This is a genomic window from Thermobifida halotolerans (assembly GCF_003574835.2).
GTDB lineage: Bacteria > Actinomycetota > Actinomycetes > Streptosporangiales > Streptosporangiaceae > Thermobifida > Thermobifida halotolerans.
On sequence record NZ_CP063196.1, the window covers coordinates 56,919 to 114,589 of the forward strand.

Here is a 57,671-nt window from a genome sequence, read left to right on the forward strand (position 1 = left end):
AGCGCGACCGGGAGGTCCTCTCGGAGGAGCGGTTACAGGACACGCCGGAATCTGTGGCAGACTAGGGAGGGTTGTCCCTGACCGTCGGCTCCCGTCGGCGTTCCGCAGACACCGGGTCCGAGCGATTGGGACGACGTATTTTCCACCCAGCAGATCCGCCCGCGCGAGCGCACTCCGTCGCCGCGGCGCGCTTTCGATGAGGAACCGCTGAGATGCACACCGCCATTCAGGAGCTTGAAAAGGTCCAGTTGCGCTCCGACGTGCCCGACTTCCGTCCGGGCGACACGCTGAACGTCCACGTTCGGGTCACCGAGGGCAGCCGGACCCGGGTCCAGGTCTTCAAGGGCGTGGTGATCCGGCGGCAGGGGGCGGGAATCCGCGAGACCTTCACCGTCCGCAAGATCAGCTACGCCGTCGGCGTCGAGCGGACCTTCCCGGTGCACAGCCCGGTGATCGAGAAGATCGAGGTCGTCACCCGCGGCCGGGTCCGTCGCGCCAAGCTCTACTACCTGCGCAACCTGCGTGGCAAGGCCGCTCGTATCCGCGAGCGCCGCTGACCGGTGCCGCGCCGAGGTCGGTGGCCGTCTCGTGATCGCGGCGTCCCTACCGACAGAAGTCGTCGCGCTCGGCTAGGCTTCACATCCGATGAGCAACGACGAACGGTCCCTCGGCCCGGCCGGGAACACCGACCCAGACAACATCGGCGATCGCTCCCCCTCGGGGGAGTCGGCCGCTGGTTCCGGCTCCCCCGCGTCCACGAGCGGGGGAGCCGGTGGGCTTTCCGGGGAAGGGCACGATGACACTGGAAAGAACCCGGATGGCACCATGAGCGCGAAGAAGAAGGGCGGCGACAGCCAGGGGTCCTTCTGGAAGGAACTCCCCATCCTGATCGTGATCGCCCTGGTCCTGGCGTTCGTCATCCAGAAGTGGGTGGTCCAGCCCTTCTACATCCCCTCCAGTTCGATGGAGGACACCCTCCTCGTCGGGGACCGGGTGCTGGTCAACAAGCTGGTCTACCAGTTCCGCGACATCGAGCGCGGCGACGTCATCGTCTTCAACGGCGGCGGGACCTGGGACGAGGGGACCGAGGTCGTGGTCTCCGACGGCGGCAATCCGGTCTCCCGCTTCTTCACGTGGGTCGGTCAGCAGTTGGGCGCCGCACCGACCGGCAAGGACTACATCAAGCGGGTCGTCGGCCTGCCCGGCGACACCGTGGAGTGCTGCGACGAGCAGAACCGGCTCGTGGTCAACGGGGTGCCGCTGGACGAGGAGTACCTCTACCCCGACAGTCTGGCCACCCACGAGGAGTTCGGACCGGTGACCGTGCCCGAGGGGCACCTGTGGGTGATGGGCGACCACCGCTCCATCTCCTACGACTCACGCAAGCACCAGTCCGACAGGGGAGGCGGCGCCATACCCGAGGACGCGGTGGTCGGTGAGGCCTTCGTCATCATGTGGCCGCTGGAGAACATCGGGACCCTGTCCACCGACGCGTTCGACGAACTGGACGAGGAGACCGCGGACCAGGCCGCGGGGGCGGTCCCGTCGGCGCTGGGAGCGGCCGCGGCGTTCCCGGTGCACCTGCTGGGACGAGGTTCGTGGCGCCGTTCGCGAAGCGGAATCGATCCGGATCATTGTCGGGAATAGCGGCGGGTAGTTGACACGTGCTCCAAGATGGTTCTGTGGGGAGGTTTCCCACCCCGTATCGGGAGTCAGAGGGCACGTGCGCCCCGTCGCGCGGACCGATAAGGAGGTCGGATCACCGCACCGGAACGGCACGACGAAAGCGAGCTGTGTGATGAGTTCTGAGGACCTGGAGAAGTACGAAGCCGAGATGGAGCTCCAGCTCTATCGCGAGTACCGGGACGTCGTCGGACTGTTCAGCTACGTGGTGGAGACCGAGCGCCGCTTCTATCTCACCAACCACGTCGACCTGCAGCCGCGCTCCACCGACAACGGTGAGATGTACTTCGAGGTCACGATGCAGGACGCGTGGGTCTGGGACATGTACCGACCGGCCCGGTTCGTCAAGAACGTCCGCGTGGTGACCTTCAAGGACGTCAACGTCGAGGAGATCACCAAGGCCGACCTGGAGATCCCCCCGCACCACTCCTCCGACTGAGCGGCGGGACGGCGTCGCGGGATCACAACGCCGCCTTTCGGGTAGTGGCCGTCAAAGACGATGGCCGCGATCTGTGAGGAGGACCATGGACAGGCAGCCCGGCCACGACGCAGCCCGGACCAACCAGGCCCGCACCGAACCCCTTCCGGCCACTCCCGAGTCTCCCCCCGGGCAGGAGGCCGTGCGGCGCAACGAGGAACTCGGAACGCGGGGGACCGAGCCGGGGACGGAGGACTCCGACCGGAGTGGCGGCGGACGCCTGCCGTCGGCTGTCAGCGCGGGAGTGCCGGCGGCCGACGCTCCCCTCGGCGCTCCCGGAGTCCAGGCGACCCGTGCCGCTCCCGGAGATCCCTGGCGTGCCGACACCGTCGCCAACGCCGTCCACGGGAAGCCTGACGGCGAGGTCGACACCCGGGCCGACCAGCCGTCGCACGGCACGGAGGAGCCCTGAACACACTCCCCGCGCCCGGCCGCCGACCTCGGGAAAGCGGGCCACGGGCGGGAGCCCGGACAGCCGTTGGCACGTGCTGACGGTGCTCCCGGTCCCGCCCGCGCCGGGTTGTCCACAGCCTGAGAGAAACCCCGCCGGCATCCCGCGTCCATCCCGCAGTGTGGATGCGGGAGGTGATGCGCATGCGCGCACGATCACGGTCGGCGGCCCGGCGGCAGGCACTGGGGCGGCGCGGTGAGGAGATCGCCGCGGACTACCTGACCCGCATGGGCATGCTGGTCCTGGACCGCAACTGGCGGTGCCGGGACGGCGAGGTCGACATCATCGCACGCCACGGAGACACCCTGGTCGTCGCCGAGGTCAAGACCCGGTCCGGTGACCGCTTCGGCGGCCCCACCGAGGCCGTGGACGAAACCAGGTGCGCCAGGCTGCACGGGCTGGGGCGCCGCTGGGCGCGAGCCCGCGGCTGCTCCGCACGGGTCCGGGTCGACGTGGTGGGGATACTGGCCCGGCCCGGCGGCCGGTGGTTCCTCCGCCACCGTCGGGGGGTGGCCTGACGATGGCACTGGCGCGTACCCGCTCCGTCGCCCTGCTCGGGGTGGAGGGTCACGGCATCGACGTCGAAGCCCACCTCGGCAACGGGAGTCCGGGACTCACCCTGGTCGGCCTGCCCGACGCCGCCCTGCGCGAGGCCCGCGACCGGATCAGGGCCGCCGTCGTCAACAGCGGCGAGTACTGGCCCGACGCCCACATCACCGTCAGTCTGTCCCCGGCCAGCCTGCCCAAGCGGGGCAGCGGCTTCGACCTCAGCATCGCGGTGGCGATCCTCGCCGCCAGCGGCGTCGTCCCCGCCGACGAGGTCCGCGACACCGCGTTCCTCGCCGAACTCAGCCTCGACGGCCGCACCCGGTCCGTCCACGGGGTCCTGCCCATGGTGCTCGCCGAAGCGGTCCGCGGCCGCCGTTCGTTCGTCGTCGCGCGGGGCAACGCCCGGGAGGCCCGGCTCGTCCCCGAGACCCGGGTCCTCGCGGTGGGTTCGCTCGCCGAACTCGTGTCCCGACTCCGGGGCGGCCACGTCGACCCGCCTCCCGAACCCGACCCTCTCGACCCTCCGGCGCACGAGGAGGACGCCGACCACCCCCGTCCCGACCTCGCCGACGTCCTCGGCCAGCCCGTGGCCCGCAGGGCCGTCGAGATCGCCGCGGCGGGCGGACACAACCTGTTCCTGCTGGGGCCGCCCGGAACCGGAAAGAGTCTGCTCGCCGAACGGATGCCCACGATCATGCCCCGGCTCGGCACGGACGAGGCCATCGAGGTCACCGCCATCCACTCGGTGGCGGGCACCCTGCCCCGCGACGAACCGCTGATCACCCGGCCGCCCTTCTGCGCGCCGCACCACACCGCCACCCGCACCGCCATCATCGGAGGCGGCAGCGGCGTGCTGCGCCCGGGAGCGGTCAGCCTCGCCCACCGCGGACTCCTCTTCCTGGACGAGGCCCCGGAGTTCGCCAGAGGAGTGCTGGACTCCCTGCGGCAACCACTGGAGAGCGGAGAGGTCACGGTCGCGCGAGCCGCGGCCACCGCGCGCTTCCCCGCGCGGTTCCTGCTCGTCATGGCGGCCAACCCCTGCCCCTGCGGCAAGCCCGGGTCCGGTTGCGTGTGTCCGGCGGCCGCGCGCAGACGCTACCTCGCCCGGCTCTCGGGGCCGCTGCTCGACCGGGTCGACCTCAGGGTCGAACTCCAGCCGGTGTCGCGGGCCGAACTCCTCGCCGACCGGACCTTCGTCGAATCCTCCGAGACCGTCGCGGTCCGTGTGGCGGCCGCGCGCGAACGCGCGGCGCAGCGCCTGAAGGGCACCCCCTGGTCCTGCAACGCGATGGTCCCAGGGGCCGAACTGCGTCGCCGCTTCCCGCCGCAGCCCGGGGCCCTGCGCATCCTGGGCGAGGCCATGGACCACGGCGCGCTCAGCGCACGCGGCGCCGACCGCATCCTCAAACTGGCGTGGACCGTGGCCGATCTGGGCGGCAGGGACACGCCGACCCCCGACGACGTCGGATACGCGTTCGCGCTGTGGACGGGAGCCGTGCAGTGAACACCGACGAGCGGTTCTCCGCCTCCGGGGACGCCCTGGCCCGCGCGGGGCTGAGCGCGGTCGCCGAACCGGGAGATCCCGTCCTGGGGGCGCTCCTGAACGAACGCACCGCCGCCGAGGTGTGGTCGGCGCTGTGCGCGGGCACGCCGCTGGACGCGCCTTCGGGATGCGCGGAGAGCGCCTTTCGCACCCGGCTGGCCCGGTGGCGTGTCCGCGCCCGCGAGACCGACACCGACCTGCTGCTCACCCGGGCGGGCGAGCACGGCGTCCGGCTGGTGCTGCCCGGGGATCCCGAATGGCCCAGCCAACTCGACTCGCTGGCCGAGCGCCGCCCCTGCGCGCTGTGGGTGCGCGGCGGCCACGATCTGCGCAACGCCTGCCTGCGCGCGGTCTCCGTGGTCGGCTCCCGGGCCGCCTCCGGCTACGGGCTGCACGTGACCTCCGAGATGTCCTACACGCTCGCCGAGCACGGCTGGTGCGTGGTGTCGGGCGGGGCGTACGGCGTTGACGGCGCGGCCCACCGGGGCGCGCTGACCGGGGGGTCGGCCACGGTGGCCGTGCTGGCCTGCGGAGTCGACGTGAACTATCCGCGCGGGCACGAACAGCTCTTCGCCGAGGTCGCCGTGCACGGGGTCCTGGTCAGTGAACATCCGCCGGGCACCAACCCGACCCGGCACGCCTTCCTGGTCCGCAACCGGCTCATCGCCGCGCTCACCCCGGGGACCGTGGTGGTCGAGGCGGGACTGCGCAGCGGAGCCGTGAACACCGCCACGCACGCCCAGGAGTTGTGCCGCACCCTGATGGCGGTACCCGGGCCGGTCACCTCCGCGCTGTCGGCGGGCTGCCACCGCCTGCTCCGCGACTACCAGGCGGTGTGCGTCACCAGCGCCCGTGACGTCATCGAACAGCTCAGCCCCATCGGCTCCGAGGCACCGGTCGAGGACGGCGCCCGGTTGGAGGACGACCTCCTCGACGACAGCGCCAGGCAGTTACTGGCCGCCCTGCCGGTACGGGGAAGCGCGGGGGTGGCGGCGGTCGCGGCCGCCAGCGGCCTGACCCCCGACGCCGCGTTGCGCCGACTCGGCCTGCTCGCGGCGGCGGGCCACGTCGAACGCGCGGCGGCGGGCTGGCGACGCAGAACTCCCGGCAGCCGGTGACTCCGGGGTTGCGGACGGCGGCTCCCGGTTATGGGGGCGGCATGAGCAAGCACCACAGTTCCGCCCGCGTCGCGGAGGGGCCGCTGATCTTCGTCTCCGGGCAGGTGCCCGAGGCCGCCGACGGCAGCGTGGCCGAGGGGGACGCGACCGAGCAGGCCCGGCAGGTCCTCCGCAACATCGAGGCAGCCCTGGCCCCCTACGGGGCCGACCTGCGCCACGTCGTCAAACTCACCCACTACCTGCGCCACATCGCCGACCTTCCCGCCCTGCGTGCGGTACTGGCCGAGAGACTGGTCCACGATCCCCGCCCCGCCGCGACCCTCGTCGAGGTGAGCAGTCTGCTGGACCCCCGCTACCTGCTGGAGATCGACGCGGTGGCCGTCCGCCCGGCGCCGTCCCCCTGACACCGGAGGTAGGCCGCGCGGAGGCGGGCGGCGAAGACACGTCCGGTCCTCCGCGCGTGGGCCGTCGACAGAGAAGCCCTCCTTGACCTCAGGGGGTCGTGTGGTCTCGGGCCTGGGAGGAGGTTCGGGTGGTCTGGGGCCACACGACCTCCCCGGGCCGGGACTACCTGCAATCCTTTCCGGGGTTGGGGCCACACGCCCCCCTGGCCGAGGTCACCTGCGCCCCCGGGGTGGAATCGCGCGCTGCCTCCGGAGGGAACACCGTCAAACGGCGCGTAGTGGTTCCCTTCCGGACCGGATACCGGAAAGCTGGTGTCCATGGTCGACTCCGATCCGGTCCGGGACACCTCCGACGGCGTTCTGTCCGACTTCGAGCGGTACCTGCGCACCGAACTCGGCCGCTCCCCGCACACCGTGCGCGCCTACCTGGCGGACGTGCGGACGCTCCTGGACCATCTGGAGGCCACGGGGGAACACGGACCCGCCGCCCTCGACCTGTCGGCGCTGCGCGGCTGGCTCGGCGCGCTCCACGAGGCCGGAGCCGGCCGCGCCACCCTGGCGCGGCGGATCGCGGCCGCCCGGGTGTTCACCTCCTACCTGCACCGCACCGGACGGCTGGACTCCGATCCCGGAGTGCTGCTCGCCGGCCCGCGGCAGCACCGCGCACTGCCCACGGTGCTGGACGAGACACAGGCCGCCGAGGTGTGCGCCGCGGCGGGGGACGACGCGGAGTCGCCGCTCGCGCTGCGCCGCCGAGCCGTGGTGGAGGTCCTCTACGGCACCGGCGTCCGTGTGGCCGAACTGTGCGGACTGGACCTGGACGACGTGGACCGGGAACGGGGCACGGTGCGGGTGCTCGGCAAGGGCGGCAAGGAGCGGGTCGTCCCCGTCGGCCGGCCCGCCCTCGAAGCGGTGGACCGGTGGTTGGACGGAGGACGGCCCCACTGGGCCACGCCCGCCAGCGGCCACGCGCTGTTCCTCGGGGCGCGGGGAGGCCGCCTGGGAGTGCGCACCGCCCGCCGCGACGTCTACGAGAGCACCGGGGCGGTGAGGCGGACCGGCCCGCACGGGCTGCGGCACAGCGCCGCCACCCACCTGCTCAACGGGGGCGCCGACCTGCGCAGCGTCCAGGAGTTCCTCGGACACGCCTCGCTGTCCAGCACCCAGATCTACACGCACGTCTCCGTCGAGCGGCTGACCCGCGTCTACAACCAGGCGCACCCCCGGGCCTGAGCGGGCACCGGGCACCGGGAGCAGGCGTACGGTCCCCCCGCCCAGCAGCGCGAGGGGGTCGAGGTGGTCGCGGCCGAGCAGCAGCCCCCAGTGCAGGCAGGAACGCGCCCCGCAGTGCCCGGGCCGGTCGGCGAGAGTGCCGACGGCCTGTCCCGCACGGACCGGATCACCCCGCCGGACCAGGGGAGACACCGGCAGGTAGGTGGTGCGGGTCGCGCCGTGCACGACGGTCACCACGGGGATGCCGCCCACGGGCCCGGCGAACCCGACCAGGCCGGGACCGGACGCCAGCACGGTGTCGCCCGGGGCCGCGGCGAGGTCCACCCCGCGGTGCCCGGACAGCCAGCGCTCGGCGGGCGGGTCGAATTCCCGCAGTACGGCGGGCGTGCCTTCCAGCGGCCACGTCCACGGACCGGTGTCGGAGCGGGCGCGGGGAGCCGGTGCGGCGGCGACCACGGCGGCCAGCAGAGGCAGCAGGACGAGGACACGGAGCGGAATCGTCATGCCTCCAGCGTGACCGGAGCGGCCGGGATGCCGCAGCCCCGATTCGCCGCCTGTGGACAGGTGCCGCACCGCCGTCGCCGGGCGGGTCCGACCGTGTCGGGCCGCGCGGAAGTCGAAACGCGGTCCGCCCGCCGGGCGGCTAGAATCATTGGGTGGTTCGTCTGCGGACCACCTATCACGCACGTCCTCGCGCCTCCCAGAGGGGAGGGACCGGACTCACGGTCCGCGCCACGCCCGCACGGGCGGCGCGGCGGCCCGGTCGGGGCGTCAGGAACAACCGGAGGCGGGCGGTGCGCCCGCCGCAACAAGGAGGGCCGAAGTCATGGCCACAGTCGTGACGATTCGCCAGCTGCTCGAGAGCGGCGTCCACTTCGGACACCAGACCCGTCGCTGGAACCCGAAGATGAAGCGCTTCATCTTCACCGAGCGCAACGGCATCTACATCATCGACCTGCAGAAGTCGCTGTCCTACATCGACCGCGCCTACGAGTTCGTCAAGGAGACGGTCGCTCACGGCGGCACCGTCCTGTTCGTCGGAACCAAGAAGCAGGCGCAGGAGGCCATCGACGAGCAGGCCCGCCGCGTCGGCATGCCGTTCGTCAACCAGCGCTGGCTGGGCGGCATGCTCACCAACTTCTCCACCGTGCACAAGCGGCTGCAGCGCCTCAAGGAGCTGGAGGAGGTCGACTTCGACGACGTCGCCTCCTCCGGGCTCACCAAGAAGGAGCTGCTCGGGCTGCGCCGCGAGAAGGAGAAGCTGGAGCGCACCCTCGGCGGTATCCGCGACATGTCCCGCGTGCCGAGCGCGGTGTGGATCGTGGACACCAAGAAGGAGCACATCGCGATCAGCGAGGCCCGCAAGCTCAACATCCCCGTCGTGGCGATCCTCGACACCAACTGCGACCCCGACGAGGTCGACTACCCGATTCCGGGCAACGACGACGCGATCCGCAGCGTCAGCCTGCTGACCCGGGTGGTCGCCGACGCCGTCGCCGAGGGCCTGATGATCCGCTCCGGTGGGACTCCGGGCGAGGAGAAGGCCGCGGAGGAGCCGCTGGCCGAGTGGGAGCGCGAACTCCTGGAGGGCAAGAACGAGGCTCCGGCCCAGGAAGCGGCTCCGGCCGCCGAGACTCCTGCCGCCGAGGCCCCGGCCGCCGAGGCTCCGGCCGCCGAGACTCCGGCCACCGGGGTCGAGGACGCCCAGGAAGCCTAGGCCCCTCCCGCAATCCTTCCCTTCCGATCCACTCCTAGCGGATAGAGATACGAAGCTATGGCGAACTACACCGCCGCCGACGTGAAGCGGCTGCGCGAGCTCACCGGCGCCGGCATGATGGCGTGCAAGAAGGCCCTCGAAGAGGCCGGCGGCGACTTCGACAAGGCCATCGAGGCCCTGCGGATCAAGGGCGCCAAGGACGTCGGCAAGCGCGCCGAGCGCACCGCCGCCAACGGGCTGGTCGCCCTGGCCGCGGACGGCGACACCTCCGCCGTCCTGCTGGAGCTCAACTGCGAGACCGACTTCGTCGCCAAGGGCGAGAAGTTCCAGCAGTTGGCCGCCGACCTCGCCGAGTTCGTGGCCCGCACCGACCCGAGCGACGTTCCGTCCCTGCTCGCCTCCGAGTACGCCGACGGCAAGACCGTCGCCCAGGTCATCGAGGAGAACAGCGCGGTCATCGGCGAGAAGCTGGAACTCCGGCGCTTCGCCAGGCTCGAGGGCGCCTACGTCGCCAGCTACATGCACAAGTCCGACCCCGACCTGCCGCCCACCCTGGGTGTCCTGGTCGAGCTCGACAAGCCCAACGCCGAGGTCGCCAAGGACCTGGCGCAGCAGATCGCCGCCCTGGCTCCGAAGTACGTCAGCCGCGACGACGTGCCCGCCGAGGTCGTCGAGAACGAGCGCCGCATCGCCGAGGCCACCGCCCGCGAGGAGGGCAAGCCCGAGAAGGCGCTGCCCAAGATCGTCGAGGGCCGCGTCAACGGGTTCTTCAAAGATGCGACACTGCTCGGTCAGCCGTTCGTCAAGGAGAACAAGAAGACGGTCCAGAAGGTCGTCGACGAAGCCGGTGTCGCCGTGCGCCGCTTCGTGCGCTTCAAGGTCGGCCAGGCCTAGAGCTTCTGCGATGATGGAGGTGTCGGGACGTATTCCCCCGGCACCTCCGTCAGATCTGGACGGTGTGTGAGCCTCCTGGAAACCCAGCGGGTTCGCGCAGGACAACCACCGGGGGAACCAGAAGGGGGCCGATCTCCATGCCGGACAACGAGGGACAACACGTCGTGGCCAGGCGTGACGGCGGATGGAAGCGCGTGGTGCTCAAGCTGTCGGGGGAGGCGTTCGCGGGCGACGACCAGCTCGGCATCTCACCCGAGGTCGTCGGCTACATCGCCCAGGCGATCGCCGAGGCGGTCTCCAAGGGCATCCAGGTGGCCGTCGTCATCGGCGGCGGCAACATGTTCCGCGGCGCCGAACTGTCCCAGGGCGGCATGGAACGCAGCCGCGCCGACTACATGGGCATGCTCGGCACCGTCATCAACTGCCTCGCGCTGCAGGACTTCCTGGAACGGCTGGGGATCGAGACCCGGGTGCAGACCGCCATCCACATGAGCCAGGTCGCCGAGGCCTACATCCCGCGCCGCGCGATCCGACACCTGGAGAAGGGCCGCGTCGTCATCTTCGGCGCGGGGCTGGGGGCGCCCTTCTTCTCCACCGACACCGCGGCGGCACAGCGCGCGCTGGAGATCGGCGCGCAGGCCGTGCTCAAGGGAACCCAGGTCGACGGGGTCTACGACTCCGATCCGCGCAAGAACCCCGCGGCGGTCAGGTTCGACCGTCTCGACTACAACGAAGTGCTCACCCGCGGCCTGAAGGTCATGGACGCCACAGCGGTGAGTCTGTGCATGGACAACGGTCTGCCGATCGTGGTCTTCGACCTGATGGGCCAGGGCAACATCCTCCGTGCGGTGCAGGGGGAGAAGATCGGCACGGTCGTGTGTCCCGCGGACGTCTGACAGGTCTGCCCAGTCCTCGAACAACTCCGGCAAAGCGACACACGGGAGTCCCGAAATGATCGAAGAGACCCTCCTCGAAGCAGAGGAGAAGATGGAGAAGGCCGTCCTCGTCGCCAAGGAAGACTTCGCCTCGATCCGTACCGGGCGTCCCAGCCCAGCCACCTTCAGCCGGATCTCCGTCGAGTACTACGGCACGATGACCCCGGTCAACCAGCTCGCGTCGTTCCAGGTGCCCGAGCCGCGCATGGTGGTCATCTCGCCGTTCGACAAGTCGGCGATGTCGGCCGTCGAGAAGGCGATCCGCGAGAGCGACCTGGGGGTCAACCCCGCCAACGACGGCAACGTCATCCGCGTGGTGTTCCCCGAACTGTCGGAGGAGCGCCGCCGGGAGTACGTCAAGGTCGTGCGGGGCAAGGCCGAGGACGGCAGGACGTCCATCCGCAACGTGCGCAGGCACGCCAAGGACGCGATCGACAAGGCGGTCAAGGCCGGCGAGATCGGCGAGGACGAGGGGCACCGCGCCCAGAAGGAGTTGGAGTCGCTCACCCACAAGTACGTGACTGAGATCGACGAGCTGCTGAAGCACAAGGAATCAGAGCTGCTCGAGGTCTGATCCTTGTCCAACTCCGATTCCTTCGAGGGTGCGACGCCGGAACGGGGTGGTGACGACGCGTTCTCGTCCGGTGGGACCGGACCGGGAGCGAACGACTCCTCTGACGCCCACGAGAAGCGCTTCACCCTGCACAAACCCGACGGCCGACCCGTGCGCGCCGGACGCAACCTGCCGCTGGCCATCGGCAGCGGGCTGGCGCTGGGCGCTCTCGTCTACGCCGCGATCGTGCCGTACCCGCCCGCGTTCACCCTGATCACCTCGATCGCGGTGGTTCTGGGCGTGCGCGAACTGCGCAGGGCCTTCGCCTCCCGCGGTGTCCACCTGGCGCTGATCCCGATCGTCGCGGGCGGTGTGGCCATGCAGGCGGCGGCCTTCTTCGGCGGTCCGCTCTGGCTGGTCGGAACGCTCGCGGTGGCGTCGATCCTGGGTCTGGTGTGGCGACTGCGCGGCGGCGCCGAGGGATACGTCCAGGACTCGACGGCCACCCTGTTCACCCTGGTGTACCTGCCGCTGCTGCTGAGTACCTGGCTGCTGCTGCTGGCGGAGCCCGACGGCCGCTGGCGGCTCATCGCCTTCATCGTCGTGACGATCAGCAGCGACATCGGCGGCTACTTCGCGGGCATCCTGTTCGGCCGCCACAAGATGGCCCCGGTGATCAGCCCCAACAAGACGTGGGAGGGCTTTGCCGGATCGGTGCTGGGCTGCATGCTCGCGGGGGCGCTCACCGTCCACCTGATGCTGGACGGTCCCATATGGGCCGGACTGGTGCTCGGCGCGGCCGTCGTCCTGGCGGCGACCGTGGGAGACCTGATCGAGTCGCTGATCAAACGCGACTTCGGCCTCAAGGACATGGGCAGTTTCATGCCGGGACACGGCGGGCTGCTGGACCGGGTCGACTCGCTGCTCATCGCCGGACCGGTGGCGTGGGCCGTGCTGAGCCTGCTCGTTCCGGTCGCGGGATGACACCCGACCGCAGGGGGCCGCGACACCTTCGTGTCGCGGCCCCCTCCCCGTTCGGGGCGGCGTCCCGGTCACTGCGCCGCAGGACCCTCCGAGCCGGTCGAGGACTCCTCCAGCAGCCGCTGCCCGCAGATGCGGCAGCGCAGGGCGTGCTTGGGGTTGGGCGCCCGGCACGCCGAGCAGGAGACGGTTCCCAGGCCCTCGTCGATGGCGCGTGCGACGGAGCCCAGCCGTTCGTCGGTGGCTGCCACGTGGGCCGCGCACAGGCCCTCGCAGAACGGCACCACCTGGTCGGGTGAGAGCGTCAACCGGCGGCCCTCCCGCGTGGTGACCCGGTAGACGTCGCGCCCCTGGTCCTCGTGGAAGGTCAGCAGCCCCTCCTGCTGGGCCAGCCGGAGCAGGGTACTCAGGTGGGCGTAGGTGCCGCGCTCGAGCAAGGGAAACACCCGATCTTCCTTCCGTCCGCATGGTGGTGGGGAGAACGACCAGGTTAGACCGTGGTATCAGCCCAGGACCCAGCTGCGCCCCTCCGCGGCGAGTTTGGCGATGAGGGTCTCGGCGTCGTGCTCCTTGGCGAACAGGTGCTCGGGGCGGGTGATGGGCACCACCCACAGCCAGTTCACCGGGTCGCCGTGGAAGGTCAGTCCCGACAGGTCGGGCGGGGGAGCCCAGCTCGGATCGGCCAGCACGCCGGGGTCGGACACCAGCAGCACGGCCGTGTGGTTGCCGCGCAGCGGCGAGTCCTCGCCGCTGTCCAGCCACTTGACGCTGTGTCCGGGTCCGAACCAGGTGACCGCGCGCCACGGGAAGGTGCCCAGCCAGCGGAAGATCCGGGCCGCCAGGTGCGCGGGGGCGGTGGTGGCCAACGCCAGTTCGATCCGCGCGTAGGCGGAGGTGTCGGCCATGTACCGGTCCAGGGTGGGCATCCGCTGGCCGCACATCCCCACGGTGCTCAGGACGGTGTAGGGCCGCTCGGGGGTGGGTGGACGCTCGGAGACGCGGATCAGCGGGTCGTGGCCGTCGGAGACGTCCCAGTAGTGTCCGGCCGGTCCCACCGTCCTGAGGTGGTTGAACACCGAGCGCTGCACGCTGCGCCAGGCGCCCTGGGCGGCGCGCCAGGACCAGTACGCCTCGGCGTGCACCACCCTGGGCCACAGCTGTGCCGCCACGTCGTCCAGGGCCCAGGCGTAGGCGCTGCGCCCGATCGCGTCACGGGAGTAGCCCGGCAGACCTCGGTCGGCCTCGGCCCATCCGGGGATGATCGCCAGCAGCCCCTCCTCGTCGAGCAGCGCCACCCCGTCGCCTTCCTCGAACCACACCACCCGCAGCCGGTCGGCCTCCAGGGGGGAGCGGCCCTGCGGGTGCTTGGTGTAGGCCGCGGGCATCAGCGGCGCCTGCCCGGCGTAGAGCCCCGACGGGTCGCTGGTCTCGGGCGCGATCTCGTGGTTGGCCAACCAGACCGGGACACGCACCTGCCCGCGCGGGTCCAGCAGGTAGGCGGCGGTGGTGTGGGTGTCGTACTCGACGATGACACGGCGGCTGCGGTACGGACTCGTCTCGTCGAGGAGAATCCGGGGGGTGGCCACACATTCCTCCTCGTTACTCGATCACCGCACGATGGCCTGCCCGCGCCGCATAGTATGGACGGCAGTGCCGGTTCGGGGGCGCCGCCACCGGGCGAAAGCGCCGTGGTCGGCTCCAATTATCGCGCACCGCCCGTTCCCCCACCGCCTCAACCGACGACAGACACCTTTTTGCGATCTGGATCTGAATCCATGCCTGCTGAGCTCACCTTCGTAGCGCCGCGCCGGGCCAGACCGCCCCGGCACCTCGCCGACCTCGGCCCCGAGGAGTGCCGGGCCGTGGTCACCGAGCTCGGTGAGAAGCCGTTCCGCGCCAGGCAGTTGGCCCAGCACTACTTCGGCCGTCTGGAGTCCGACACCGCGCGGATGACCGACCTCCCGGCCTCCGCGCGCGAGCGGCTGGGCGAGGCGCTGCTGCCCCGACTGCTCACCCCGGTCAAGCACGTCACCTGCGACAACGGCATGACCCGCAAGACGCTGTGGCGGGCCTTCGACGGGGTGCTGTTCGAGTCGGTCCTGATGCGCTACCCCGACCGGGTCACCCTGTGCGTGTCCTCCCAGGCCGGGTGCGGCATGAACTGCCCGTTCTGCGCCACCGGCCAGGCCGGACTCACCCGCAACCTGTCCACCGGCGAGATCGTCGACCAGGTCGTCTCGGTCGCCCGCGACCTGGCGCGCGGCGAGGTCGCCGGCGGTCCGGGGCGGATCAGCAACATCGTCTTCATGGGCATGGGCGAGCCCCTGGCCAACTACCGGCGGGTGCTGGAGGCGGTGCGCCGCATCACCGATCCGGTCCCCAGCGGTCTGGGCATCTCCCAGCGGGGCGTCACCGTCTCCACGGTGGGGCTGGTTCCGGCGATCGAGAAGCTCATCGCCGAACGGCTCCAGGTGCGGCTCGCGGTCTCCCTGCACGCCCCCGACGACGAGCTGCGCGACGAGCTGGTCCCGGTCAACAACCGGTGGAAGATCGCCGAGGTCCTGGACGCGGCCTGGCGCTACGCCGACACCACGGGACGCCGCGTCTCCGTCGAGTACGCCCTGATCCGCGACATCAACGACCAGGCCTGGCGCGCCGACCTGCTCGGCAGGCTGCTGGCGGGGCGGCTGGCGCACGTCAACCTGATTCCGCTGAACCCCACACCGGGGTCCAAGTGGACGGCGTCGCGGCCCGAGGACGAGCGGGAGTTCGTCCGCAGACTCCAGGCGCGCGGCGTCTCGGTGACGGTCCGCGACACCCGGGGGCAGGAGATCGACGGCGCCTGCGGCCAGCTCGCCGCCACCGGGGCCTGACCGGTCCGGGGCGGGAGGCTTCACGTGGCCGAGAGCTGTCTGGCTTTTCTGATCGCGCTGGTCTCCGCGCTGCTGCCGTTCATCAACATCGAGGTGTACCTGCTCGGTATGGCCACGCTGGTGGGCGAGGGGTGGCTGCTGGCGGCCGCGGTGGCGGCGGGAGCGGGGCAGACGCTGGGCAAGGTGGCCTACTACTTCATGGGGCGGGGAGTGCTCACCGTTCCGTGGCTGCGCCGCAGGGCCGAGACTCCCGGCAGGTGGAGTGCGCGCGCCGCGCGCTGGCGGGAGCGGGCGCAGGGACGTCCGGTGTGGACGGCCGGGCTGCTGGCGGTCAGCTCCCTGGTCAGTGTGCCGCCGTTCATGGTGGTGTCGGTGCTCGCCGGGACCGTGCGGATGCCGTTGCCGGTCTTCCTGGCGGTCACCATGGCGACCCGCACCGCCCGTTTCGCCCTGCTGGTCTACGCCCCGGGCGCGGCGCTGGCCCTGCTCTGAACACGTGCGGGGGCGGTCCCGGCCGAGGGAGGTCCGGAACCGACGCGAGGTGTCGGAGAACCTCGGCTCACGGAGGGCAGTTCCGGGTGGCCCCTGGGACCGGGGCCGCCCGGAGCCTCCTCGGGGCGGCCGCACCGGGTCTCCTCCGTGTCGTCCAAAGAGCTAGCGCGTTCCCCAGGCGTAGGTCTGTTTGCGCAGCTTCAGGTAGAGGAAGGACTCGGTGCCGGTGACCGTGGGGACCGCGCGGATGCGGCTGAGGATCTTCAGCAACTGGTCGTCGTCCTCGGCCACGACCTCCACCAGCAGATCCAGGGAGCCCGCGGTGATCACCACGTACTCGATGCCCTCCAGGTCGGCGATCTCGTCGGCCACGGCGTTGAGGTCGCCGCTGCAGCGGACGCCGATCATCGCCTGGCGTTCGAACCCCAGCATCATCGGGTCGGTGACACCCACGACCTGGACCACGCCGCCCTCGAGAAGGCGCTGGACACGTTGGCGCACCGCGGCCTCGGACAGGCCGACGGCCTTGCCGATCGCCGCGTAGGAGCGCCTTCCGTCCTCCTGGAGCTGTTCGATGATCCGTTTGGCGGTGTCGTCGAGAACCACGCTGCCGCCGTTGCGGCGCGGCGTAGACGTCGACTCCCTTCCCTCGGCCACCTGGTCCTCCGCTATCGGTTGTGCCTGTCGAGCAGATTTCATGAATTGGTTGTCCAGAGTACTCCTGGCAACGAAATCAAAAGTGCTCTTGTGTTTCGCGGCGGTTGCAGACGACCTTATCGGGACAAACGGTCCCGTACGGCGTCCAACGCCAGCAGCGCGACGTGCAAAGACAGGCAGGTTTCCACCGATTCCAGGTCCGCATCGAGAATGTGTGAGATGCGTCGCAGTCGTTCGTAGAGGGCGGGACGCGACAGGTGGGCCCGCGACGCGGCCAGGGCCTTGTTGCGTCCGGCGTCCAGGTAGTGCCGCAGGATCGCGGTCAGGTCCTCGCCGTGCCGGGCGTCGTGGGCCAGCAGCGGTCCCAGTTCGCGCTCCACGTAGGTCTGCAGCCGCTCGTCGTCGCGGAGCAGATGCAGCAGGCCACGCAGCCGCAGGTCGGGAAGCCGGTGGTAGGGGCGGGAGTCGGAGCGCCGCGCGGCGACGTCGCTCACCTGCCGGGCCTCCAGGAAGGAACGCCGCACCTGGCGGATGCCGTCGACGGGCGAGCCCACCGCGATCACCGTCTCCGTGCCGACGCGCTCGTGGACCAGCGGGGCGAGCCGGTCCAGGCAGCGCTCCACGTCCTCCTCGGGCGGCGCCGCCAGCAGGACGCCCACCCGGATGTCGTCCAGTGAACCCACGAGGGCGGGCAGTCGCAGCTCACGGCAGATCCGGGCCGCGCCCTCGGCCACGTCGGAGAGGCGGGCCTGCGTCGCCAACCCGGTTCCCGCGTCGCGCAGCCGCAGCACCACGGCGACCAGGGTGCGGCCGGTCAGCGGAACGCCGACGGCGCGCGCACGGACCAGCGCCTCCTCCGGATCGGAGTAGGCGCGGTCGATGATGCCCGCGATGATCGTGCGGTGCGTCTGCCGTTCCAGGCTCTCCCGGTGCCGCTCCAGCAGTCTTCCCAGGGCCAGCGTCGTCGCCGCGCGTTCGACCAGCACGGTCTGGACGGGGGCGGGGGAGGCGCCGCAGACGAGGATGAGCCGCCCCCAGTCCTGGCCGCGTGCGCCCACCATGGTGACCAGCCAGCCCGTCACCGGGTCGTGGACGGTCCGCCTGGTGTTGCGCACCGACCGGGACCGGCTCTCCCACGAGGTCAGCAGGATCCCGGGGTCCTCCCCGTTGAGGTCGCAGGCCAGCACCTGGTGGGTGAGGTTCTCCAGGACCACGGGGCAGCCCGACAGCCGGGCCGCCTCACGGAGCACCCGGTCGGGCGGAGCGCCCTCCACCGACAGGTCGGTGAAGACGGTGTGCAGCCGTTCGGACGTGCGCAGCTCCGCCAGTTGCTCGCTGACCACGCGGCTGTGCACGGCCTCGGTGATCTCCACGAACCGGGTCTCGCGCTCCAGGCAGACGACGGGGACGCTGGTCTCGCGGGCCGCCTCCAGCAGCGCCTCGGGCAGGCCGTGGCGGTACTTGCGGCCCAGTTCCACGGCGATCCCGCTGATGCCGACCCCGGCGAGGTCGGTGACGTAGCGGCGCAGCGCCCCGTCGTCGTCGGGCATCGCGATCCCGGTGGTCAGCACGAGTTCGCCACCGCGCAGCAGGTGGGCCAGGTCGGTGACCTCGGCGACGTGCACCCACCGCACGGGCACGTCGAGCCGGTCAGCCCCCACCACGACCCGGGGACGGGCGCGCCGCACCACGGGCAGGTCGAGTACTTCGGCGAGTGAGGGCAGCACAGGCCGAGTGTACAAACCGGAGACGACCGCCCCGGTTTACACCATGTAAGCCACCGGTCGCGAAAATCGTCACCCTGTCGCTGGTCAAGGCGGGTGGGCAGCGGTGAGACTGGAGAGCATGTCGGAACTGCTCGCGCGCCACCGCGCGGTCATGCCCTCGTGGCTGGCCCTGTACTACGAAACGCCCATCGAGATCGTCAGCGGCAAGGGGAACCGGGTCGTCGACGCCGACGGCAACACCTACCTCGACTTCTTCGCCGGGATCGTCACCAACATGATCGGCTACGACGTGGCGGAGGTCAGGGACGCCGTCGAGGCGCAGCTCGCCCGGGGCGTCGTGCACACCTCCACCCTGTACCTGCTGCGCGGACAGGTGGAGCTGGCCGAGAAGATCGCCCGCCTCTCCGGCATCCCCGACGCCAAGGTGTTCTTCACCAACTCCGGCACCGAGGCCAACGAGACCGCGCTGCTGCTGGCCACCCACGCGCGCGGCAGCGACCAGGTGCTGGCCATGCGCAACAGCTACCACGGACGCTCGTACGGCACCATCGCGGTCACCGGCAACCGGGGCTGGAAGAACTCGTCGCTGTCCCCGCTGAACGTGCACTACCTGCACGGCACCGACCGCGCCCACCCCGCCTTCGCGCACCTGTCCGACGCCGAGTACGTCGACGTCTGCGTGGCCGACCTGCGGGAGGTGCTCAGTACCACGGCGCCGGACGTGGCCTGCCTGATCGCCGAGCCCATCCAGGGGGTCGGCGGGTTCGCGATGCCCCCCGACGGCCTGTACGCGGCCTACAAGGAGGTCCTGGACGAGCAGGGCATCCTGTTCGTCTCCGACGAGGTGCAGACCGGCTGGGGACGCACCGGCACCAGCTTCTGGGGGATCGGCAACCACGGTGTCACCCCGGACATGATGACCTTCGCCAAGGGACTGGGCAACGGCTTCGCCGTCGGGGGGCTGGTGGCCCGCGGCGACCTGATGGACGCCCTGCCCGCCAACGGGGTCTCCACCTTCGGCGGCAACCCGGTCGCCACCGCCGCGGCCAACGCCGTCCTCGACTACGTCCTCGACCACGACCTGCAGGCCAACGCCGCGCGCCTGGGCCCGGTGGTGCTGGAGCGGCTCGCGCCGCTGACCGGGCTGTCCACGGTGGGCGCGGTGCGCGGCAGGGGGCTGATGTTCGCCGTCGACATGGTCGACCCGGCCTCCGGGGCGCCCAGCCCGACACTGGCCGCCGCGGTGCTGGAGAAGACCCGCGAACTCGGGCTGCTCGTCGGCAAGGGCGGCCTGCACGGCCACACCCTGCGCATGGCGCCGCCGCTCACCCTCACCGCGGAAGAGGCGGAGGAGGGGGCGGGCATCCTCGTCGAGGCCGTCACCTCGGTCGACAGCACGGCCGCCTGAGCCGTCCGGGACGCGGCGCCTCCCGCACGGGCCGCGTCCCCCTCTCCGGATTCCACACCCTCCTCACGAAGAAGGTTCCTGTTGTCCAGCAACCACGTGTCCCACTGGATCGGCGGCAAACCCTGGTCCGGACCGGCCGAACGCCGCGGCGACATCCACAACCCGGCCACCGGGCGCGTCTCGGGAACGGTCGACCTCGCCGGAGCGGCCGAGGTGGAGGCGGCGGTGGCCGCCGCCAAGGCGGCCTTCCCGGGCTGGCGGGACACCTCGCTGTCCCGGCGCACCGAGATCCTGTTCGCCTTCCGAGAACTCGTCCGCTCCCACCGCGACGAACTGGCCCGCACCATCAGTGCCGAGCACGGCAAGGTCGTCTCCGACGCGCTGGGCGAGGTGTCCCGCGGACTGGAGGTCGTGGAGTTCGCCTGCGGCATCCCGCACCTGCTCAAGGGCGGCTACTCGGAGAACGTCTCCACCCGGGTGGACGCCTACTCCATCCTCCAGCCGCTGGGCGTGGTCACCGGGATCACCCCGTTCAACTTCCCCGCGATGGTGCCGATGTGGATGTTTCCCGTCGCCATCGCCTGCGGCAACACCTTCGTGCTCAAGCCGAGCGAGAAGGACCCCTCGGCGTCGGTGCGCCTGGCCGAACTGTGGGCCGAGGCGGGCCTGCCCGACGGCGTGTTCAACGTGGTGCACGGCGCGAAGGAGGCGGTCGACGCGCTGCTGACGCACGAGGACGTCAGGGCCGTCAGCTTCGTCGGGTCCACACCGATCGCGCGCCACGTCTACTCCACGGCCGCGGCCCACGGCAAGCGGGTGCAGGCGCTGGGCGGCGCCAAGAACCACATGGTGGTGCTGCCGGACGCCGACCCGGACCTGGCCGCCGACGCGGCGGTCTCGGCGGGCTTCGGCTCGGCGGGGGAGCGGTGCATGGCGATCTCGGCGGTCGTGGCCGTCGGCGGGATCGCCGACGACCTGCTGGCCGGGATCAGGGAGCGGGTGGGACGGCTGCGTGTGGGCCCCGGCGACGACGCGCGCAGCGAGATGGGCCCGCTGGTGACCCGGGAGCACCGCGACCGGGTCGCCTCCTACCTGGAGTCGGGTGTGCGCGAGGGCGCGACCCTGGCGGTCGACGGTCGAGTGCACCCGGTGATCGGCGGCGAGCGCGACGGCTTCTGGCTGGGGCCGTCGGTGCTGGACCACGTCACTCCCGAGATGTCGTGCTACCGCGACGAGATCTTCGGGCCGGTGCTGTCGGTTCTGCGCGTCGACTCCTACGAGGAGGCGGTCGACCTCGTCAACACCAACCCCTACGGCAACGGAACCGCGATCTTCACCAACGACGGCGGCGCGGCGCGGCGCTTCCAGAACGAGGTGGAGGTGGGCATGGTCGGTATCAACGTGCCCATCCCGGTGCCGATGGCCTACTACTCCTTCGGTGGCTGGAAGAACTCGCTGTTCGGTGACTCGCACGCGCACGGGACGGAGGGGGTGCACTTCTACACCCGCACCAAGGCGGTCACCGCGCGCTGGCTCGACCCCAGCCACGGCGGCGTCAACCTCGGATTCCCCACCAACGGGTGAGGTCCGCGCTCCGACGAAACGGAGGTCCCGCGTACGAATCGACAGGGAATCACGCCACTGGCGATCGTTCGCCTACTACTCGGAGTATCGTTGTTGCCGGTTCGCCGCTCCCGCAGCAGCCGTCTTCGGCGGGGTGTCGGCAGTGGCGGAAACCATTGAAGTGCGCCCAATTCCCTCCCCCCCTCCGGTGATCGGGCGCACTCCGAAGGGGTGCTCCGGGCAGCCTCTCCCCCCGGTCCGGAGCACTCCTTTCCACTCCGCTGCTCAGTGGGTCGCGAGCAGGTGCTGCTCGAGCGTGTTGGTGTGGTGGTCAAGGGCGAGCTGCGCGCACTCGGCGCAGCCGTAGACCGGAGCCCCGTCGGGCAGCACGCCCAGTGGATGGCGTGGTCTCGGCCACCTCGCGTGGCAGACGACGCAGGCCTCCCCCATGGCCTGCGCGTCGCTGAGTCCTTCTGGTGTGAAGACGTGGCCGTCGTCCTCGTCGGCGGGCACCCCGCGTTCGCACATGATGCTCAGACCGCTCAACGTCCCTACTCCCCCCGTGGCACAGGACAGTCGCGGATCAATCAGAAAAGGCGTCGGTGATTGGATTCAATCAGACGTGACGTGCTCGCTGAATAAAGCAGAGCCAAAACTGTGACCTTGAGCTTAGTGACACTGACTCTGCGTAGTCAAAATTGGGGCCGCCAATCGGACTTTTGGTGACAAGAGAGGATAAGGCGGCAAATTGGGTATCACGTGGGTTGTTTCGGTGAGACGGCAAAACGCCGGAGCGCCAGGGCCGGATTGACCTCGCGCACCTCCGCCACCCGTCCGGACTCGGCCTCCGCCACGGCGACGCCCTCCTGCTCGCCCAGAGACGTCACCACCACTCCCATCGGGTCCACGATCATGCTGTTTCCCGACCCGGTCGGCGCGCTCTGCCCCGCCGCCGCGACATAGAGGGTGTTCTCGACGGCCCGGGCGCGCACCAGAACGCGCCAGTGCTCCTCCTTCAACGGCCCGGGGACCCACTCCGCGCCCATCGCCACCACCTGCGCCCCGGCGTCGGCGAGTCTGCGGGTGACCTCGGGGAAACGCAGGTCGTAACAGGTCTGCAGGCCGAAGACGAGCCCGTCGACGGTAAACACCGGCGGATCGGTGACCTCCCCCGGACGCACCACCGCGGACTCGGCGAACCCGAAGGCGTCGTACAGGTGCAGCTTGCGGTAGCACGCCACCGGTTCGGCGTCGGGGCCGACGGCCACCGTCGTGTTGGAGAAGCGCTCCGGTTCGTCCAGCGCCTCGTTCACCCCCGCCACGACGTACACGCCCGACTCCCGCGCCAGCTCCCGCAGCCCCGACACGTAGGGGCCGTCCAGGGGCTCGGCGGACTCGACGAACCTCCGGTCGGTGGCCGGGGCGGTGAACATCGCGTACTCGGGCAGCACCACCACCCGCGCGCCCCGGTCGGCGGCCGAACGCACCAACTCACCGGCCCGGACCAGGTTGGCCCGCTTGTCCGTTCCCGGCGCGAACTGCGCGACGGCCACCGCGACCATGCTGCTCTCCCTCACCGTGCGGCTCTTCTCCGTTGACCGCGACCCTACGCGTTCCGCGGAAGGGCCGGGGCGGGCGAGACAGCCCCCGCACGCCTCACCGCCCCGGCCTCCGGGACCTAGAGCCGGGCGAACGCCTCCTCCAGCAGGGACATCCCCTCGTCGAGCAGGTCGTCGCCGATGACCAGCGGAGGCAGCAGGCGGATGACGTTGCCGTAGGTTCCGGCGGTGAGCAGCACCAGGCCGTTGTCGTGGCAGTGTCTGACGACCGAGGCCAGCGCCTCCGGGTTGGGTGTCCTGTCGCCCGCTCCCGCCACCAGTTCGACCGCGACCATCGCGCCGCGGCCGCGCACGTCGCCGATGACGTCGTACCGCTCGGCGAGCGCGCGCAGCCTGGGCAGCAGCGCGTCGCCGATGGCGCGGGCGCGCTCCACCAGCTTCTCGCTCTCGATCGTCTCCAACGCGGCCAGCGCCGCCGCGCACGCGGTCGGGTTGCCCCCGTAGGTACCGCCCAGGCCCCCGCCGTGGACGGCGTCCATGATCTCGGCGCGTCCGGTCACCGCAGCCAGCGGCAGTCCACCCGCGATGCCCTTGGCCGTGGTGATCAGGTCCGGCACGACCCCCTCGTGCTCGCAGGCGAAAAGGTCGCCGGTGCGCGCGAACCCGGTCTGCACCTCGTCGGCGACGAACACGATGCCGTGCTCGCGGCAGAACTCCGCGAGAGCGGGCAGGAAGCCCCGCCCCGGCTCGATGAAGCCGCCCTCTCCCTGGATCGGCTCGATGAGCACCGCGGCCACGTTCTCCGGGCCGATCTGCGTGGTGATCAGCTCGACGGCCTGGGCGGCGGCCTCGGGACCGCAGTTGTCCGGGCCGGTCGGCCAGCGGAAGGGGTAGGCCATCGGCATCCGGTAGACCTCGCCCGCGAACGGACCGAAGCCCTGCTTGTAGGGCATGTTCTTGGCGGTCAGCGCCATCGTCAGGTTGGTTCGGCCGTGGTAGGCGTGGTCGAACACCACGACCGCCTGGCGGCCGGTGGCGCTGCGCGCGATCTTGACCGCGTTCTCCACCGCCTCGGCGCCCGAGTTCAACAGGATGGAGCGCTTCTCGTGGTCGCCCGGGGTGAGCCGGTTGAGCGCCTCGCACACCTCGACGTAGCCCTCGTAGGGGTTGACCATGAAGCAGGTGTGCGTGAAGTTGGCCAACTGCTCGCTCGCGCGGGCCACCACCCGCGGATTGGCGTTGCCCACGTTGGTCACCGCGATCCCGGAGCCGAAGTCGATGAAGCGGTTGCCGTCCACGTCCTCGACGATGCCGCCGCCCGCGCGTGCCACGTAGACCGGCAGGACACTGCCCACCCCCCGGGCGACGGCCGCGACACGGCGCTCGTGCAGCGCACGTGACACGGGACCGGGGATCTCGGTGACGATCCGGCGCTGCTGCGGGAGATCCGCGTACTCAGTGGCCATGGTTCCCTGCCCTCCTCGTGGCTGTGGCGTGACCGCCCGCCCGGTGGTGTGGACGACTGGTCCGACCCTACGATGCGGAAAAGCCGCAGCTCCTCGCCGTAATGGATAGGATTTCAGGATGTTCTTGGCCTTTTTGGCGAACAGGTGCCACGAGGGACCGGTCCTGTTGTGCGAGGAGTGAGGGTGCCGCCTTCCCTGGGAACGGTCCTGCGCACACCGCGGCTGCGGCTGCGGCTGCTCAACGGGGCCGACCGGCTGGACACCCCGGTGCGCTGGGTGGCCGTCAGCGAGCTCACCGACCCGACCCCCTACCTGGAGGGCGGGGAGCTGCTGCTGACCACCGGGGTGCGGTGGACCCACGGAGCCGAGGAGGCGCGCGGCTACGTGCGGCGCCTGCTCGACCGGGGTGTGGCCGGACTCGGTTTCGGGCTCGGTGTCGCGCACGACCAGGTGCCGCCCACCCTGGCCGACGCGGTGGCGGAGTTCGGCCTGCCGCTGGTCGCGGTACCCAGGGAAACCCCCTTCATCGCCATCGGCAAGGAGGTCTCCCGTCTGCTGGCCAAAGCGGAGTACGAGGGACTGAGCAGGGCGTTCACCGCGCAACGCCAGTTGACCCGGGCGGCGCTGCGCGGTGCCGAGGCGGTGGTGGACCGGCTCGGCGCGGAACTGGCGCAGGGGTGGACGCTGCTGCTCGCCCCCGACGGTTCGCCGCGCCACGCCCACCCGCCGCAGGCCGCCTCCCGCGTGTCCGAACTCACCGGGGAGGTGCGGCGGCTGCGCGGCCTCCGGCAGCCCGCCAGCGCCTCGCTGTCCGCGGGCGGGGAGCACATCACCGTGCAGCCGCTGGGAGTGGCCGGCCGGGTGCGCGGTTTCCTCGCGACCGGCGGCCCGCACCCGCTCGACTCCGAGGAACGGACCCTGGTCAACGCCGCCGCCTCCCTGCTGTCCCTGGAGTTGGAGCGTGGAGACCCCGCCGCCTCGGACCGGCTGCGCGGCGGTCTGTTGGCGGCGCTGCTCACCGGGGCCGTCACCGTGACCGGCCCGGGAGCGGAGCCGCTGCGCGCGGCCCTGCCGGAGGAGCCGGTGGTCGTGGTGGTGGCCGAGGGGGCCGACGCCGCCGTGTCCTGGGGGCGGGGGGAGGAGGGACTGGCGCTCGTGGACGGCGGGCGGTTCAGGTTCCTGGGCAGTGCCCGATCCGATCCGGGGGCCCGCCTGGCCGCGTTCACCGGGGGACCGGTGGGGGTGAGCGAGCCCGTCGGCCACGACGCGCTGCCCGAGGCGCTGGCCCAGGCGGAACGGGCGCTGGGAGCCGCCCGGCGCGACCACGCCGAGCTGGTCCGGCACGCCGACCTGCCGGGCGGGTTCCTCGGCCTGCTGGGTACCCCCGCCGGCGTCGGCACGGCCCAGCGGCTGCTCGCCCCGCTGCGTGGCCACCGGTCCGGCGCCGAACTGCTGGCCTCGCTGCGCGCCTATCTGGCCGCATCGGGCCGCTGGGATGCCGCCGCCGAGTCCCTGGGAGTCCACCGGCACACCCTGCGCTACCGGATCGCCCGCATCCGGGAACTGCTCCCCGGAGACCTGGACGATCCCGACTACCGGGCCGAACTGTGGCTGGCCCTGCGCATGACGGAACGCGGGTGACGCCGTTCCGGCATGCCGTCGCTTTGCGGTTCCGTGCCGCCCCCCTGCCCGGGTTCTCAGGAAAAAGCCGCTGACTTCATGTTTTGTCCGTGGTTCGGCACAGGTAGGGGAATGTCTGACCGAACGGATTGTGTTAGAGGTCACAGAAGGGGCAGGGGTGGGGGACGCCCGGAAGACCAGAGGTCAGGTCGGGGGGACGATGGTCGGGCGCGTGCTGCGAATGGCTGCGGCGGCAGCGATCGCACTGTCGGGCGTGCTGTCCGCCGTCCCGGCGGCAGCGGCCGACCGGCAGGACCGCGCCGCGGCCGAACTGTCGGACGCCAGGGTCGAGGCCCCCCTCACCGACATCCGCGAGTCCTGGGAGGAGTCGCGGCCCTTCGTCCACGAACGGGTCACCCGGGCCGTCCCCGAGGTCACTCCCGGAACCGTGGCCGACGCCTTCGAGGACGACGAATCCATCCGGGTCGCCGTGCTCCCGAGGACGCAGAAGGCGCCGCAGGAGATCGCGTGGCGGCTGCACGAGGGGAGCTCCGAGGAGGTCGTGGTCCTCTACACCTGGCGGGAGGAGGCCTTCCGCGCCGACGTGGTCAGGCAGGGCGGGCAGGCCGAGGTCGAGCGGTCGCTGGTCGCCACGGACACCCGGGCCGAGCCCGGGGAGCTGCTGTCCCACATGGACGCCCTGGCGACCGTTCTGCGCGGCGAGGTCATCTCCACCGCCGCGCAGGAGCTGGCGGAGACGTCGCTGTACGTGGCCCCCGGCCTGGAGACCGACCTCGACGCGGCACGCGTCGAGGAGTTGGCGGAGCGGTTCGCCGCACTGCCGAATCCGGTGAGGGTGGCGCTGCTGCCCAGCGAGGCCGTCGAGTACGAGGGCGCGATGGTGCGCAGGGGCACCGGAAACGTCGCGGAGCTGGTACAGGGACAGCGCGACGAGCCCGTCGTCGTCTACATGGTCAACGCGGACGGACAGGTCATCGCCAGCGCGGTGAGCGGCACGGCGGCCGACCACCGGTTCGGGCTGCGCGGGGGCAGCCTGTCCCAGACCGCGAGTGCCGCGCGGAACGAGGACAGCGCCGAAGCCACGCTGACCGCCCTCCTGGACTCGCTGGAGGAGACCCCCCAGGGGGGTGACGCCCTCGGCCACACGGCCGACTTCCTGCTCTACGCCGTCCCGTTCCTGGTCCTCGTGGGGATCGGCCTGGTACTCGTGTTCCCCGTCCGGCGTGTGGAACAGCGTGCCCGGCCCGATGGCTGGGCCTCGGACGAGTCGCCTCCCCCGAGGTCGGGAGAATCCTGACCTCCGCGTCCCCCGGGGTTTTCTGTAACGCCGGGGTAAACGGTCTATGACCTGATTCTCTTTTTTGTCGGAATCTCTGCGTCGTCTCGCGTGTCGCACATACTCTCTCTGTGGTTCCAGCGGGCGATTCTGCGGCGAGGTCGCACGGTCTGCTCCGGTGTGCCGTACCGACAGGGAGGAAAACGGTGTTCGTGATCGGCGAGGACGAGAACGCGATCCCACGCGTTCTCGGCGGGCAGAACGGACCATCCACTCATTTCGCTCGTGTCATGGACGAACTCTCCCGGGGGCGCGTGTCCCGTTCCGAAAACGCGCTGCCGAGGCGTACCGTCGAGCGGAGCCGACCGGAGGGGGTGGGTGACCTGTCCCGGCACTGCCCCGACCGGGCCACTCTCGAAAGGGTCCTCGAGGCCCTCCACGACCTGGGGCGGGTCTGACCCGCAGGAGAACACGCGGCGGCGCACCGGGGACGGGGAGCGGCCGCGTGTGGCCACCGTGACGTTCCGGGTCCCGCGGGACCACTGTTTCGGACCGGAATCGGGGCACGGAACGAGGCACCCTCCCGGCTTCGGACGGCGCGAACGCCCCCTACCCGGGATTACCGTTGTCCACACGTGGAGATGCGTGCCACTCCGGAAAAACAATCCGGGGTTTTTTCGCATACGCATCACACGTGGGACGACCGGTCGCAAGAATGCGATGAGTCGCTTTGGGCGGTTAATTCGTCACCTGGCGGCCCGGTCTGGTCGGTCAGTGGGAGCAGAGGTGCCACGTGCGGTTATTCCACACATTTCACCCACCGTTCGCGCCACACGGGCGGTACGGAGCGGATCGGCGATGAGACCTCGAACGCGCAGAGCACTCATTGTCGCGGCCACCGCCTCCCCCGCCGGGACGCACGACCACGCGGACGACGTCCGGGCGGACGTCGAGGCGTTGGGGTCGGCGCTGACGGACGCGGCTTTCGACGAGATCCGGGCCCTGGACGATCCGGGGCGCACACGGATGCTGGAGGAGTTGCGCTCCTTCTGCGCCGTGGCGGAGCCGACCGACGTCCTCGTGGTCGCGCTGAACGGCACGATCGTCAGGGGCGGCGACGGCAGGCTGTACTTCCCGGCGGCCTCCCGAGGACGCCGGCTCGCCCCCGGCGCCGTTCGCCTGGACGCCGTGAGTGAGGTGATCCAGACCTCCCCGGCCCGCTCCACGGTCGTGCTGCTCGACTGCGACTACAGCGGGTGGTTCGACGACGGACCGGACGGACTCACCTCCACGGTGCCCCAGTTCGACCTGCGTCGGGCGTTCCCAGGGGACGGCTGCGCGGTCTTCGCCGCCTCAGGGGGCGGGCACCACGGCCCCGACTCGCTCAGCCAGGGCGTGGCGCGGGCGCTGCGGGGAGCGGCCCCCGACCGCGACGGGGACGGCTGGATCGACACCGCGGACCTGGACGAGTACCTGCGCCGGACCCGTGCCGTCGACCGGCCGCCCGTACTCGTCACCGACGCGCCCTCCGCCCCGTTGGCGCGCCACCCCCACCGGACGTCCGGTCCCGTCCCGCTCGGCCGGCGCACCGAGACCCGTCCCGACCCCAGGTCGTTGCTCGCCGACCTCACCGCCGTCGAGGACCTGGACGTGGCGCGCTTCGGAGACACAGCGCTGGCCAGCCTCACCCACACTCCCGAGCCCGGGCGGGCGGAACCGTCCATCCCGGTCAGCACGGCCGAGGTGAGCGAGGCCCACCACCGGGCGGTGGAGTCGGCGATGACCCGGCGGCTCACCGTCGTGGCCGCCCCGCCCGGAAACGGCGCCGCGACACTGGCGGCGGCGGCCGCGCACACCGCCATCGCGTCCGGGCAGAACGTGCTCTTCGTCGCGGCGGACACCGCCTCCGCCGACGCCTTCACCGTCGACGTCCGGACAGAGGTGGCCACGGCGTACCTGGCCGTGCGCGCGGACGCTCCCGGACACTCCCGGACCGTGTCCCGGACGCCCGGCGCGTCCCGGAGACGGAGCGGGAAGGCAGAGGACGGCGAGGCCGCGGCCAGAGCGGCGCTGTACCGGGACTGGGCGGCGGTGTGCGTGGCGCGGGCCGCCATCGACGCGATCGCGCGCATCGAACGGGATCTGACGCTGCTGGCGGAGGCGCGCGGGCAGATCATCGCGGCGGGATGGGACCCCAAGGCGCTGTTCCGCGGCAAACCCCCCGGGGAGTGGCTGCGGTTGGACGAGCAGGCCACCGGGCGGCTCTCGCTCCGTCCGCTGCGGCGCTCGGCCGCGCGGCGCAGACTGGCGTCCGCCACGGACCCGGCCGTTTTGGACCGGGTGTGCCAGATCGCCCGCGTCGAACAGGAGTGGGCGGCCGCGCTCGACACCAGACGCCGCGCCACCGCCCTGGAGGAGCTCTACGCCGACCTGGTGGCGGCGTTGGAGGCCCACCGGTGGTCCAGCGCCGCGTACCTGGCGGCCCGGTCGCGACCGGACCGCCACGGGACGGTCCGCGCCGGGCGGCCGGAACGGGCGGGCAGCGGTTGCGACGGCGACGACCGGCTGCCGGTGTGGGCGGTCGGGGTGGGGCAGGCCCACGAGCTGCCGATGCGGGCCGGCCTGTTCGACCTGGTGATCGTCGACGGAGCGGACCGGTACGGCGTCGACGAGGTGCTGCCGCTGCTCTACCGGGCCAGACGCGCGCTGGTCGTCGGAGACCCGGCCGCGACCGCGTTCACGGCCGACGCGGGCGGGCAGCGGTGCGCCGAGCCGTCCGCGTCGGCCTACCGGGCGCTGGCGCGCATCCGCACCGAGACCGGAGGCCGGGTGCTGTGGCTCGACGAGCACAACCGGTGCCATCCGGAGATCGCGGCGCTGGCCGACCGCTGCTGCTACGGGGGCAGGGGCACCGCGCTCACCGACCCCCGGACGCTTCCCGGCGACACCGCGCGGCCCGTGCAGTGGCACGACGTGAGAGGCGAGTACGAGCCCGACCCCGAGGGCTCCTTCGTCAACAGGGAGGAGGCGCATCGGGCGGCCGCCGTGCTGACCGCACTGGACGTACGGCTGCCCGTGGGGGCGACGGTGGGAGTGACCAGCCCCTTCCCCGCCCAGCGGGCACTGCTGCGCCGCCTGACCGGCCGCCGCCGCTACTCCCGCGAGATCCGGATCGAGGCCCCGCACGGCTTCGGCGCCCGCCCCTGCGACGCGCTCGTGGTGTCCCCCGTGCTGAGCGGGCCGAACCCGCACCGCACGGTGGCGCGGACCCTGGCCACCCCCCAGTGGTGGCATCCGGTCCTGACGGGAACGGTCGCGCAGTTCGTCGTGGTGGGGGACCGCCGCTTCTGGCAGGAGGGCAAAGGGGTGCCCGCGGCCCTGGTGGAGGCGGCCACGGCACGGCCCGGGGCGGCCGCGGTCCCGCGTCCCCTGCTCCAGGCACTGGGCGACCTGTCCGCCGAGGTCGAACTCGGCCCCCTGGTGGGGGGACACCGGGTGGACCTGTGCGTGCGGACTCCCCAGGGGCCGGTCCTGGTGCTGGTGGACCGCACCCGCGACGGCCGCGGACTGCGCCGCCTGCTCGACCGGCGCCAGCGGCTGCAGGAGACGACGGACCTGCCGGTGCTGCGCGTCCCCTTCTGGCGCTGCCTGCACGACCCCGAGGACCTGGCCAAGGAGATCCTGCTGGGCCGCGTCTGAGGGAGCCGGTGGCGTCCGCCGACCGCGCGGCGACCGGGAGGGCCGTCCGGAACCGGCCGTCGGGCCGATAGGGTGCGAAACCGCCGGACGGCCGCGGGGAGCGGCCGCGACGAGCGGAGGAGGCGACACCACGGTGCCCGAGGGTCACACGCTGCACCGGTTGGCGATCCATTTCGCCAAGGCCTACGGCGGCCAGCGGCTGCGCGCCAACAGTCCACAGGGACGCTTCACCGACGGAGCCCGGCGGATCGACGGGCGGGTGCTGGAGGAGGCCGAGGCCCACGGCAAGCACCTCTTCCTCGGCTTCGACTCGGGGGAGTGGCTGCGCGTCCACCTCGGCCTGTACGGGGCCTGGACCTTCGGTGACGCCGACGGGGAGCGCAGCCTGGGCGCGCCGCGGGTCGGCGCGGGAGCCGAACGGGCGGTCCGGCGCGATCCGGACGGGTTCGTCGTGCCTCCGCCGCCCACGGGTGCGGTCCGGGTGCGGCTGGTCAGCGCCGACGGCTGGGCCGACCTGCGCGGCCCGTCCGCCTGCGAGGTGGTGGACGAGGAGGGCAAGCGGGCGGTGCAGGCCCGGCTCGGCCCCGATCCGCTGCGCGCGGACGCCGACCCGGAGCGGGCCTGGCACACGGTCAACAGGTCCCGCACCCCGATCGCCGCGCTGCTGATGCGGCAGGACGTCGTCTCCGGTGTCGGCAACATCTACCGTGCCGAGTCGCTGTTCCGGGCGGGGATCGACCCGTACCGCGCGGGACGGGACCTGAGCCGCGCCCAGTGGGAGGCGCTGTGGTCGGACCTCACCGGGCTGCTGCGGGACGGGGTGCGCGACGGCCGCATCGTCACCACCCGCCCCGAGCACCGGGACGGCTCCGCGGTCGACCCGGTGCCCCGCGAGGACGCCCACTACGTCGCCTACCGCACCGGGCAGCCCTGCCGGGTCTGCGGCACCCCGGTCCGCTCCGCGCAACTGGCCGCCCGGGCCCTGTACTGGTGCTCGGGGTGCCAGACGGGGTGACCCGAGGTCAGCGCGGGGAGACCTCGCTGGTGATCTCCCAGGCGATCTCCTCGGCGAGGTCGTCGGTGAGCCCGGCGCCCGCGAGACGCCGGGCGAGCAGGCCCGCGTGGTAGACCGCGCGCAGCCCCCTGTGCCGGGCCTCCGCCGCGCTCATCACCGCGTAGTCGTCCCACAGTTCCGGGTCGACCGCCAGCACCGCGATGTCGTCGTTGTGCGGGATCGCGCCGGCCTCGTGGGCCTCGTGCAGTTCCCGGACGTGCCCGGCCTCGACCGCGGGCACGTCGCGTTCGGAGAGGTAGACCTCCTCCAGCGCCTCGGCCTGGCCCGGCCCCAGCGCGTCGGGGGCGTAGCCGAAGTCCGCGGCGTACTCGGCCAGCCGCGCGGCGATCGCCGCGACCTGCCGTTCCACCGCCTCGGCGCTGGCGGGACCGTAACCGGAGTGTCTGATGCGGCTCGCCAGCGCGTGAACATCCACCGTTGTGCCCCCTCCTCGCGACGGTTGCGGCGACAGTGGCCGAGACCGCGGTCAGACGCCCATTATCCCCGAGATCAGCGGCTCTGGAGCGCGTCGATCGCGACCGCCATGGCGATGACCAGTCGCCGGTCGACATGCGGGCTGGGGATCTCGATGGTGTACCGGTCGCGTATCCCCCATCTCTTGTCCACGGAGAAGGCGACCTGGCCGTTGAGGACGAAGTCGAAGTGGTAGGGCACGAAGGCGAGAGCGTCGATGAAGCGGCGTAGCACGGCCAGTGCGACGTTGCGCTCCTGTCCGGTGATCTGCCCGAGGCCGGGCTGCTCCACGTGCCAGGTGGAGCGCAGCAGCGACTGCTTGAAGTCCTTGCGGAACAGGCCGATGGGGGCGCCGGAGGCGTCGAAGACGTCGTAGGTGGCGCCCAGGTCGATGACGTTGCGCGCCTTGAACCCCAGCACGGGCCACTGCTTGCTGTCGTCGGTGTAGAGGGTGACCTGCTCCTTGAAGGCCAGCCGCTTCTGCTGGGCGAACGCCAGGAGCGGACCCTCGCCTCCGTCGGGGAGGACCGCGTGGAACTGGTACTGGTTGACCATGGGGCGGATACGCTGCCGCATGATCATCCGCGGCAGGCTCTGAAGCTGCTGAAAGTCCATGTTCGCCTTGTCGTTCGGGGGCGGCTTGCGGGTGGCGAAGCCGTCCGTTCCGATGGGGCGCCGGACCAGCCCGTTCCCTTTCGTGGCAGTTGATGCGCTTTTGTTACCTCTGTGCCGTGGGGAGGCGGGCACCGGGGCGGTCACGGCGCGGGGACAACCGGCCGACCGGACGAACGCAGCAGTTCGGCGAACCGTTCGGCGTTGTCCACGGCGTAGTCGCGCAGACAGTTGTTGAACAGCACGTGCACGGTCGCGGTCTCCTCGGCGAGACGGCCCACGCGCGGCACCCACTCGGCCAACTCCTCGGCGGGGTAGTGGTAACCGAACCGCCGCCGCTTGTCGCCGCTGGTCCACTGATCGGAGCGGCCGTGGAAGCGCACCACCGCCAGTTCCGCGGTGGCCTCGGCCAGCGGCGGGACCGAGCTGGTGTGGCCCTGCGGCATGTCCACGCACACGTAGGGCAGGCCGTGCTCGCGGAGGAACCCCAGTGTCTCGTCCCGGTGCTCGGCGTCCAGCCACGTGCGGTTGCGAAACTCCACGCACATCCGCAGGGGGGCGCACCGGTCCCGGCACTCCAGCAGGTAGCGCAGGTTGGCCGTGCCGAAGGGGAACCACTGCGGGAACTGGAACAGGACCACGCCGAGCCTGCCCGAGCGCCGCAGCGGCTCCAACGCCTCCCGGAAGCGCTCCCACATCGGGTCCACCAGAGCGGGCGAGGCGTCGCGCAGGTAGAGGTTGCCCTTGCGGTTGACGGCGTTGGCCGCCGCGCCCCGCAGATCCAGCGGAAGCGCGGACACCCGGGTGGGATGGTGGGTGAACAGCGAGAACGCCTTGATGTTGAAGGTGAAGCCGTCGGGGGTGCGCTCCACCCACAACCGGCAGACCCGCTCGGAGGGAGGCGCGTAGTAGGTGGAGTCGACCTCCACGATCGGAAACCGGGAGGCGTAGTACCCGAGCCGCCGCTCGGGGGTGGTGGCGTCGTCCGGGTACCAACCGGACTCGATCAGTGAGGGATCCGTCCACGACGCCGTGCCTATTCTGATGTCACCCATAGGAGGACGTTACCCACGGTGACCGGTGCGATTCGCGACAGGGCCCGAGGCCGCCGTCCTCCCGTGCGGGCAGACGGCGACCGCGACCCCGTCGGCTTCCCGTCACGCCGGGGTCCGCTCGCTCCCCGCTCCCAGCACCTCGGGCAGGTCGGCGACGGGCAGGGACGGGTCGGGCTCGGGGACGACCACGACGCCCTCCAGCGTCACGTCGGCGGGACCGGGGATGGTCGTCCCGGGCAGCGCCACCGCGGCGCTTCCCCAGGCCACCGCACGGCGGAGCCGTTCCTCGGGCTCGGCGCCGTCCAGCAGGTAGCCCGCCAGGGCGCTGTCTCCGGCGCCCACGGTGCTGCGCGGCACGATCGGCGGCCCACCCGCCCACCAGACCCGCTTCGGCTCCACCAGCAGCGCGCCGCAGCCGCCCAGTGTCACCAGCGCCGCCCCGTTGCCCCAGGAGAGCACCTCGCGGGTGGCGTCCACGACGTCGCCGAGCGTGGTCAGCTCCCGGCCCAGCAGTTCCGCGAGTTCGTGGTGGTTGGGCTTGAGCAGGTCGGCCGCGCCCGCCCGGACCGCCTCGACCAGCGGCGCTCCGGAGGTGTCGATGGCGATGGGCACGCCGTACCGGCGCGCCAGCGACGACAGCCGGACGTAGAAGTCGGTGGGGGTGCCCTTCGGCAGGCTGCCGCCCGCCACCAGCCACTCGGGACGATGGCGCAACTGCGACTCCGCGGCCCGCAGCAGCGCCGCGACCTCGGCCTCGCTGAGGGCGGCCCCGGCGATGTTGAGCTGGGTGGTGGTGCCGTCGGCCTCGGCGGTGGTGATGTTGCAGCGGGTCACGGCCGCCACGGGGACGGTCACCGCGGCGATGCCGTGCTCGCCCAGAAGCGCGGTGAGCTGGGCTCCCTCGGCGCCGCCCACGGGCAGCACCGCGACGGTCTGGACGCCGTGGCTGCGCAGTGCGCGGGAGACGTTGACACCCTTGCCTCCCGCGTGCGCCATGGACGTGTGGATGCGCAGTACCGCGCCGCGGACGTAGTGGTCGATCTCCAGGGTGCGGTCGACGCTGGGGTTGGGCGTGACTGTGAGGATCATGCGCGCTCTCTTCTGGGTCGGCGGTGGTCGATCCCGGTGGTCTTCCGGGCCGGGTTCCGGGCGCTGCCCGGCCGGAGGCCGTTCCCATCGTAGACGGAAAGGTCTAAACCAATTGGGGATCGGGGGTGAATTGGCGGTGCCGGACCGCGCCTTCCCGCCCCGCGGACCGACCGGAAAGCGTCAACAGCCCCGACGCGGGGTAGGGGATCGCGGGGCCGCGTGCCGTCCCGGCAACACACGAGGTCGCAGAGGACACGGAACCGATGACGGCCCCTGCCTTGCGGGAGGCCGGCGCGGATCCGGAATGATCGTTCCTGCGCACCCTCGGTGCGCCGGACCGCGTGCGCCGCGCACGCGGTCGCACAGCCACAGTCAGTACGGACCACAAGATTCGGGAGTCTGCCATGCCGATCGTCTCCAACGCGCACACCGAGTGGGAGGGAACCCTGTTCGAGGGCAGCGGAACGGTCTTCTTCGACTCCTCCGACCTGCCCCAGCAGCAGGTCACCTGGAAGGCCCGCGCCGAGTCCCACGGCGGGCTGACCAGTCCGGAGGAGCTCATCGCCGCCGCCCACTCGTCCTGCTTCTCCATGGCCCTGAGCAACGGCCTGGCCAAGGCCGGCACCCCGGCGACCAAGCTGAACACCCAGGCCGAGGTGACCTTCCAGCCGGGCGAGGGCATCAAGGGCATCCACCTGATCGTCCGCGGTGAGGTTCCGGGCATCTCCGCCGACGACTTCGTCAAGGCGGCCGAGACCGCCAAGGCGGGCTGCCCGGTCAGCCAGGCCCTGGCGGCCACGCCCATCACCCTGGACGCGGCCCTGGCCTGAGCCGAAGTGGAGCGGGCGGTCCGGCGGGCACGCGGGGCCGTCCGCTCCGGCGTGTGACACGCGCCTCCCGCGGAGGGGCGGGAGGCGCTCCGGGACCGCCGGGGCCCGGAGGGAGGGGGTGACGCTCAATGGCGAACGACGAACTCGACGGCAAGGTGGCGATCGTCACGGGCGCGGCGTCGGGGATCGGGCTGGCGTGCGTCCAGGCGCTCGCCGCCTCGGGGGCGCGGGTGGTCCTCGCCGACCTCGACGTGGACGCCACCGCGCGCGCGGCCGAGACGGTCAGGGGGGACACGCTCGCGGTGTGGACGGACGTCGCCGACCCGGGGTCCGTCGACTCCCTGGTCGACGTGGCCGTGGACCGGTTCGGCGGACTGCACGCCATGGTCAACAGCGCGGCGGTCAGCGGCGAGTCGGTGCCCGTGGGCGACTACAGCACCGAGAGTTGGCGCAGGGTACTGGGCGTCAACCTCGATGGGGTCTTCTACTGCATGCGCGCGGCGATCCGTGCGATGCGCCGGGGCGGGGGCGGCTCGATCATCAGCGTGGCGTCGGTCCTGGGGCGGGTCGGCTCCCCGCGGGCCGGCGCCTACGTCGCGGCCAAGCACGGGGTGGTCGGGCTCACCAGGAGCGCGGCCGTCGAACACGCTCCCGACCGGATCCGGGTCAACGCCGTCGGCCCCGGATTCGTCCGCACGCCGCTGCTGGACCGCGGACTCGACGAGGAGCGCCACAACGAGCTCGCCGCCCAGCACCCCATCGGCCGTCCGGGCACCCCCGAGGAGGTCGCCGAACTGGTCGGCTGGCTCGCCAGCGACGCGTCGAGCCTCGTCACCGGCGCCTACTACGCGGTCGACGGCGGGTACCTGGCCCGCTGACCCCGCTTCCCGCCGCCGTGGCAGCGGCGGCGGGACCACGGTGAGGAGGCTTCCTCAGCCCAGCAGCCGCTGGGTGATGACCTCCTCGCGCAGGGCGCGGGAGACGTCGTCGAAGTCCCCGACGTGGCCGACGTGGCCGGTCCGTCGGCGCACCTCGGCGCGGATGGCCTCCACCACGGTGGGGCTCTGCACCACCTCGGCCAGCGGCTCGCCGGTCAGCGCCTGCCGCCACTTGAGCAGGGTCTCCAGGCGTCCGTGCGCGACGGCCGCCCTGCTCAGGTGGAACAGGGCGTCGATCTTGGCTTTCGGTTCGGTCTCGCCCAGCAGGTCGACCTCCAGGACCAGGGCGGGAGGCGTGTCGGGCTCTCCCATGTGGTAGGCCTGCCACGCGCGGCCGTTGGTGAGCAGCAGCCACTCGACGCCCTCGGCCTCGGCGCTGCTGCGCGCCGGACGCAGGTTGCGCGTGTCGAGATCCTGGCCGCACCGCTTCACCTCGACCAGGGCGAAGACCGAGTCCTCGACCTTCAGCCCGTAGTCGACCGACTCGCTCCTGGTGCGGTACTCGGTCGTCACCTCGTCGTACTTGTTGTAGCCGAGGCCGTCGCTGAGGAAGTCGGTGACCAGCAGGCGGGTGTCGCCCTCGTTGGCGTCCCTGGCCACCAGGTCCTCCAGCGGTCCGGTGAGGCGTTCCAGGGCGGTGGACAGTCGGCCCCGAGCGTCGGCCTCCCACTCCGGGATGGGGTTCTCGGGGCTGGCGAATTCTCCGGTCCAGGTCAGTACCTGGGTGGCGTCCGGGTCCATTGGCGTTGTGAATCCCATTCCGTGCGATGTCGGGCGGAACGATAACCGTCGGAAGGTTACCGGTAAAAACGCCCACGTCTCCGTCGTGCTCGGGGTATCGGCCCGACCGGCGGCCCGGCCGGAGCCGACCGCTTCCCGAAAGTCACGTGGAGCCGACCCGTCGCGGCGGAGACCGGGGGCGCTGCCGCGCGCCGGTCGGGCCGCCGACGCGGTACCGGAAGGCGTGAGAGGGCCGGAGGCTAGGCGTCAGCGGGATCGGCGATCCCGGTCAGCCGCTCGACGTGCGGATCGGCGAGGTCGGCTGCCTCCTCGACGCGGTCGCGCAGCAGGTGCAGCGCCTCACGGGCCAGGTCGGCGGCCTCGTGCTCGTAGCCGTAGTCGAGAAGGTCCTCGAGCGTGTCGACGGCTCGTTCCAACCGCTCCGATCCGTTGTCCTCCCATTCCTCCAGAAACGGGTCGTAGGCGACCACGGCTTCCTCCAGGAGACCGCGGCACTCCTCGACCGCGGACTCCGAACCGGCGGCGGCCAGCATGCGCGCCCTCACCGCGCTGTCGTCCTCGGTGATGCGCAGCAGTTGCTCGGCCAGCCACGGAGCGTCCTGGGCGAGCAGGAAGGCACGGAGTTCCCCGTCGGTGCGGTCGGAGACCGGTTCGGGCGGAGGGCGATCCTCGCGGAACCAGGCCAGGGCCACCGCGACGGCGTGCTTGCACCACCGGGCTCCGTCCTGCCCCAGGGGGCAGGAGCACCCGCTGTCCCAGCCGCCCGGTGAGTGGCGCAACCGCACCAGGTAGTCGTTCCTGCCGCGCACCACCGCAGACACGCCTCCGGAGCACTCCCGCAGGCGCAGCACGCCTCCTTCGGCGAGGTAGCGCTCACCACGTTCGAACCAGCGGGGATCGGTGGCCAGGCGCAGAGACTGGGAATCGACGACGCGTGTGGTCATACCGACAAGCCTAAGGAGTCCCCGAGGCCACACCGTCGCTTCCGGCGGAGTCCGCGCGGGGTCAGGCGGGCGGGTCCTGGGGGCGGGACGTGCCGGGCGGGGTGCCGCGGCGCAGGTACTCGGGCAGGGAGCGGTCGAGCGGCGCGAGGCCGGGGCGCAGCAGGTCGGTGAGGAGAGCACTGTCGTGCGCGTCGAGCGGTACCAGGGGGCGGCGCAGGCGCACACTCCACGACCGGGGATCGGGGAAGGCGTGCAGCGCCTCGACAAGGTCGGCGAGGACCGGTCCCGAGCCGAACGGCGCCAGTTCGGTGACACGCAGCGGGCAGCGCAGCGGGTACTCGCGCGCACCGAACCGCACCGGGGTGTCGTCGCGGGTGACGGGGGCGGTCACGGTGGCGCACGCGATGACGCGGCCCCGGTCACGGGTGGGATTGCGGAAGCAGCCCCGTGTGGTGTACACGAACAGCCTGTCTCCGGCGGCCAGCCGGGACACCTGGCCCAGGCGTGCGGCGGGAAACGCGGTCTGCTGGGTGGACAGCACCCACGCGAGGGCCTCCCGGTCGCCGATCACCATCAGGTACGTGTTGTGGTCGCCGCTCACGCCCCGACCGTACTGGATCCGGAGCACACCGGTGATCTCGACGCCGGGAGGTCGGGGGGCGGAGAGGCGTTCCGGTGAGGGCTCGGGGGCTGGGGTGGAGTGGGTGCGCGAAGCGCCTCCACCACCTCGGGCGGACCCTTTCCTGCAACGCTTCTCGCCCACCCCCACGGGGTGAGGCCACAAGACCCCCGGGGGCAGGACCACCTGGAAGTCTCCTCCTGACGCTGAGGTTCCACGCCCCCCTTGGGGGGTGTGTCCTGTAACGCTTCTCACCCACCCCTGGTGGGCGAGGTGTCCTCCGGCGGGGTCACCGCGGCGTGAACTCCAGGGGGGTGCCCTCCGCGACCGCGCCGAGGTCGTCGGTCCCGGCGGAGAACTCCCGGTCGGGGTAGAGGGCGACCAGCCCCAGCCAGTCGCGCACCGTCGCGCCCGGGGGCAGTTCCACCGGGGTGCTTCCCGGATGCCGAACCGCGCTGATGACCTGGGCGAACACTCCCGTGGTGATGGTCGCGAACACCACCGGGCGGCCGTGCTCGCGCAGGCGGCGGAAGACGGTGTCGGCTTGGTCGTCGGGGGAGCACACGACGACGGTGTGGCGGCCGCGCGCGTCCCGGACCTGCGGGTGCCGCAGCAGGTACTCGATGAACCGGGGCGTGTGGCGGGCGTGCTCCACCAGGCGCGCGGCGATGCGGCGGGTGTCGTCGCGGCCGGGCAGCACGTCGAAGTCCACGTCGAGACTGACCCGGACCGGCCGCACGCCGTGCCGCAGCAGCCAGTCGATCTCGGTGGCCTCGGCCCTGGTGGGCCGGTGCTCGCCGTCGTCCAGTCCGATGCCGCGCAGCCAGGCGTTGACCTCCGACCACAGCCACACCAGGGACCGGCCGACGGTGCCCTCCGGAGAGGGGAAGGGAACCACGTCGCGGCGCTGCCCGCGGACCCACTGGGTGACGTTCTGGCGGCTGCGGCCGGTGCGTTCGGCGATGTCGGACACGCCGACCAGGTCGGGGTCCAGACGCAGGACGCGCATCGCGGGTGCGAGCTTCCGGCAGCGGGCCACGACGGCTCCGGCGGCGGCGACCGCGTCGGGACCGCTGCCCGTGACCGTCATGCGGTGCACGCCGTGGGAGCAGGACAGCACGGCGTCCAGTTCGTCGGTGAGAGCGCCGACGGCGGCGTGGTCGTCGAGGCTGATCCCGTCCACAACGAAGACGAACTCGTAGTCGGGCAACGGCGTTCCCTTCCGGAGGGCGGGCGCGGCTGGTGGGGGAGGACGGGCGCCCGGCCGTCCTCCAGTCTCGCACTGCTGTTGACAAACGTCAACGCATGTGGGTGGGGTGGTCGTCCGTGTCTCCCGGAACGGGAGCACGCCTCGGATCGTCGGGAGGAAGCGGGCAGCGCCGCGCCTCCCGCAGGATGCGCCGTGCGGCCTGACCGGGATTGCGCGGAGTCCCCGGCACCTGGATGCGCGAACAGCCGCACGGGCAGCGCAGCCGCCCCCAGTGGCCCTCGCCGCGGAGCGTCCACCCGTCCGCCACCAGCTTCCGCAGAACCTCGCGGACCTCGCTCTTCTGGTGCGCGGAGGGGCTCAGCTCCTTACCCGTCACCTGTGGGACTCCCGACCTGTCGAAGGGGGCGCGGCTCGGCGGCGGCCGATCCGCCGGTTCCTCGTGAAGCACCGTGACCACGGACGGACACGGGAAGCCCCAGTATCCCAGCAGCCGCCCCCGCACCGGTTCACTCCCCGGCCGACGCGTAACGGGCCAGATCCGCCAGCAGCAGATCGGCCACCCGCTCCTCCGGAACGGCCTCCTGCCGGGCGCGCATCTCCTCGGCGAGACCGGCGTCCCACGGCACGTCGGTGATCCGGCCGGGCGGCAGGCGCGTCGTCGACGCGTTCGCGGAAAGAGCCGGTACAGCGCCTCGCGTTCCTCCTCGGTCAGCCGACGCGGGTCGCGCAGCAGCAGCTCACGCACGGTCTGCGTGCCCGACGGCGCGTCAGGGGCGACCCGCCACAGCAGCCGCACCGCGATGTCGGAGGCGGTGCGCACCCGCTGCAGCCGTTCGTTCATGCCCGCGACCAGCTCCTCGGCCCGGCGGATCCGGTCGGCGAGATGGCGGCGGGTGTCGCCGGTGAGGGTGCGGTCGAACAGCGCGCGGTCCTGCTCGGTCAGGTCGGTGGAGCGCTGGGCGTGCTCGGCGACCAGTGCCGCGTGCAGCCCGCTGGCCCCCACCCGCACCCCGTCCACCAGCGCGGTCAGCAGTTGCACGTCGCCGTGGGGAGTCAGTTCCAGTTCGCAGCGCTCCGACAGTACCTCGCGCGAGGCGTACATCGAGTCGCCGACGGAGGACAGCGCGGTGCGGACCTGGTCGCCGCCGTAGGGCACCCGCTCCAGTTCGGCGGCCAGCGCCCGCGCCGCCTCCAGGGCGGTGCGCCCGATGTGCTCGGACCGTCCCGAGGTACGCAGCTTCGGCGACACGTGCACCGGGTCGGCCCGCGCCCACGGCGTGGAGGGAGCGGTGAGTTCGGGGTCCTCGTGCGCCAGGTGGGCGTGCCGGGCCGGTCCCAGGCCGAACAGCGCCGCCCACAGCCGGTGCAGGTGCTCCTCGTCGGGGGCGGCGGCGAACCAGCGCGCCGCGGTGCGGAAGTCCTCGACGGCGCTGGAGGAGCGCCGCCGCGCGTCCACGATCCGGTCCAGCGTCTCCAGCAGCGACACGATCGCGCGCCGCGCCACGTCGTGCAGCCGCCGCACCCCGGTCTGGCCGTCGGGGGAGTGCGCGAACCACAGCAGCAACCCCTCCCACTTGGCGACCCGCGCCGCCAGCCAGTCGGCACGGGCCCGTTCACTCGCCCCCGGAGGCAGGTTCGCGCCGGTGAGCGCGCGTTCCCGCAGCCGCCGCGGGTCGTGCGCCGCCACCCGCGCCAGCGCGTCGCCGATGGTGCGGACGCGCTCCTCCAGGTTCTCCACGAACTCGTTGAGGTAGCCGACCGTGGCCTGCTTGACGTCGTGGAAGGTGGCCAGGTCGATCTCGTCGACCCGCAGCAGCCGCTGCAGTTCGTTGTCGAAGCGCTTGGTGTTGTCGCGCAGCGGGTCCAGGTGACCCTCGAGTTCCAGCAGGGTGGTGAAGACGCGCGGGTCCTCACCGGGGTCGTCGTTCTTGGCCAGCACCGCCAACGTGTCGAGCCGGTCGGCGATCGCGTCGAGCACGGCGGTCTGCAGGGCGCCGCTCTCCTTGAGCCGGGACAGCACGGTCAGGACCCCGGCGAACTCGGCCTCTCCGCGCACGGTCAGCGCGTACTGCACGTTCCTGCGTTCGAACTCCGCGACGGTGGCGTATCCGGCGGTGTAGTCCTGCGACGCCTCCAGCAACTCCCAGGAGCACAACTGGCGCAGCGCCTCCTCCAGGCCCGCCTCCCCGACGGAGTCGAGGAAACCGACGTCGGGCAGTCGGCGATGCACCTCCTCCAGGGGCAGCGCGGTTCCAGACGCTCGTTGGCGCCGTTGAACACGTGCAGGACCGCGAAGTACAGGTCGCGTCGGCCGCCGGTGGCGAACTGGAAGACGCGTGGCGGCAGCCGCTCGAACCCCGGCATGAGAAGTCGGCAACCCCTTCCCCTCGGACCGCTGTCGCGCTCCACGGTAACCAACAGGAGCGACAGCGGGCGGCGGAACGGCGATATGCGCAGACAGTGGCCGAAAACGGTCACCCGCTTCGAGCGCCCCGGAACCGAGGCCGGGAGGCGAGGCGGACCGGAGCGGGCCGCCACGGGTCGGCGGCGGAGTGGACGGGCGCGCACCGCTCCTTCACCATGTCCCGTCCTTCTGCCGGGGGTGAGGCCACACGACCCCCTCGGGCCGGGGCCGCCTCGGAAACCTCCCCTGGTCTCCCGGTGCCGGAGCGAATCCACCCGGTCACGCGGAACGCGGTGTCCGCCGGTGTTTCCCGGTCGGGAACCGGGTGGGTCTACGATCCTTGGGGCACGAACCACCCCCGGAGGTCCCCATGGTTTTCCACTACGGCCGTCTCACCCGCGACGGCGGCGCCGATCCGCGCGCGCTCACCTTCGCCGTTCTCGGCCTGGAGACGACCGGACTGGAAGCCGTCTGGGGGGCGCGCCTCTGCGAGGTCGCCGTGGTCCGGATGCGCGGCGACGGCACGGTGCTCGACGAGTACGCCACCCTCGTCGACCCGGGGACGACCATCGGCAACGCCGACCTGCACGGAATCACCGACACCTGGGTCGCCGGTGCGCCGGGGTTCGACCGGATCGCCGACGACCTGTTCGGACACCTCGACGACGCGGTCGTTGTCGGCCACGACCTCTTCCGCACGGAGCGGTTCCTCACCGCGGAGTTCGACCGTCTCGGGATCGCCCCGCCCAGGCTGCCCGGCCTGTGCACCCTGGTCACCGCCCGCACCCACCTCGAACACTCCGACTACCGCTACGACTCCCTGTGCCGGATGCTGACCGGGCGGTGGCCGACCGCCGAGCACCACGCCCTGGAGGACGCCCGCTCCCTCGCCGCGATGCTGGCCGCCCTGCTCAACACCGCCCCCCAGCCGCTGGGCTGGGACGGACTCGCCCCCGTGGAACTGCTGATCCCGTCGGGCAGCGGTGACGTCGCACCGCGCGCCGCGACCCCGCACAGGGGCGCCGAGGGAAGTCTCGACACGCTGGCCGCGCGGCTGCCCCTGATGCGAAACGCCCCGCGGCCCCGCCCGGACGGGCTCGCCAACTACCGGATGGCGTTGGAGCGGGCGTTCGACGGCGGCACGGTCCCCGCGGCGGAGGCGGAACGGCTGGCGCTGCTGGCCGCCCGCGCGGGACTCACCCAGCGGACCGCCCGCGAGGCGCACGGCGAGTTCCTGGCACGCGTCCCCGAACGTGTCGGCGCGGCCGCCGCGACCGCGCCGGGCACGGTCGGTGGCGGCCCCGCCGACGGCAGGCTCCCCGAAGCCGGAGCGTCCACCTGGCAGGAGGCGTGGCGGCCCCGCGAACTGACGTCGGAGGAGTACCGCGCCCGTTTCGTCGATCCGAACGACGCCGCCCCCGAGGACCTCGTCATCGACCCGCCGGGCCCCGACGCCACGCCCCTGCCGGACAAGCCGAAATGGGAGTGGAAGACGGTCCTGTTCCTGTTCGTCCTGATCGTGCTCGCCGTGGCGTGGCAGGCCGCCGTCCGGCTGGCCTGACCGGGCAGTCGGACCGGGACCGCGCGGCTGCGGCCCCTGTCAGGGGGACGGCCACCGGACGTGGACTTGCCGGACGGCGGCCAGGACACGGTCGGGGCGGCGCAGATCGGACCGGGTGAAGCGGGCGATGCGGATACCGGGGACGGCGAGTTCCAGGGCGGTGCGGCGGCGGTCGTAGGGCAGGGCTCCGACCGGTCCGGGCGGGTCCCGCTCGTCGGCCTCGACCAGCAGGCGGCGGTCCTCCCACCACAGGCCGCCGACGGCGAGCAGCCGCCCCCGGGCGTCGTGGAACGGGTGCCGCAGGTCGTCGGGCGGGAGGCCGCCGTCGACGCACACCAGTCTGATGCGGGTCTCCAACGGGGTCCGCGCGCGTCCGTCGGCCAGGCCCCACCACAGCAGGGAGAGGGTGCAGCCGGGGCGTCCGGCGTTGGCGGCGGCGAGCCCGGGCAGTTCGGAGGCGCGGACCAGGCCCCGGTGGAGGGCGGAGTCGAGCAGGCACACCGCGGTGGCGCGGTCCACGCCCAGCAGCACGTCGCGCAGGGTGCGCTGCGGGGTGGTCACCCGCAGGAGGCCGCACCCGGTGACCTCGGAGGGGTCGGTGGCCCAGGAGTGCACCACGACGCCGGGGCCGCCGCGCCGGGCGCCCGCGGCGGGAAGGGTCATGTGCACCTCGCCCTGCCAGGGCGGCAGCCCGCGCAGCCGCCACAGGCGGGCGGCGGTGTCGGCGCTGGCGAAGGCCGCGGGCCCCAACTCCAGCTGCGCGGCCATCACCGCCGCCAGCAGGCGGCCCCGTTCGGTGGCGGGCGTGTGCTCCCCGACGAGGCAGACGTCGCGGCACACCCGTGTCCAGGCGCCCTGACGCAGCAGGGAGCGCAGCACCGATCCGGTGACCCCGCAGCGCAGCGCCTGGTCCCTGCGGATCACCCCGTACTGTGCGGCCGCGAGCGCGCTCGCGGCCCGAATCGCGTCCATGAGCCGAGCATGCGCCGCGCGTCCACAGCGCGGCCAGTCGGACTGTCGGGCTGTGGACAACCGGGGCGGCTCCGCCGCGCCGCCGCAGCGGCGGAGCCCGGGGAGACGACGCGGCGGTTCCACGCCGAGTCCGCGCGCTCCGTTTCCTGAGGTACGGCAGTCAACACCGGTGTCTGCGGGGATCGGATGGCCCGATCCGGCCATCCGATCCCTCTGGACACCCCTCGATCCCCGTGCGACTTTCGCGCTGAGGACGGACACGACGGGGGAGACGGCGATGGCCCGGCGATCCAGACGCCTTGGACGGTTCGAGGTGTACGGCTTCCTCGCACTGGTGACGCCTTTCGGTCTGTTCCGGGAGCCGCTGGTGTTCCTGCCCGGCGCGGTGTTCGCCGGTCTTGTGTACGAACTCCTCCTCGTGCCGACCGTCTGTGGCGCTCCCATCCGGACGGGAGGGACCTGCAGGAACAACGCCAGAGGCAGGCTGCGGGGCTGCTCCCGGTGGGAGGCGCACCGAAAAGCGAAGTGGTCGCTGGTGAGGAGGCGACTCGCTTCGATGGCGGACCGTCTCCGACACCGGTGGACCGGGGAACAGGCTGACGCAGCGGGGAGGCCCCTGTCCGAGCCGCTTCCCCCCGCGACGCAAAACATCCTGGTGGCGACCGCCGTCAGCGGGGGTGTGCTCGTCGCGATGGTGGTGTACCGGATGGTTCTCGGCTGATCCCGTTGGCCGCTGCGGTCCGCCTCCTGCGCAGTAGCGGCCGCCAGAAGGCGCGGGTCGGCACCGCCGAAGCGCTCAGGCCGCCGGGACGGCTCGGCGCGCCACCGCGCGCAGGGCCCGCACCAGCGGACTCCACCGGCGGGGGCGGGCGACATCGAGGTCCAGGGAGCGGGCGGTCCGGTCGAGGCTGTCCTCGATGAGCGCGTCGTGGAGCGGCCGGTAGAACAGCGGCCAACCCAGCCGCGCCGGGCCGGTGGTGCGCATGACGAGCGAGTGGCGCAGGACGGTCTCCCGTTCGCCCGCCGGGACGACGACGTACTCGTGGTGGCCGTCGAAGCCCCTGGGCGCCTCGAACCGGAAGCGGACGCGGCGGCCCGGCCGGTACTCCTCGACCCGGTAGCGGACCGTCGAAGCGCATCGCGGGCCAGTGCCCGACGGGCCACAGCCGGTCGTCCGCCGAGGCGAGGGAGTCGACCGGGCGCCCACGGCGTCCGGCGGCGCGGCCAGACGGCGCCGGTGCTCGTTGCGGACCACGGACCCTCCTGGAGAACGTTCTCTAGTTCATCTGGAGGGTGTTCTCTACTTCATGCCGCAGCCGGTCAAGCACTCCACGGACGCCATGCTCGACGCCGCCCGCGCACTGGTCCTCGACGGCGGACCGTCCGCCGCGTCGGCCCGCGCGGTCTCCCAGGCCACGGGGGCGCCCAGCGGCTCCGTCTACCACCGGTTCCCGCGCCGCGACGACCTCGTGGCGGCGGCCTGGCTGCGCGCCCAGGACCGCTTCCTCGCCGCCTACCTGGGAGCGCTGGACCAGCCGGGGGTCCGGGCGGGAGTGGAGGCGGCCGTGACCGTGCTCACCTGGAGCGCGGACCACCCCGAGGACGCGGTGCTGCTGCTGCGCCACTCCCTGCGCGACCTGCTGCGCGGTCCGGTCTCCACCTCCCTGGGCGAGCGCGCCGAGGCCAACCGGCGGCGGCTGCGCCAGGCCGTCACCCGCTTCGCCGCCGCCGTCGGACGGCCACCGGCCGACGTCACACTGGCGGTCGTCGACCTGCCCCACGCCGTCACCCGCCGGGTGCTGCGCGACCGCCGCCCCGCGACCCCGGAGGAGGTCGCCGCCCTGCGCCGGGCGGCGGGACTGCTGCTGGAAGACCCGGCGGGAACGCCGCTGAACTGAGCTCTTCGACTGTCCCCGCCAGCCGCTATCCTTCGCCCGTAGTGCGTCGCGGTGGGGAGGGCGTGTCGATGGCCGACCGGTGGTGGGGGCAGCGCTCCGAGCACGTCTGGGAGCAGGAGGCGCTCGACCACATCCGGGCGCAGATGCCCCAGCGTGAGCCCTACCGTGCCTGGCAGTGCTTCTCCTTCACCGCGCACACCGGCCAGATCCGCGAGTGCGACCTGTTCGTCGTCACCCCCGCCGGGGCCTTCCTGGTGGAGATCAAGAGCCACCCGGGGCGGGCCACCAACCGCGGCGGCACCTGGACGTTCTACGGCGACCGCGTCCGCACCATCGACAACCCGCTCCACCTGACCAACCAGAAGGCCAAGGAACTCAAGAGCCGCCTGGAGTGGGCCGCCAAAAGACTCCGCGTCCACGACTACCGGTCGCCGTTCTTCACGCCCGCGGTCTTCCTGTCAGCACCCGACCTGCGCTGCGAGTTCGACGAGATCCAGCGCCAGCACGTCTACGGCCGCGACGGACTGGAGAAGCAGACCGGGCTCGAGGGCATCTGGAACGGCCTGCTCGACCGGCCGGTCGGCCGCCGCCCCGACCCGGTGTTCTTCCGCACCATCACCCGGCTGATGGAGGAGATCGGCGCACAGGCCATCCACCGGGACCTGGAGGTCGGCTCCTACGTCCTGGGCAGCCGCGCGTTCGACAGCGGCCCCACCTGGACCGATTACCTCGGCCAGCACACCGTCCTCAGGAGCAAGCAGGGCCGAGTACGCGTCTACCACTACGGCGACGCCGAGAACGACGCCGCCAGGGAGTCCGTGCGGCGCGCCGCCGAACGCGAGTTCCGCTCCCTCGACGGCATCGCCCACGAGGGCATCGTCAAGGCCGAACACTACGAGGTGATCGACGGACGCGGCCCGGCGATCGTGTTCGAGCACCGCGGACGCTGGCAGCGGCTCGACCACTTCATGCAGGAGAACGGCACCGACCTCGACGCCTACACCCGGACCGAGATGGTCCGCCAGCTCGCCGAGGCCGTCGACCACGCCCACCGCAACCGGCTGTTCCACCGCGCCCTGGCCGCGCGCAGCGTCTGGGTGGAACTGGACGGCAACTATCCGCGGCTGCGCATCGCCGACTGGCAGGTCGCCGCACGTCGGGGCACCGCGTTCCACAGCGGCGGGCACACCACCCACCAGACCACCACCCGGCACTCCGGCGAGACCACAGCCGTGCGCGCCCTGGCCGACCACGTGGAGGCCGCCGCGCAGGCCTACCTGGCCCCCGAGTTCCCCGCCTTCGACGGCGACCCGCGCGCGCTCGACATGTTCGGGCTGGGCGCGCTGGCCTTCCTGGTGTTCACCGGTCGGCCGCCGGGCCGCGACCGCCAGGAGGTCAGCGAACACATCCGCGAGCACGGCGAACTCACCCCCGCCGCGGTCGACGACGACATCCTCCCGGTCATGGACACCCTGGTGCGCGAGGCCACCCGCCGCGCCCCCGGCGAGCGCACCCGCTCCCCCCGCGAGTTCCTGCGCCGCGTCGACGAGATCGAGGAGTTCCTGACCCGCCCCGACGTGGTCACCGACCCGCTCGTCGCGGTCAAGGGGCAGGAGGTCGTCGACGGGTGGACGGTCAGAAGCGTCCTCGGCAAGGGCGCCACCTCCCGCGCGCTGCTCGTGGAGCGCGGCGGTGAGGAACGGGTCTTCAAGGTGGCGGTCAGCGACAGCGCCGCGACGAAGCTGCGCAGGGAGGCCGAGCAGCTCCAGCGGCTGCGCGACCGCCGCATCGTCACGACGGTCGGCGACCAGCCGGTCCTGACCATCGGCGAGCGCACCGTACTGCAACTCGAACTCGCCGGAGATCTCACCCTCGCCGACTATCTGCGCCTGGAGGGCAGCCTCGGTATCGAGGAACTGCGCCGCTTCGGCGTCAACCTGTTCGAGATCGCCGACTACCTGGAGGACCAGCGGGTCTTCCACCGCGACGTCAAACCCGCCAACCTGGGGGTGCGCGAGCGCAACAAGAAGAGCCGCGAGCTGGTGCTGTTCGACTTCTCCCTGGCCGGCATCAGCGAGAAGGACACCAGGGCGGGGACCCCGGGCTACCTCGACCCGTTCCTCGACCCCGAGGGCGACGAGCGCGGTTACGACGGCGCGGCCGAACGCTACGCCATCGCGGTCACCCTGCACGAGATGGCGTCGGGAGACCTGCCCGCCTGGAGCGAGGACGGCGTCGAGCCGCGTTTCCTCCCCGACGACGTCGAACATCCCCGCCTGAGCGAACAGTACTTTCCCGACCAGCTCCGCAAGCCGCTGGCCGCCTTCTTCCGACGCGCCCTGCACCGCAGGCCCGAGCGCAGGTTCGACACGCTCGCCGAGATGCGCGAGACCTGGGAGCGGATCTTCCAGGAGGCCGAGGACCGGTCGGCCACCATCCCCGAGAGCGCCGCGAGCGCGGCGGCCGACGACGAGGACACCCGGCGGCGCAACGCCGAGAACGCCACCGCCCGGACCCCGCTGTACCAGGCCGGACTCAGCCCGCACGCACTGGACGCCGCCACCCGCGTGCTGCTCTGCGAGACGGTGGACGACCTGCTGGACAAGCCGATCGCCAGGATTCGCGGCATGCGCGGGGTCCCGCTGCGGGCACGCAACGAGCTGGTCAGCCAGGCCAACCGGTGGCGCAGACGGTTGGAGAGGGCCGAGCCCGTCGCCGAACCGGGCGGCGGTCCGGACGACCACGAGCACGCCGGGAGGGAGGCCGGCCTCGACGAGGTGGTCCTCGGATTCCTCCCGAAGCCCACCAGGCGTCCCCCCGCGTGGGCCCGCACCATCCGCCACCTGCTCGGCCTGCCCGAGGACGCCCCCGCCGAGCCCGTGTGGCGCACCCAGAAGGAGGTCGCCGAAGAGCTCAACCTGCCCCAGGTGACGGTCTCGCAGCACCTGCGGAAGGCGCGGGACCACTGGCGGAAGAAGAAGCAGCTCTACGAGGGCGTGCGCGACGACGTCGTGGCGATCCTGGACCGCCACGGCCGTCTGCGCGAGGTGCGGCAGATCGCCGACGAGCTGCTCGGCATGCGCGGCACCACCGCGGAGGTCCCCGAGACCCGCCAGGCCTACGCCCTTGCGGCGGTGCGCGTGGTCGCCGAGTGCGAGGAGCGCCTGGAGGACCCCGCGTTCGTGCTGCGGCGGGTCCGCTCCCACACCGACACCGTGAGCGTGCTGGTCGCCCGGGTCATCGACGACGATCCGAACGTCCCGGTCGAGGCCGACCTGCTCGACTACGCGGTCGCTCTGGGCCGGGAGGCCGACCGCCTGGTGCGGTTCGACGACGACGCGCCGCTGCCCGCCCCGGCGGACGTGCGCGCCGCGCTGCGGGGTGTCCCCACCAAGCCGGGGATGACTCCGCTGTCCGACGTCGACCTGGTGACCCTGGCCGCCGCCACGTCGGAGAACGCCCGGGTCACCGCACGCCTGGAGCTGTATCCGAAGAATCTGGGCGTCGAGCGGGCACTGGACGTCACCCAGGCGGTCAGCTATCTCGGCGCCCCGGGCATCACCCCGCAGCAGATCCGCGACCGGGTGCGGGCCCGCTTCCCGCAGATGGAGCTGCCCGACGACCACGGGCTGTGGCGGCTGCTGCGGAGGCCGAGCCGGTTCCCGCGGCTCAGCAAGCGTGTCTCCGACGGGGTCGAGTACTGGTTCCTGCCCGCCGCGCCCACTTCGCTGACCGCCACGCCCTCGGCGACCGGTGGCGGCGTGCTGGAGCACCCGGCCAAGCACGAGGAAGCGCGCCGCCGTCTCGACCAGGCGGTCGCCAGGGGCGGCTACCTCGCGGTCAAGACGTGGCTGCCGGATGCCGAACGGGTGGCGGCGCTGCTCGCCGACCGGTCCGACACCGCGTCGGTCGACGTCGCCGCGGTGTTTGTGCGGATCCTGACCGAGATGATCGAGGAGTACGGCGGTCCTCCCTGGGACGTGGTGGTCGCCGCCGACGTCCCCGACGGTCCGCCCGAGTTCGGCAACATGGTCGCCGAGGCGTGCGCGGTCCTGGGCGAGCGCATCCGCGCGGCGGGCGCCGACCGCCCCGTCCTGCTGCACGGGGCCACCCCGCTGGCCCGCTACCCGGCGGGCCACGCCCTGCTGCGCACACTGGCCCAGCAGGCCCGCGAGAGCGGCACCGCACCGCACGGCCTGTGGCTGCTGTGCCCGATGGACAACCCGCAGCGCCCGGCCCGTCTGGACGGCGAACCGGCGGGCGCGATCACCGAGTCGGAGCAGTTGGCGCTGCCCCGCGGCTTCGGCGCGGAGGAGAGGGCACTGGCGGGATGAGAGGGAGTCCCCGCCGGTACCGCCTTGGAACTGTCTCTTCGGAGAGGGACCGTCCGTGATGTTCCGTTCGGAAAGTCGGTGATGAAATCTCTGTCAACACTTAGAGTGGGAAACTGCACTCTCTCCTCTTGGACAGGCCGGACCGGAAGGGTGCCCGACGTCCACAGGCCGGGCCCGTGGACGCCGGGCACCGTCACCGGCCACGGTCATACTCTTGGGGAGGTGTGCCGCACGCACCCGGCTCCTCCCGCCGGTCGTGTGCCGTCCGCATCCCCCGACGTGCGAGAAGGGCCAACTCGGCGATGACGACGTCTCCCCCCACCAGCGGCAAGCGGTTCATCGGCGACCTCATCGAGATCCCCGAGGACGTCCACGACGGCGACCTGGTGTTCAAGGTCGCCGAAGGGGTCGGCGGGGTCGACGAGGAGAAGCAGGCGCAGGCCATCCGCGACTACGTCGTCACCCACCAGCTCGCCCGCAACTTCGACGAGGCGCTCTCCATCATCAAGGGCGCGCTCGCCAAGGGGCAGTCCCGCGCCACCTACCTCAACGGCTCGTTCGGCTCCGGAAAAAGCCACTTCATGGCGGTGCTGCACGCCATCCTCAGCCACGACCCGACCGTGCGCGGACTCAACCGAATGCCCACCGTCCTCGCCAAGCACGACGACTGGTTGGAGGGCAGGAAGTTCCTGCTGGTCACCAGCCACCTGGTGGACGCCGAGTCCATCGAGGCGGCCATCCTCGGCGGATACGTGCGCACCGTGCGCCGGGCCCACCCCGACGCGCCCGTCCCGCCCGTCTACCGGGCCGACGGACTGCTCGCCGACGCCCGGGCGCTGCGCGCCACACTCGGCGACGAGAAGTTCATCGCCGACCTGCCCGCCACCGGGAGCTCCCCCGCCTCCAGCCAGTGGGGCGGCACCCGCTGGGCCGCGGCCGCGAAGTGGACCCCCGAGCAGCTCGACGCGGCGTTCGCCGTTCCCGCCGGAACCACCGACCGCGAGCGGGCCAAACTCCGCTCCGGCCTCATCAGCGCCCTGCTCAGCAGCCACTTCAGCCGCTACGCCGACGTCGTCCACGGCGACCGGGAGGCCTTCGTCACCCTCGACGAGGGACTGTCCGTCATCAGCCGCCACGCCAGGGAGCAGCTCGGCTACGACGCCGTCGTCCTGCTGCTCGACGAACTGATCCTGCGCTTCACCGGGTTCCTCGGCGACGAGGCCCGCATCAACGCCGAGGCGCAGAAGATGTCCAAACTGGTGGAGTCCTCCGAGTCCTACCGGCCCGCACCCGTCATCAGCTTCGTACCGCGCCAGCGCGACCTGCGCGACCTCGTCGGCACGGACGTCACCGGCGCCACCGGCGGCCTGTTCGACACCCTCAAGTACTGGGACGGCCGGTTCGACCACATCAAACTGGAGGACAGCAACCTCACCGAGGTGGTGCGGCACCGGCTGCTGCGCCCCGCCAGCCCCGACGCCGCCGCCGAGATCAGCGCCGCGTTCGACCGCATGGTCAACGCCCGCCCCGAGGTGCGCGACACCCTCCTCGACTCGCCCGGCGGCGAGGCCGACACCTGGGAGGACTTCCGCGCGCTCTACCCGTTCAGCCCCGCGCTGCTGCACGTCATGGTCGACCTGTCCGCGGCCCTGCAACGCCAGCGCAGCGCCCTCAAGCTCATGCGGAAACTGCTGGTCAACCACCGCACCAGCCTGCCCGTCGGGCAGCTCGTGCCGATCGGCGCGGTCTTCGACGTCCTCGTCGAGGGCGAGGACCGGCCGTTCAAGGACCGGCTCAGCGCCGAGTACGAGAAGATCCGCGACTTCTACCGCAACAAGGTGCGGCCCTGGCTGCTCAGCCGCCACAGGCTCACCGAGGAGACCGCGGCCGACCTGGACGTGCGCAACCCGTTCCGCGCCGAGGACCTGCTCGTCAAGACCATGCTGCTCGCCGCGCTGGTGCCGAACGTGCCCGCGCTCAAGGAGATCACCGTCAGCCGGATGATCGCCCTCAACCACGGCATCATCCCGGCGCGGCGCACCGGGCAGGACGTCGTCCGGGCCGCCGCGTTCTTCCGGGAGCTCAGCACCCAGTTCGGCGAGGTCCGCGTCGGTCCCGGCGACAACCCGCCCGTCTCCCTCAACCTGCTGCGCGTCGACACCGAGTCCCTGCTGCGCAGCAGCTACAACGCCGCCAACGACCAGGCCATGCGGCGGTTGTTCAAACGGCTGGTGTGGGAGGAGTTGGGCCTCGACCCCGACGCCACACGCACCGAGATCATCTGGCGCGGCACCAGCCGCACCGTGGAACTCGACTTCGGCAACGTCCGCTCCGAGGACTCGCTGATGCGGCAGCGGTTCCAACCCGAGACGCCCGGCGCGGTGCGGGTCGTCATCGACTACCCCTTCGACGAGGCCAACCACACCCCCGCCGAGGACCGGCGACGCATCCAGCAGCTACGCGACGAGTTCCCCGAACCCCCCGCCACGCTCGCCTGGATCCCGCACTTCCTCTCCGACAACCGCCAGCAGGACGCGCGGCGGCTGCTGATGATGGAGCACCTGCTGCAACCCGACGTCATCGGGCAGAAGGCCCCCGACTGGAGCTCCGAGGACCGCCGCGAAGCCCGCCAGCAGCTCGAAAGCCAGGCCAACCAGATCGAACAGCAACTGCGCGGCCTGCTGCGCGGCGCCTACGGCGCCACCAACCGCAACGACACCGACTACGGCGAGTCCGCCCAGCAGCACGTCGAGGCGCTACTGCCGAACGTGGACATCGTCATCGAGGCGGGCAGCCAACTCGGCGACGCCCTGCACCGCATCGCCGGGAAGCTCCTCGACCACCTCTACCCCGAGCACCCCGACTTCTCCGCCGCCACCGGAGCCAGGAAGCCGGTGGGACCCAAGGACCTCACCGCCGTCCTCAGGGCCGTGGAGCAGGCCAAGGCCGACCGGCTGCAGCGCTACGAACCCGAGGCCAAGAGCGAACTGCCGGTGCTGCGCCGCGTCGCCCAGCCGCTGGAGATCGCCACGGTCAGCGAGGTGTTCATCCTGCGCGACACCTGGCTCACCGCGCTCGACGACGCCGCCCGCGCCCACCAGGCCGACACCACCGACATCCGGGTCCGCGACCTCAAGAAGTGGATCCGGGACCGGGGCGAGGGCAAGGGGCTCCCCGACAACGTCGTCGACCTGCTCGTGCTCGTCTACGCGGTGCAGTCCGACCGGGCGTGGATGCGCGCGGGCAAGCGCTACACCGACGTCGACTTCGGCAGGCTCGACGGCGACATCGTGCTGCGCCGCCAGCCGCTGCCGTCCGAGGAGGACTTCGACGTCGCCAACCGGCGCGCCAGGGAGCTGTTCGGCCTGTCACCGCAACCGGTGCGCAACGCCCGCGCCGTGCAGCGGCTCGCCGAGCAGCTCAAGGAGAGGGGCAACGCCTGGTACGCCGCCACCGAGGAACTGCTCAGCCAACTCGGAGAACGCACCGCGCTGCTCGCTCTGGACGAGGAGGCCCCGCGGCTGCGGACCGCGAACGCCACCTACGGACTGCTGGGCCGCATGCGCGGACTCGCCGACGACACCGAACTGGTCACCGCGCTCGCCCGCGCCGACCTGCCGGGCGAGGCCCCGGTCCACAGGATCAGCATGGAGACCGCCCACAACGTCGCGGCGGCGCTGGCCAGCGCCCGGTGGGAGACCTTCGAGACACTGAACGACCTCGCCGACGGCGGGGGCGAGCACGCGGCGGAGGCAGGCGACCTGCTGCACCGGTTGCAGACGGCGGCGCGCCACAACGAGCAGGAGAAGAAACTCGCCACCGAACTGGACAGGGTGTCCAGCAAGGCGTTCGCGCTCATCCGCAGGAGCGTGACGGGCGACAGGAAGGACCCGCCGCCCGCCGTCCACAAGCCCGACCCCGGCAGAAACAGAGAAGACGAGATCACCGACCCCCACGTCCCGGACGGGAGGAAGGCCACCACAACCCTCTCTCCCGGCGAGGACGTGACTGCGGCCGTCACTGGCCTGCGCAGGCGACTCGGCATCCCCGCCGACGCCCGGATCGAGATCACCGTGCGGGCGGTGGACCGGTGACGGCGCCCACCGCCACCGCGCCGCCGGTCACCGTCGACGCCGTCCGAGGCGGACTGCGGCGCGCCCTGGAACGCCAGGAACGGCGCGCCGAACGCGGCCACGCCTCCTCGCGGGTCCGTGCCGTGGCGCTGCGCGCCGCCCCCGAATGGCACGGCCCCAGCGAGATCACCGTCGACCACCGGGGCCGCCAGGTGCGCGCCCGCGTCGCCCCCGCTCCCACCGTGCTCGCCGTGCTCGCCGAACTGAGCCGCCCCAGCGACACCGACTACCTGGTGCTGCTCACCCCGTGCGGCACCGAGGACCTCGGCGCGTCCCTGCTGGGGCGGCTCGTCGGACACGAGGTCGTCGCCGTCAACAGCTGGGAACTGCTCGCCGACGAGTTCGGGCTGCGCATGCTCGACCCGCGCCTGCACTCCCGCAGATGGGCGTGGCTGGCCGGCGCGCTGTACGACATCGGCACCGGCGCCGAGTGGCGCAGGGGCACCACCGTCCTCAAACTCGACGACGCCCTGCACCGGGTGGCCGCCGTCCGCTTCGGCCACCACGCCGGCGACCGGCTCGACGCCGCCGCCCTGCTCGACTGGACCAGGGACCCCGCCCGCGTCACCCGCTACACCAGCCTGCCCGCCGAGGAACGCGACGGGCTGCGCACCGCCCTGGAACACGACGTCGGCGCGGTCGCCCAGGTGGTGTTCCGCATGCTCGACCGCCACCAGATCCACGACACGCTGCCCGTGGGACTGGTGCTGCGGGAACTGCTCGACGAGGCCAACGCCGACCTGCCGGGCGTGCGCGAGGCGCGCATCCGCGCCGAGGAACGCTTCCTCGGCGCGCCCCCGCTCGGCCCCGACACCCTGCGGCGGTTCGCCGACAGTTGCGAGGCCGCCCTGCTGCGCATGATGGACGGCGCCGAACACGACGCCGCGGTCCAGGCCAGCGGACGCGCCGAAGAGATCCTCGCCGCCCTCGGCGCCGACAGGGCCGCCGCCGCCAGCCGGGTCCTCGCCCCCGGCCTCCAGGCGCGCCTGGCCGCGCTCGGCGCGCAGATCAGCGTCCTCGTCCGGCCGGGGACGGCCGACATCGAACCCCAGGACCTCGCACCCGTCGAGGAGGCGCTCACCCGACTGTGGGAACACCGGCGGTGCAGCCCGTTCTCCAGGGAGGCGGCGGGCGCGCTCAACGCCGTCCGCCTCACCCGCTGGCTCGCCTCCCGCCCCGCCGACCCCGCCACCGTCGCCGACGGGGTGGCCGCGCACCTCGCCGACACCGCCTGGGTCGACCGCGCCGCCAGCACCCTGCGCACCGCCTACACCGAGAGCCCCGCCCTCGGCGACGCCTACCGCGACCTGTACGCGCGGGTCCGCGACCGGCGCTCCGCCATCGACGAGGCGTTCGCCCGCCGGGTGGCCGCGTGGACCGAGATGTCGGCGCACACCGACGAACTCCTGCTCGCCGAGAACCTGCTGGACCGCGTCGCCCGTCCCGTCGCAGCCCAGCACCCGCCGCTGATCGTGGTGCTCGACGGGATGAGCGCCGAGGTCGCCGTCCAACTCGGCGAACAGATCACCGCCGACGGACAGCTCACCGAGATCTCCCGCAGCGGACGCGGCCGCGAGGGCGCGCTCGCCACCCTGCCCTCCGTCACCACCTGCTCGCGGGCCTCCCTGCTGTGCGGCCGACTCACCACCGGAGGGCAGAGCGAGGAGCGCGCCGGATTCCCCGCGCTGTGGCGGCAGGCGTCGTGGGGAAGACGCCCCAGCACCCTGCTGTACCAGCGCGACCTGGAGACCGGAGTCGGCGACCGGCTGCCCGACGAGGTCCACGAGGCCCTCGGGGACCCCGACCGGGTGGTCGCCGTCGTCCTCAACACCATCGACGACGCCCTCGGCAACGGCCGCGAAGGCGACACCACCGCCTGGAGCACCAGCCAGATCGGCAAACT

The 57,671-nt window shown here is 72.1% G+C and carries 50 protein-coding genes and 1 pseudogene (2 of these 51 cut by a window edge); 32 read left to right on the top strand and 19 right to left on the bottom strand.

What is annotated here, in order from left to right:
• The 10 genes from trmD to NI17_RS00325 all read left to right on the top strand — a co-directional run.
• Window positions 1-65, top strand: partial view of a tRNA (guanosine(37)-N1)-methyltransferase TrmD gene (trmD, locus tag NI17_RS00280; RefSeq protein ID WP_068687665.1) — the final stretch only. Its footprint begins 724 nt before the window's first position; the window shows 65 of its 789 coding nt (coding positions 725-789); its start codon lies beyond the left edge, outside the window; its stop codon occupies window positions 63-65.
• A gap of 147 nt (window positions 66-212) precedes the next feature.
• Entirely contained in the window at window positions 213-557 is a 345-nt protein-coding gene (gene rplS / locus NI17_RS00285) for a 50S ribosomal protein L19 (protein ID WP_068687666.1), read from the top strand.
• Window positions 558-645: 88 nt separating this feature from the next.
• Window positions 646-1,647, top strand: a complete 1,002-nt coding sequence (lepB, locus tag NI17_RS00290) for a signal peptidase I (protein ID WP_068687667.1) — start codon at window positions 646-648, stop codon at window positions 1,645-1,647.
• 151 nt (window positions 1,648-1,798) lie between these two features.
• The gene (locus NI17_RS00295) at window positions 1,799-2,122 is read left to right on the top strand and encodes a DUF2469 domain-containing protein (RefSeq protein WP_068687668.1); all 324 of its coding nucleotides are present in this window, start codon (window positions 1,799-1,801) and stop codon (window positions 2,120-2,122) included.
• A gap of 85 nt (window positions 2,123-2,207) precedes the next feature.
• On the top strand, window positions 2,208-2,573 hold the full coding sequence (locus NI17_RS00300) for a hypothetical protein (RefSeq protein ID WP_068687669.1): 366 nt from the start codon (window positions 2,208-2,210) through the stop codon (window positions 2,571-2,573).
• 182 nt (window positions 2,574-2,755) lie between these two features.
• Complete coding sequence (locus tag NI17_RS00305; protein WP_084012367.1) at window positions 2,756-3,130, top strand: YraN family protein; 375 nt, start codon at window positions 2,756-2,758, stop codon at window positions 3,128-3,130.
• Window positions 3,131-3,132: 2 nt separating this feature from the next.
• On the top strand, window positions 3,133-4,665 hold the full coding sequence (locus tag NI17_RS00310; RefSeq protein WP_119267866.1) for a YifB family Mg chelatase-like AAA ATPase: 1,533 nt from the start codon (window positions 3,133-3,135) through the stop codon (window positions 4,663-4,665).
• Window positions 4,662-5,822, top strand: a complete 1,161-nt coding sequence (gene dprA, locus NI17_RS00315) for a DNA-processing protein DprA (protein ID WP_068687671.1) — start codon at window positions 4,662-4,664, stop codon at window positions 5,820-5,822. The genes NI17_RS00310 and dprA overlap by 4 nt, the downstream gene beginning before the upstream one ends.
• A 41-nt stretch (window positions 5,823-5,863) precedes the next feature.
• Entirely contained in the window at window positions 5,864-6,226 is a 363-nt protein-coding gene (locus NI17_RS00320; protein WP_068687672.1) for a RidA family protein, read from the top strand.
• Window positions 6,227-6,544: 318 nt separating this feature from the next.
• A complete protein-coding gene (locus NI17_RS00325) occupies window positions 6,545-7,459 on the top strand; it encodes a tyrosine recombinase XerC (protein ID WP_068687950.1) in 915 nt (304 codons plus the stop codon).
• A 66-nt stretch (window positions 7,460-7,525) separates the two neighbouring features.
• On the opposite strand, the pseudogene NI17_RS00330 reads toward NI17_RS00325, so the two are convergent.
• Window positions 7,526-7,963, bottom strand: a pseudogene (locus tag NI17_RS00330) (peptidoglycan DD-metalloendopeptidase family protein); the annotation flags it as partial.
• A 322-nt stretch (window positions 7,964-8,285) separates the two neighbouring features.
• Between NI17_RS00330 and rpsB the strand changes: the two are divergent.
• The 5 genes from rpsB (at window position 8,286) to NI17_RS00355 (ending at window position 12,542) form a co-directional block, all read left to right on the top strand.
• Entirely contained in the window at window positions 8,286-9,176 is an 891-nt protein-coding gene (rpsB, locus tag NI17_RS00335) for a 30S ribosomal protein S2 (RefSeq protein WP_068687673.1), read from the top strand.
• 57 nt (window positions 9,177-9,233) lie between these two features.
• Window positions 9,234-10,070, top strand: coding sequence for a translation elongation factor Ts (tsf, locus tag NI17_RS00340; RefSeq protein WP_068687674.1), 837 nt, complete (start codon window positions 9,234-9,236; stop codon window positions 10,068-10,070).
• 137 nt (window positions 10,071-10,207) lie between these two features.
• Window positions 10,208-10,966: a UMP kinase gene (gene pyrH / locus NI17_RS00345; RefSeq protein WP_068687675.1), complete on the top strand. Its 759-nt coding sequence runs from the start codon at window positions 10,208-10,210 to the stop codon at window positions 10,964-10,966.
• A 55-nt stretch (window positions 10,967-11,021) separates the two neighbouring features.
• Window positions 11,022-11,579 (top strand): ribosome recycling factor, encoded by a 558-nt coding sequence (gene frr, locus NI17_RS00350; protein WP_068687676.1) that lies wholly within the window; start codon window positions 11,022-11,024, stop codon window positions 11,577-11,579.
• Window positions 11,580-11,582: 3 nt separating this feature from the next.
• Entirely contained in the window at window positions 11,583-12,542 is a 960-nt protein-coding gene (locus NI17_RS00355) for a phosphatidate cytidylyltransferase (protein WP_068687677.1), read from the top strand.
• A gap of 68 nt (window positions 12,543-12,610) precedes the next feature.
• On the opposite strand, the gene NI17_RS00360 is transcribed toward NI17_RS00355, so the two are convergent.
• Window positions 12,611-12,985: a hypothetical protein gene (locus NI17_RS00360; RefSeq protein ID WP_068687678.1), complete on the bottom strand. Its 375-nt coding sequence runs from the start codon at window positions 12,983-12,985 to the stop codon at window positions 12,611-12,613.
• A 57-nt stretch (window positions 12,986-13,042) separates the two neighbouring features.
• Entirely contained in the window at window positions 13,043-14,125 is a 1,083-nt protein-coding gene (locus tag NI17_RS00365) for a suppressor of fused domain protein (protein WP_068687679.1), read from the bottom strand.
• Window positions 14,126-14,314: 189 nt separating this feature from the next.
• Between NI17_RS00365 and rlmN the strand changes: the two genes are divergently transcribed.
• Both rlmN and NI17_RS00375 read left to right on the top strand, forming a co-directional pair.
• Complete coding sequence (gene rlmN / locus NI17_RS00370) at window positions 14,315-15,412, top strand: dual-specificity RNA methyltransferase RlmN (RefSeq protein WP_068687680.1); 1,098 nt, start codon at window positions 14,315-14,317, stop codon at window positions 15,410-15,412.
• Window positions 15,413-15,436: 24 nt separating this feature from the next.
• Window positions 15,437-15,904 (top strand): YqaA family protein, encoded by a 468-nt coding sequence (locus NI17_RS00375; protein ID WP_068687681.1) that lies wholly within the window; start codon window positions 15,437-15,439, stop codon window positions 15,902-15,904.
• A 162-nt stretch (window positions 15,905-16,066) separates the two neighbouring features.
• Here the strand turns inward: NI17_RS00375 and NI17_RS00380 are convergent, their stop codons facing one another.
• The gene (locus NI17_RS00380; RefSeq protein WP_068687682.1) at window positions 16,067-16,561 is read right to left on the bottom strand and encodes an Lrp/AsnC family transcriptional regulator; all 495 of its coding nucleotides are present in this window, start codon (window positions 16,559-16,561) and stop codon (window positions 16,067-16,069) included.
• Window positions 16,562-16,677: 116 nt separating this feature from the next.
• Window positions 16,678-18,288 carry a PucR family transcriptional regulator gene (locus tag NI17_RS00385; RefSeq protein WP_068687683.1) on the bottom strand — a complete coding sequence of 537 codons (1,611 nt, stop codon included), beginning with the start codon at window positions 18,286-18,288 and terminating at the stop codon, window positions 16,678-16,680.
• A 118-nt stretch (window positions 18,289-18,406) separates the two neighbouring features.
• Here NI17_RS00385 and NI17_RS00390 point away from each other — a divergent pair, with 118 nt between their 5' ends.
• Entirely contained in the window at window positions 18,407-19,696 is a 1,290-nt protein-coding gene (locus NI17_RS00390) for an aspartate aminotransferase family protein (RefSeq protein WP_068687684.1), read from the top strand.
• Window positions 19,697-19,777: 81 nt separating this feature from the next.
• A complete protein-coding gene (locus tag NI17_RS00395; protein ID WP_068687685.1) occupies window positions 19,778-21,280 on the top strand; it encodes a CoA-acylating methylmalonate-semialdehyde dehydrogenase in 1,503 nt (500 codons plus the stop codon).
• A gap of 264 nt (window positions 21,281-21,544) precedes the next feature.
• Here NI17_RS00395 and NI17_RS00400 read toward each other — a convergent pair whose 3' ends face one another.
• The 3 genes from NI17_RS00400 to gabT form a co-directional block, all read right to left on the bottom strand.
• A complete protein-coding gene (locus NI17_RS00400) occupies window positions 21,545-21,805 on the bottom strand; it encodes a hypothetical protein (protein WP_369974942.1) in 261 nt (86 codons plus the stop codon).
• Window positions 21,806-22,014: 209 nt separating this feature from the next.
• Complete coding sequence (locus NI17_RS00405; RefSeq protein ID WP_068687686.1) at window positions 22,015-22,821, bottom strand: carbon-nitrogen hydrolase family protein; 807 nt, start codon at window positions 22,819-22,821, stop codon at window positions 22,015-22,017.
• Window positions 22,822-22,937: 116 nt separating this feature from the next.
• Window positions 22,938-24,284, bottom strand: coding sequence for a 4-aminobutyrate--2-oxoglutarate transaminase (gene gabT, locus NI17_RS00410; protein WP_068687687.1), 1,347 nt, complete (start codon window positions 24,282-24,284; stop codon window positions 22,938-22,940).
• Between the two features lie 183 nt (window positions 24,285-24,467).
• On the opposite strand from gabT, the gene NI17_RS00415 reads away from it, so the two are divergent.
• The 5 genes from NI17_RS00415 to NI17_RS00435 all read left to right on the top strand — a co-directional run bounded on the left by NI17_RS00415 (window position 24,468) and on the right by NI17_RS00435 (window position 31,915).
• Window positions 24,468-25,925, top strand: coding sequence for a PucR family transcriptional regulator (locus NI17_RS00415; protein ID WP_068687688.1), 1,458 nt, complete (start codon window positions 24,468-24,470; stop codon window positions 25,923-25,925).
• A gap of 220 nt (window positions 25,926-26,145) precedes the next feature.
• Complete coding sequence (locus NI17_RS00420) at window positions 26,146-27,222, top strand: hypothetical protein (RefSeq protein ID WP_147416912.1); 1,077 nt, start codon at window positions 26,146-26,148, stop codon at window positions 27,220-27,222.
• A 293-nt stretch (window positions 27,223-27,515) separates the two neighbouring features.
• The gene (locus NI17_RS00425) at window positions 27,516-27,659 is read left to right on the top strand and encodes a hypothetical protein (protein ID WP_157129654.1); all 144 of its coding nucleotides are present in this window, start codon (window positions 27,516-27,518) and stop codon (window positions 27,657-27,659) included.
• A gap of 400 nt (window positions 27,660-28,059) precedes the next feature.
• Window positions 28,060-30,900, top strand: a complete 2,841-nt coding sequence (locus tag NI17_RS00430; protein WP_068687691.1) for an AAA domain-containing protein — start codon at window positions 28,060-28,062, stop codon at window positions 30,898-30,900.
• Window positions 30,901-31,033: 133 nt separating this feature from the next.
• Entirely contained in the window at window positions 31,034-31,915 is an 882-nt protein-coding gene (locus tag NI17_RS00435) for an Fpg/Nei family DNA glycosylase (protein ID WP_068687692.1), read from the top strand.
• Between the two features lie 7 nt (window positions 31,916-31,922).
• Here NI17_RS00435 and NI17_RS00440 read toward each other — a convergent pair whose 3' ends face one another.
• The 4 genes from NI17_RS00440 to pfkB all read right to left on the bottom strand — a co-directional run bounded on the left by NI17_RS00440 (window position 31,923) and on the right by pfkB (window position 35,184).
• A complete protein-coding gene (locus tag NI17_RS00440; RefSeq protein ID WP_068687693.1) occupies window positions 31,923-32,390 on the bottom strand; it encodes a hypothetical protein in 468 nt (155 codons plus the stop codon).
• Between the two features lie 74 nt (window positions 32,391-32,464).
• The gene (locus tag NI17_RS00445; protein ID WP_068687694.1) at window positions 32,465-33,043 is read right to left on the bottom strand and encodes an LURP-one-related family protein; all 579 of its coding nucleotides are present in this window, start codon (window positions 33,041-33,043) and stop codon (window positions 32,465-32,467) included.
• 140 nt (window positions 33,044-33,183) lie between these two features.
• Complete coding sequence (locus NI17_RS00450; protein WP_068687695.1) at window positions 33,184-34,095, bottom strand: DUF72 domain-containing protein; 912 nt, start codon at window positions 34,093-34,095, stop codon at window positions 33,184-33,186.
• 102 nt (window positions 34,096-34,197) lie between these two features.
• Window positions 34,198-35,184: a 1-phosphofructokinase gene (gene pfkB, locus NI17_RS00455; RefSeq protein WP_068687696.1), complete on the bottom strand. Its 987-nt coding sequence runs from the start codon at window positions 35,182-35,184 to the stop codon at window positions 34,198-34,200.
• Window positions 35,185-35,588: 404 nt separating this feature from the next.
• Here pfkB and NI17_RS00460 point away from each other — a divergent pair, with 404 nt between their 5' ends.
• Entirely contained in the window at window positions 35,589-36,014 is a 426-nt protein-coding gene (locus NI17_RS00460; RefSeq protein ID WP_068687697.1) for an OsmC family protein, read from the top strand.
• 128 nt (window positions 36,015-36,142) lie between these two features.
• Window positions 36,143-36,892, top strand: a complete 750-nt coding sequence (locus tag NI17_RS00465) for an SDR family NAD(P)-dependent oxidoreductase (protein ID WP_068687698.1) — start codon at window positions 36,143-36,145, stop codon at window positions 36,890-36,892.
• 54 nt (window positions 36,893-36,946) lie between these two features.
• On the opposite strand, the gene NI17_RS00470 is transcribed toward NI17_RS00465, so the two are convergent.
• The 5 genes from NI17_RS00470 to NI17_RS00490 form a co-directional block, all read right to left on the bottom strand.
• Complete coding sequence (locus NI17_RS00470; RefSeq protein ID WP_119267867.1) at window positions 36,947-37,693, bottom strand: hypothetical protein; 747 nt, start codon at window positions 37,691-37,693, stop codon at window positions 36,947-36,949.
• A gap of 239 nt (window positions 37,694-37,932) precedes the next feature.
• Window positions 37,933-38,637, bottom strand: a complete 705-nt coding sequence (locus NI17_RS00475; protein ID WP_068687699.1) for an SWIM zinc finger family protein — start codon at window positions 38,635-38,637, stop codon at window positions 37,933-37,935.
• Between the two features lie 61 nt (window positions 38,638-38,698).
• Window positions 38,699-39,238 carry a hypothetical protein gene (locus tag NI17_RS00480; RefSeq protein ID WP_234401561.1) on the bottom strand — a complete coding sequence of 180 codons (540 nt, stop codon included), beginning with the start codon at window positions 39,236-39,238 and terminating at the stop codon, window positions 38,699-38,701.
• Window positions 39,239-39,545: 307 nt separating this feature from the next.
• Window positions 39,546-40,466, bottom strand: a complete 921-nt coding sequence (locus tag NI17_RS00485) for a hypothetical protein (protein WP_068687700.1) — start codon at window positions 40,464-40,466, stop codon at window positions 39,546-39,548.
• Window positions 40,467-40,554: 88 nt separating this feature from the next.
• A complete protein-coding gene (locus NI17_RS00490) occupies window positions 40,555-42,696 on the bottom strand; it encodes a TIGR02677 family protein (protein ID WP_068687701.1) in 2,142 nt (713 codons plus the stop codon).
• A gap of 544 nt (window positions 42,697-43,240) precedes the next feature.
• On the opposite strand from NI17_RS00490, the gene NI17_RS00495 reads away from it, so the two are divergent.
• The gene (locus NI17_RS00495) at window positions 43,241-44,431 is read left to right on the top strand and encodes an exonuclease domain-containing protein (RefSeq protein ID WP_068687702.1); all 1,191 of its coding nucleotides are present in this window, start codon (window positions 43,241-43,243) and stop codon (window positions 44,429-44,431) included.
• Between the two features lie 39 nt (window positions 44,432-44,470).
• Here NI17_RS00495 and NI17_RS00500 read toward each other — a convergent pair whose 3' ends face one another.
• Window positions 44,471-45,403, bottom strand: coding sequence for a hypothetical protein (locus tag NI17_RS00500; protein WP_119267868.1), 933 nt, complete (start codon window positions 45,401-45,403; stop codon window positions 44,471-44,473).
• A gap of 277 nt (window positions 45,404-45,680) precedes the next feature.
• Between NI17_RS00500 and NI17_RS00505 the strand changes: the two genes are divergently transcribed.
• On the top strand, window positions 45,681-46,124 hold the full coding sequence (locus NI17_RS00505; RefSeq protein WP_147416913.1) for a hypothetical protein: 444 nt from the start codon (window positions 45,681-45,683) through the stop codon (window positions 46,122-46,124).
• A gap of 75 nt (window positions 46,125-46,199) precedes the next feature.
• Here the strand turns inward: NI17_RS00505 and NI17_RS00510 are convergent, their stop codons facing one another.
• Entirely contained in the window at window positions 46,200-46,658 is a 459-nt protein-coding gene (locus NI17_RS00510; RefSeq protein ID WP_234401562.1) for an SRPBCC family protein, read from the bottom strand.
• A 52-nt stretch (window positions 46,659-46,710) separates the two neighbouring features.
• Here NI17_RS00510 and NI17_RS00515 point away from each other — a divergent pair, with 52 nt between their 5' ends.
• The 4 genes from NI17_RS00515 to pglZ all read left to right on the top strand — a co-directional run.
• Complete coding sequence (locus NI17_RS00515) at window positions 46,711-47,301, top strand: TetR/AcrR family transcriptional regulator (protein WP_068687704.1); 591 nt, start codon at window positions 46,711-46,713, stop codon at window positions 47,299-47,301.
• Between the two features lie 68 nt (window positions 47,302-47,369).
• Window positions 47,370-51,635 (top strand): BREX system serine/threonine kinase PglW, encoded by a 4,266-nt coding sequence (pglW, locus tag NI17_RS00520; RefSeq protein WP_119267876.1) that lies wholly within the window; start codon window positions 47,370-47,372, stop codon window positions 51,633-51,635.
• Between the two features lie 302 nt (window positions 51,636-51,937).
• Window positions 51,938-55,729, top strand: a complete 3,792-nt coding sequence (locus NI17_RS00525) for a BREX-2 system ATPase PglY family protein (RefSeq protein ID WP_068687705.1) — start codon at window positions 51,938-51,940, stop codon at window positions 55,727-55,729.
• Window positions 55,726-57,671 carry the 5' portion of a BREX-2 system phosphatase PglZ gene (gene pglZ, locus NI17_RS00530; RefSeq protein ID WP_068687706.1) on the top strand. The gene runs 805 nt beyond the window's last position, so only the first 1,946 of its 2,751 coding nucleotides appear in the window; the start codon lies at window positions 55,726-55,728; the stop codon falls past the right edge of the window. Before NI17_RS00525 ends, pglZ begins: the two co-directional genes overlap by 4 nt.

Bases quoted from the DNA above. Each gene is read 5' to 3' on its own strand.
- rplS (WP_068687666.1), top strand. From the start codon at position 213: ATGCACACCGCCATTCAGGAGCTTGAAAAGGTCCAGTTGCGCTCCGAC.
- lepB (WP_068687667.1), top strand. From the start codon at position 646: ATGAGCAACGACGAACGGTCCCTCGGCCCGGCCGGGAACACCGACCCA.
- NI17_RS00295 (WP_068687668.1), top strand. From the start codon at position 1,799: ATGAGTTCTGAGGACCTGGAGAAGTACGAAGCCGAGATGGAGCTCCAG.
- NI17_RS00300 (WP_068687669.1), top strand. From the start codon at position 2,208: ATGGACAGGCAGCCCGGCCACGACGCAGCCCGGACCAACCAGGCCCGC.
- NI17_RS00305 (WP_084012367.1), top strand. From the start codon at position 2,756: ATGCGCGCACGATCACGGTCGGCGGCCCGGCGGCAGGCACTGGGGCGG.
- NI17_RS00310 (WP_119267866.1), top strand. From the start codon at position 3,133: ATGGCACTGGCGCGTACCCGCTCCGTCGCCCTGCTCGGGGTGGAGGGT.
- NI17_RS00320 (WP_068687672.1), top strand. From the start codon at position 5,864: ATGAGCAAGCACCACAGTTCCGCCCGCGTCGCGGAGGGGCCGCTGATC.
- NI17_RS00325 (WP_068687950.1), top strand. From the start codon at position 6,545: ATGGTCGACTCCGATCCGGTCCGGGACACCTCCGACGGCGTTCTGTCC.
- rpsB (WP_068687673.1), top strand. From the start codon at position 8,286: ATGGCCACAGTCGTGACGATTCGCCAGCTGCTCGAGAGCGGCGTCCAC.
- tsf (WP_068687674.1), top strand. From the start codon at position 9,234: ATGGCGAACTACACCGCCGCCGACGTGAAGCGGCTGCGCGAGCTCACC.
- pyrH (WP_068687675.1), top strand. From the start codon at position 10,208: ATGCCGGACAACGAGGGACAACACGTCGTGGCCAGGCGTGACGGCGGA.
- frr (WP_068687676.1), top strand. From the start codon at position 11,022: ATGATCGAAGAGACCCTCCTCGAAGCAGAGGAGAAGATGGAGAAGGCC.
- rlmN (WP_068687680.1), top strand. From the start codon at position 14,315: ATGCCTGCTGAGCTCACCTTCGTAGCGCCGCGCCGGGCCAGACCGCCC.
- NI17_RS00390 (WP_068687684.1), top strand. From the start codon at position 18,407: ATGTCGGAACTGCTCGCGCGCCACCGCGCGGTCATGCCCTCGTGGCTG.
- NI17_RS00405 (WP_068687686.1), bottom strand. From the start codon at position 22,821: ATGGTCGCGGTGGCCGTCGCGCAGTTCGCGCCGGGAACGGACAAGCGG.
- gabT (WP_068687687.1), bottom strand. From the start codon at position 24,284: ATGGCCACTGAGTACGCGGATCTCCCGCAGCAGCGCCGGATCGTCACC.
- NI17_RS00420 (WP_147416912.1), top strand. From the start codon at position 26,146: ATGGCTGCGGCGGCAGCGATCGCACTGTCGGGCGTGCTGTCCGCCGTC.
- NI17_RS00430 (WP_068687691.1), top strand. From the start codon at position 28,060: ATGAGACCTCGAACGCGCAGAGCACTCATTGTCGCGGCCACCGCCTCC.
- NI17_RS00445 (WP_068687694.1), bottom strand. From the start codon at position 33,043: ATGGACTTTCAGCAGCTTCAGAGCCTGCCGCGGATGATCATGCGGCAG.
- NI17_RS00450 (WP_068687695.1), bottom strand. From the start codon at position 34,095: ATGGGTGACATCAGAATAGGCACGGCGTCGTGGACGGATCCCTCACTG.
- pfkB (WP_068687696.1), bottom strand. From the start codon at position 35,184: ATGATCCTCACAGTCACGCCCAACCCCAGCGTCGACCGCACCCTGGAG.
- NI17_RS00460 (WP_068687697.1), top strand. From the start codon at position 35,589: ATGCCGATCGTCTCCAACGCGCACACCGAGTGGGAGGGAACCCTGTTC.
- NI17_RS00465 (WP_068687698.1), top strand. From the start codon at position 36,143: ATGGCGAACGACGAACTCGACGGCAAGGTGGCGATCGTCACGGGCGCG.
- NI17_RS00470 (WP_119267867.1), bottom strand. From the start codon at position 37,693: ATGGACCCGGACGCCACCCAGGTACTGACCTGGACCGGAGAATTCGCC.
- NI17_RS00475 (WP_068687699.1), bottom strand. From the start codon at position 38,637: ATGACCACACGCGTCGTCGATTCCCAGTCTCTGCGCCTGGCCACCGAT.
- NI17_RS00495 (WP_068687702.1), top strand. From the start codon at position 43,241: ATGGTTTTCCACTACGGCCGTCTCACCCGCGACGGCGGCGCCGATCCG.
- NI17_RS00500 (WP_119267868.1), bottom strand. From the start codon at position 45,403: ATGGACGCGATTCGGGCCGCGAGCGCGCTCGCGGCCGCACAGTACGGG.
- NI17_RS00505 (WP_147416913.1), top strand. From the start codon at position 45,681: ATGGCCCGGCGATCCAGACGCCTTGGACGGTTCGAGGTGTACGGCTTC.
- NI17_RS00515 (WP_068687704.1), top strand. From the start codon at position 46,711: ATGCCGCAGCCGGTCAAGCACTCCACGGACGCCATGCTCGACGCCGCC.
- pglW (WP_119267876.1), top strand. From the start codon at position 47,370: ATGGCCGACCGGTGGTGGGGGCAGCGCTCCGAGCACGTCTGGGAGCAG.
- NI17_RS00525 (WP_068687705.1), top strand. From the start codon at position 51,938: ATGACGACGTCTCCCCCCACCAGCGGCAAGCGGTTCATCGGCGACCTC.